Raw genomic sequence first — 55757 nt, 5'->3', positions numbered from 1 at the left:
AAATACAGGATTTACAGGTCACTCTTTTTGGGGTTATAATAAAATCAATAACTTTGGAAAGGTAGATGAAAATATGACAATTAAAATAGGTATTGCAGGCTATGGGAATCTGGGAAAAGGGGTGGAATGCGCCATCCGCCATAACCCGGATCTTGAGCTTTCTGCTATATTTACCAGAAGAGATCCGGCATCAATAACCCCTCTTTCTCCGGGTGTAAAAGTATATTCCATGGAGGAAGCCATTTCAAAGAAGGATTCCATTGATGTGATGATCCTCTGCGGCGGAAGTGCCGCAGACCTTCCCGTACAGACACCCCTTCTTGCCAGATATTTTAACGTGGTGGACAGCTTTGATACCCATGCCCGGATTCCACAGCATTTTGAAGCAGTGGATGAGGCGGCAAAGGAAGGAAATAAGGTCGGGATCATATCCGTTGGCTGGGATCCGGGCATGTTTTCCTTAAACCGCCTGTATGGGGAGTCCATCTTACCGGGCGGCCATGATTATACATTCTGGGGCAGGGGCGTAAGCCAGGGCCATTCCGATGCGATCCGCAGGATAGAAGGCGTAAAGGATGCCAGACAGTATACCATTCCGGTGGAAGGTGCACTTTTAGCAGTTCGGAGCGGGAAAAATCCGGAACTGTCCACCAGAGAAAAGCACACCCGTGAGTGCTTTGTAGTGGCGGAAGAAAATGCAGATCTGGACGGATCCGGGAAGAAATCGTGTCAATGCCCAATTATTTTGCAGATTATGACACTACGGTTCATTTTATAAGTGAAGAGGAGCTTAACAGGGATCACAGGGGAATCCCTCATGGAGGCTTTGTCATAAGGACCGGAAGGACAGGCTGGGAGGATGAGAACAGCCACGTGGTGGAATACAGTTTAAAGCTGGATTCCAATCCGGAATTTACGGCTTCCGTGCTGACGGCCTATGCAAGAGCCGCTTACCGTCTGAATAAAGAAGGCCAGAGCGGATGCAAAACCGTGCTTGATATTGCTCCGGCATATTTAAGCGCTTTCAGTGGGAAAGAGCTGAGAGGACGTCTGTTATAAATCAGAGCAGGAGGAATAGAGAATGGCAGCGAGAAAAGAAATGGTCCTTTATTACCAGCCTGAAAAGGACAGGCAGAGCGGAAATAATACAAAGGCCGCGAAACTGAAGGCAGTTCTTGTCCGTATGGGGATACGGATCAAAAATATTTCCCCGGACCAGGTAAACCAGACCGTAGGATATCTGGCAGGCTTTGATGGCTTTGAAGAGACGGAACAGATGGAATGCCCTGATTTGGAAGAGGAGATTCTGGTAATGAAAAATTTTCAAGCCGCCGGATCGATGAACTGCTCTCAAACCTAAGGCGGGCAGGAGTTCCTAAAATCGACTTAAAAGCAGTAATTACCGATACCAACTGCAAATGGAAATTTTATGACCTGTATCTGGAGCTTAAAGAAGAACATGATGCCATGTCATCAGCAAATAAGACAGAAGAGGATTAAAGCGCCTGACGGACTGCTGTAAGATGGTTTATAGAAAACCGGTGCATAAAAAATCAGTGCATAAAAAGCGCGTCTTGATAAAGGGATAAAAGCCTTTTCAAGACGCGCTTTGGTTTTTATGCTGCGAATTTACTGATAATCACAAACATTGGCCCACTGCTGCAGCAATTCCACCTCTTCCGGTCTTCTCTTTGAAAGCTGGGCGGCCGCAACGATAGGAAGCCAGGTCTGCACATATTTCTTTGCCGTACCGGTCTTCTTACAAAACAGGTTCATATACATATTCGCTTTATTCTGGTCCTGCAGGCAGAACAGCAGGTAAGTTCTTGCCACATCAGCGCTGGCATTTCCCTGGGTCGCGTGAACCCAGTCAAGAACATACATGGTTCCGTCATCCTTTACCACAATATTGCTGGGGTTAAAATCCCCGTGACATAATTTTGTATGCTTTGGCATGCTGTCCAACTGTGTCCGCATATCGTATCTGGTCACATCGCCTAATTCTTCCGAATCCAGAATCTGCCGTGACATCTTATCCTTCAGCTTATTAAGAAGCGGGCACTGCTTTGAAAGAATGCTCAAATGAAGATCTACCATATTCTCCATGTATTCCGGTAATTTATCAGGATTTTCATCCATGAGCTGCTGGAGAGTCTTGCCTTCAATGAAATCAAAGGTAATGGACCACTTGCCTTCGAAAACACCAACTTCCAGAACTTTGGGGACATTGATTCCACCAACTTCTTCCACACGGGCGGTAATTAATGCTTCATTTAGTACATCTGCTTTTGGGAAATCAGCGTTGAAAACCTTGATCGCCTTTTCGCCGTCACGAAAAACTTTTTTTTGTTGCAGTTGTAGCAATTAATTCTGCTGTCATAAGAATCTCTCCTTCCATCCAACCATTAGTCCGAACCGTTAAGTAATGATTCTGTACTTATATTTTACTATAAAATCCATAAAAAGTATAGCTTGTTTTTTTGATTTATCTGGAAAAAAATTACTGAATATCCATGTGAAGCTAAAAGCGGAAAACAGCCGCGCCATAAGCCGGCAGAGGATAAGAGAAGGAGTATTCCTGCCCATCACATTCTATCTTTTCAGACCGGAAAGCAGGCGCTTTCTCCCCTCTCTTGTATAGTCCGTGGTCCTGGTCTAAAACAAGAGTATAGGTTCCCCGCTTCGGAACTCCTACCGGTAATCGGGACGTGCTACGGGAGTGAAATTTAAAACAAACAGCAGGCTGCGCTTATGGTCCTTGCTGTACCTGATAAAGCTGAAGATGCTGCGTTCGCTGTCATTGGCATTGATCCAGTAAAAGCCTTCCCAGTTATAATCCTTCTCGTAAAGCGCCGGATATTTTTTATACAGGTGCAGAAGATCCTTTACATAATCCTTAAGACTCCTGCCTAAAGGCTCCTCTGACAGATACCAGTCCAGAGCGGCCTTTTCATCCCATTCATGGAACTGCCCGAAGTCCTGTCCCATAAACAGAAGCTTCTTACCGGGCTGGCCAAGCATAAAGGTATATCCCAATTTTAAATTTGCAAATTTATCTTCTAAAAGTCCCGGCATTTTATGGATCATGGAACCCTTTAAATGCACCACCTCATCATGGGATAATACCAGTATATAGTTCTCGCTGGTAAAATATGTAAGGCCAAAGGTCATTTTGTGGTGGTTGTATTTGCGGAAATAAGGGTCCAGCTTCATGTATTCTAAGAAGTCATGCATCCAGCCCATATTCCATTTGAAGGTAAAGCCAAGGCCCCCTTCCTCCTGGTTTCCGGTGACCTTTGGCCAGGCGGTGGATTCCTCGGCAATGACCATTGCCCCGTTTCCGCGCTTGCGGATGACACTGTTCAAATGCTTAAAAAACTCTATGGCCTCCAGGTTTTCATTTCCACCATACTGGTTTGGCACCCATTCCCCGTTGTTCCTTCCGTAATCCAGATAAAGCATGGAAGCCACTGCGTCGACACGAAGGCCGTCTATATGGAATTTTTCCACCCAGTAAAGGGCATTGGCAATAAGAAAATTATCCACCTCATATTTGCTGTAATCAAAGACCTTTGTCCCCCAATCGGGATGTTCCCCTTTCCTGGGGTCCGCATATTCGTAGCAGGCTTCACCGTCAAAGTCCGCCAGGCCATGGGCATCCTTTGGAAAATGAGCGGGGACCCAGTCCAGGATAACCCCGATTCCTTTTCTGTGCATATAATCAACGAAATACATAAACTCCCCGGGAGTCCCATACCGGGAAGTGGGGGCAAAATATCCTGTTACCTGATAACCCCAGGAGCCGTCATAGGGATGTTCTGCAATTCCCATCAGCTCCACATGGGTATAACCCATTTGCAGAATATAGTCCGCCAGTTCATGAGCCGCTTCGATATAGGTATAAAATCCATCCTTTTCATCCCTGTTTTTCTTCCGCCAGGAGCCTAGATGTACCTCATAAATGCTGATGGGTTCATTCAAGGGGTCTTTGGCCTTCCGCTTTTCCAGCCAGGCCAGGTCCTTCCACTGAAATCCCGACAGGTCTGCGGTAACAGAGGCGGTCTGGGGACGATATTCCGATTGGAATGCGTAAGGATCCGCTTTAAAAAGGATTTTGCCGCTCCTGGTAGTGATCGCATATTTATACAGCTCCCCAACGCTTAAACCAGGAACAAAGGCTTCCCAGATTCCGGAATCAGCAAGCAGCGTCATGGGATTTGCCTCCGGATCCCAGCCGTTAAAATCGCCGACTACGCTGACCTGCTCACCATGAGGCACCCAGACTGCAAAATACATACCGTCGTTTCCTTCGTAGTTTTCCGGATGGGCGCCCAGCTTTTCGTAGATTTCGTAATGCCTTCCATTGTTATAAAGATAACGGTCTACCTCTGTAATAAAGCCCATTCCAATTTCATTTTTGTCACTTTCCATTCGCTCATCCCTCCATGATCTTTAAGATTACACCCCGGTTTGCGGGTATGGTCAATCCGATTCTATGGTCAATCACTGGAATTACTTCTCCGTTAAGAAGATTGACAGCAGTGTCTCCCTCGCAAGGACAGGGAATTTCGGCATATGCGTCAGACTCATCATTGTTTACCGCAGTAATGATGGCCTGTTTTTCATGAAACCGTGCAAACGCGTACTGCCGGTTGGTGAGAAAAAGCTCCTGATACCGCCCCCCGTGAAATTCCGGGTTCTGTTCATGGATATGACCAAGCTTGCTGATAAAGTCCTTAAGCGGACAGGAAAGCTCCCTTATTTCACAAATGGAAACCTGGGGACGCAGCATGGAATCCTCCGTATTGGTCCGTTTGCCCTTCATCCCGAACTCGCTGCCATAGTAGACAGAGGGGATTCCGGGAAGGGTAAATAACAGGGTGTAAACCGGATAGAGGTGTTCCGTATTGTTAAGCTTGCTTGCGATCCGGTTTTCGTCATGATTATCCACAAAGGTATAAAGCTGGGAACCAATGGATTCCAGCCTTTTTACATTGTGTGCAATCTCAAAATAATTGTGGTCATTATGACCCGAATAAATGCTCTTATGTAGTTCGTAGTTGGTGACAGAATGCAGCATGCCGGGATTAGCCCATCTGCCGTATTCTCCATGGATAACTTCCCCCATGAGCCAGAAATCTTCCTTCATTTCCGCCGTGCGCTTCCGCAGTTCTTTCATAAATCCAAAGTCCAGCACATTGGCACAGTCAAGACGTATTCCGTCAATGTCAAAGGTGTTGATCCAAAACTGTACGGTATCAAATAAATACTGCCTGACTGCGGGATTAAAAAGATTAAGGCAAGGAAGCTCAAAATGTCCCTGCCACGCTTCGTATCCGAAGGAATCTCCCAGAGGACTGCTGCCGGCAAAATTAATTCCCCTGTACCATTCCCTGTAGGGAGAAATCTCCCTATGGTTTATGATATCCTGAAATGCGAAGAATTCCCGTCCCGTATGGTTAAAGACGCCGTCAACGACCACCTTTATGCCCGCTTTGTGGCAGCGGGACACAAACTCCTGAAAGCCTTCCCTGTTACCAAGACGGCGGTCCACCATCTGGTAATCACGCGTATCGTACCCATGGGTAGAGGATTCAAACAGTGGTCCGATGTAGATCGCATTGCACCCCAGAGACCGGATATGGGAAATCCACTCACAAAGCTCCCCAAATCGGTCCGTAACAGATGATTCCCTGTTCTCATTCGGAGCGCCCACAAGCCCCAGGGGATATATGTGATAAAAAACTCCCCTTCATACCACTTGCTCATATACTTATCCTCCAGATTATAGTAATTTATACCTCCCGGCTTTTAAAACGGCGCAGAAGGAACTGGTAACGCAGCTGTGCCGCGTTAAGTTCGTAAATATAACAATCAATAAGCGTTGGGTCAACCACCTGCTCAAAGTGGTTTCTGGCGGAATCAATGGCGGTTTTGGAACGTTCGATCTCACGTCTTAAATTCCGCTCTTCCTCTGATAGGACCAGATGTTTTTTTAAAAGACCATGTTTCATTTTATCATCTCCAGATTTTATAATTTTTACCGAATGCTATAAATTCAGTATGTCTGGAAATTGGCACTTTATTCATATATTACCTGTATATCTTTGATAATTCATGAAACCCGGTTCATTAACTTCTGCAAATACTGTCCCAGAGAGCAAAGTTTTTTTGTGCTGTCGCCAATGGTCAGGTAGTAATAATTAGCTGTTCCCTCCTGACGGACATTCACAAGACCTGCTTCTTTTAAAATCTTTAAATGGTGGGAAATGGCAGGGCGGGACAGCCGGGTCATTTCCGTGATTTCTTTTACATTCATTCCCTGCCTGGGCTGTGGCTTTAAGCCGTCACTGATATTGGCAACGCCGTTACCCAGGTCGTCATAAAGACCTGTATTGGCAAGACCTTCAATAATGGCCAGCCGGACTTCGTCTCCCAGAGCGATAAAGATAGGCATGCAATTCTGGAAAAGTTCATTAAAATCCTCGGCATGCATCGTTGGACTCCTCCTTTGGTTTAAAAAAATTAAACTAATAGTATTTTATCATCCCAGCAGGATAACGTCAATGTTTTGCAGCTGGTATTTTGTGATTTGTGCTGCGAAAAAGATAAAATAATGAAAAAAATTGTTGAAAATGACAATAAAATAACAGGGAGGCTTTTGATTTGGGAAAACCATAAAAAAAGAATGTATACAATATTTCTTGCAAAAAAATAGTTGACATTTTATTTCCCCTTGTGCATAATAAAGGCACATTCTTATATGCGTTCCGCATACAGCATTTCAATAGTTTTCAAAGAATTATGGACATATGATTCCATAATCCAAAGCTGATTTTCCAGCGTGAATTCCAATGTTAAAATTTTAAGTAAAGAGGGGGATTGTATCGTTCGGTATGTTATTTTGCTGCTGATTTTAGGGGCAGGGGCTTTTTATGATGTTCGTGAGCACCGTATACCTAACTGGCTGGTGATTTCGGGAATCATCCTCGGCATTCTGCTTGAAGTTTCCGGATCAGAGAAGCCCTTGGGAGGCCTGCTGTTCTTACTGAGGCTTATAATTGTGACCGGGATATTCTTTTTATTATTCCTGTGCCGTATGATCGGTGCGGGAGATATCAAGCTGGCTGCTCTCATATGCGGCTTTCTGGGATTTAGAGAGGGTGCTTTGGCAGTTGGACTTGGTTTTCTTACAGGGGCTTTCTGGTCCTTTATCAAACTGGCAGGGAGTGGCAGCCTTTTTTTCCCGCCTTTCTTGTCTTCTTGCCTATATCAGGCACGTATTTCAAACAGGAAATCTTACAACCTACTATGATCCTGTCCGGGATGGGTATGATGTGGTGATACCTTTAGGCCTTTGCCTGTTTTTAGGGACACTTGGCTCTATGGTTTTTTTGGGGATAAGGTTGAGGGAAGAACTTCCTTCAACCTCCCGATGCTGGTTAACTGGATATGCAAATTTATCCGCTTGATTTATTAGTATACAAAATAAGGAGGTTTGTTTTTGGCAAAGAGAGTGATGGCGGTTTATGATACGGATCCTTTGTATACAGAGAGGTTCGCAGAATTTGTAAGCCAAAAGGAGCAGGTATCGTTCACGGTTATGGCATTTACTGACCTGGAACAACTAAAGGCTTATGGAGAAGACCATAAGATAGAACTTCTGCTCATTAGTTCCTCCATTTCCAGGGAGGAAATAGAAAAGGCAGGCGCTGCTTTTGTGGTCATGCTGGCTGACGGTGAGGCAGTTCCTCCGGAAGGGCAGTATCCAGGTGTTTATAAGTATCAGGCCGCAGACAGCCTGATGCGTGAGGTGATGAAGTATTATTGTGACGATCCAGGAGATCCGGGATATGCCATGATTTCAAAGGCAGGCAGGATCATTGGAGTATATTCTCCTGTCAACCGTTGCTTAAAGACTTCTTTTGCCCTTGCCATGGGACAGCTGCTGGCCCGGGATTTAAAGGTACTTTATTTAAATTTAGAGGATTGTTCCGGATTCCGGCGGTTGATCGGAGAAGAGTACAGGGGAGGTTTATCTGATCTTTTGTATTATTACAGCCAGGAGGGGTTTCGCTGGGTACGCCTTGGATCCGTTGTCTATACCTGGGGGGAGCTGGATTATGTGCCGCCGGTGCAATATCCTGAGGACCTTTGCCAGGTGACCGGGCAGATGATGGCGGAGCTGGTAAGCCACATTGCCAGGGAGAGTGCTTATGAGTCCATTATCCTGGATTTAGGCCAATTCGGAAAGAAGGCGGCAGAGGTGCTGGAGGTATGCGATGTGGTATATATGCCGGTAAAGGATGACTGCGTATCCGCAGCTAAGATAGAAGAGTTTGAGGAATATCTGGTGTCATCCGGCCGCGGGTTCCTTAAAGACCGGATTCAAAAAATAAAGCCTCCCTACCACTGCAGCTTCAATCGGAAGGAGAACTATTTGGAACAGCTCTTATGGGGGGAATTGGGGGATTATACAAGACAGCTTTTAGGAAGCAGCCATAAGCTTTGAAAGGGATTGCCAAGGGGGAACAGTTATGGATGATGATGAGAGAAGAAAATTGCGGGAAGAAATCATGAGAGAGCTGGATGAGCGACAGCAGGTAACTGATGAGGAGCTTTATGCCATCATAGACCGTAGAATTCTGGAGTACGGGCAAGTCAGTTTTCTTCCCCTGAAAGAAAAGATGGAGCTTCGGGGCCGGTTTTTTTGATTCCTTCCGGCGGCTGGGGGCCCTTCAGGAGCTGGTGGATGACGAGGACGTGACGGAAATCATGGTAAATGGGGCAACCCATGTCTTTGTGGAGAGGAATGGACGCATGGAGCAGTGGGCCAGCGCCTTTGACAGCCAGGAGCAGTTAGAGGATACCATCCAGCAGATCGTCAGCAGGGTAAACCGTACGGTAAATGTATCAAGGCCCATGGCGGATGCCAGGCTGCCTGATGGTTCCAGGGTTCACGTAGTGCTGCCCCCTATTGCACTGGACGGCCCTGCAGTGACCATCAGGAAATTTCCAAAGCCCATTACCATGACAAGACTGTTAAAGCTGGGCTCGGTTACAGAAGAAGCTGCAAATTTCCTGAAATGCATTGTAGAGGCAGGCTACAATATTTTTATCAGCGGCGGGACCAATTCCGGAAAAAGTACATTTCTCAATGCGTTATCCGCTTACATCCCCCGGGAAGAGCGGATCGTAACCATTGAAGATTCTGCGGAACTAAAGATTACCCATATTCCGAATCTGGTAAGGCTGGAAACAAGAGAGGCCAATGGGGAGGGGGATGGAGAGGTGACAATAGGAGACCTGATCAGGGCCGCTTTGAGGATGAATCCTTCCAGAATTATCGTGGGAGAGGTGAGGGGAAGGGAGGCTTTGGATATGATATCAGCCATGAACACCGGACATGACGGAAGCCTTAGCACGGGTCATGGAAACAGCCCCAGGGACATGCTTTCCAGGCTGGAGACCATGGTGCTTATGGGAGCAGATATCCCGTTGGCAGCGGTCAGAAGCCAGGTCGCGGCGGCAATTGATATTTTAATTCATCTGGGGCGTTTAAGAGATAAAAGCAGGAGGTCCTGTCCATTGTGGAGGTAATTGGTTATGAAGACGGAGAAATCAGGCTTAATCCGCTATATAGGTTTGAGGAAGATTATGAGAACCGGGAAGGAGGACCGGCTGTTCAGGGCAGTCTTAAAAAGGTGGGAATCATTCAAAACACCGAAAAACTTAAAGCAGCAGGCATTGAAATATGAGAACTACGTTCTGACGCCGGTTCAGTGGTGCCTGTATGGATTTCAGGGCCTGGCAGCAGCAGGGCTTTTCGCTTACGTCTTTTACCGCAGTATCGCGTCATTTCTGCTATTTGTCCCAATGGTTTTTATTTTCCCCATGATTAGAAAAAGAGAGTTAAAGGAAGAACGGCTTCAGCAGTTGAACCTGGAATTTAAAGAGGGCATTCTGCTTTTAGCTTCCTTCTTAAGTGCCGGTTATTCTGTGGAGAACGCGTTTTCTGCTTCTGTAAAGGAATTGATTTTACTTTATGGGGAGGAGGGGATGGTTTCTAAGGAATTCAGCCATATTGAGAGCCAGATCCGGATGAACCGTTCGGTGGAGCAGGCGCTTTCTGAATTTGCTGGCCGCAGCGGTCTTGATGATGTTAAAAACTTTGCGGAGGTATTTGCCGCGGCAAAGCGAAGCGGGGGAGAGCTGGTTTCGATCATCAGCCACACGGCGGCTGTAATAAGGGATAAGGTACAGGTAAGACAGGAGATTTTAACGATGACAGCCTCAAAACAGTTTGAACAAAAAAATCATGAGCATAATCCCGTTCTTTATTGTTCTTTATATTGATATAACTTCTCCCGGATTTTTTTAACATCATGTACAGTACGGGGATCGGAAGGGTCCTTATGACCCTGTGCATGGTCATTTACATCGTGGCCATGGGGATCGTAAAGCGGATTATGAGGATTGAGATATAAAAGGAGAAGACAGATGTTAAGAAAAGGCAGCAGAATATGGAGATTTCCTTTTTCTAAAGTACAGACGGCCTGCGCAGTTTCCGGGATTGTCTTATATGTTGCCATGAAGCTGGTTTTTTCACCAGGCGGGCAGGCGGTATCTGAAGGGGGCGGGCTTAAACGGGCAGAGCCGGGCCAGGGAGAAACTACATACGATATTCTGGTATCCGGGCTTGACCGGGAGAATGGTGATAGGAAGATACCTCTTAAAATCCTGTCAGGGAGCGGAAGTATGGGACGGAAGAAGCAAGGGAGCTGTTTCAGAGGATCCAGCCTGAACTGATAAAGCAGATGCTGGGGGAAAATGAGTCTCTGGAGGAGGTGAGAGGAAACTTGAATTTAAAGAACAGCCTGGGAGATTATGGGCTTAGAATCAGCTGGGAGTCTGATAATCCCCAGGTGATCGATTCCTTTGGAATCCTTCACAATGAGGAAATACCGGAACAGGGAGAAACAGTCTGGTTAAGGGCCAGAATAAAGGCTGAGGGTCATGAAGGACAATATGAGTTTAAAGTGACGGTCTATCCGCCCGCCCTTACCCAGGAAGAAAAGGCCGCCTCTGCCTTTCTCCAGTGGATAGGCCAGATGGATCTTAAAAATCAGACGGAAGACCGCCTGTTACTGCCGTCGGTTTATGAGGGGAAAAATCTAAAGTACTTCCTGCCTGAAACGGCAGATTTCCGGATATTGCCGGTACTGGGACTTTTACTGGCGGCGCTTCTGTACATAAAAGAAGAGTTTGACAGGAAAAGCCTGGCAAAGATGCGGGAGCAGCAATTGCTGCTTGATTATTCTGAGGTAGTCTCCAAGCTGGTAGTCTACATCGGGGCAGGCCTTACGGTCCGGGGAGCCTGGGAGAGGATTGCGGCAGGCTATAAGGAGTCGGTGAAGCAGGGGAAGAGAAACGTGCGTCCGGCGTATGAAGAGATGGTGAAAACAGCGGGGCAGCTTGGCAGCGGATTGTCGGAAGGGCGGGCTTACAGTGAATTTGGAAGGCGCTGCGGCTTGCAGGTTTACATAAAGCTTTCCGCTCTTCTGGAACAGAGTCAGAAAAACGGAAGCAGGCAGCTTCGCCCTGCTTTGGAGCTTGAGATGGTCTCAGCCTTTGAGCAAAGAAAGAACCTGGCGAAAAAACTGGGAGAAGAAGCTGGAACCAGGCTTTTGCTGCCTTTGCTTATGATGCTGGCAGTAGTCATGGTCATGATCGTGGTTCCTGCGTTCCTGGCATTTTATTAGAAGGGGGGTGAAAGGATGCTGACATCGGTAAACAGACAGATCAGAGATTTTTTTAAGGGAAGAAGATGGAGTAGGTGTTATTGAAGTAGTGCTGATTCTGGTGGTTTTAATCGGACTTGTTATTATATTTAAAAAGCAGATAACGACTCTTCTTGATAACGTATTCAAGGAAATCAACAGTCAGTCTAAAGAGGTGTATTGATGCGCAAAAGCGGACAGGTAACAGTGTTTTTCAGTATGGCCCTTTTATGCATATTCAGCCTGATGTGCGGGCTTTTAGAGTCCGCACGGACTGCTGGATCCAGGAGCTATTTAAAGCTGGCAGCTGATTCTGCCATGGATTCTGTATTCAGCAGATATCATAGAGAAGCCTGGGAAACATACCGTCTCTTTCTTTTGGAATGTGAGAATGATGATGAACTGGAGGAGGCGTGGAAGGGATTCATGAAACCTTATATGGACAGCTCCGGCTGGTATTCCATGGATGTGGAAAAGGCAGATACAGTCGGGCTTTATCGTATTACCGACGGAGGAGGGCAGTATTTGAAGCAGGAGATACTGGATTATATGAAGTATGGAATTTTTGAAAGTATGACAGATGAAAAGAGTACAGAAGACCTGCTTAAGAGCTTAAAGGAAGCAAAAGCCGTGAAGCAGTTATCCGGATCTTTTCGTGACCATGAAAGGGAAGCGGTCCGGCTGGAAAGGGCCTTGGAGGATATCAATGATTCTTTAAAGCAGCAGAAGGCTTACTGGCGGGCTTCCTATGAAAGAATCAGGGATTATGACGGTCCTGGATTTCGAAGAGAGGCGGATCAGCTGGAGCGGGAAATGAACAGGTCCCTGGACTTGTAAAGACTTATGGGAAAAGGGCAGATGATTTAAAAAAACAGCATAAGCGAAACAAACAATGGCTTATCAGCGGCTCAGGAAGAATTAAGCCAGGAAGTCCGTGAGGCTTTGAGCGGTGATACCTCCTGCTATGGATCCTATGTAAATCAGGATGGGGAACGAAGGCAGGAAATTGAGGCCCTTCCCGGGCGGCTGGAACAGCTGAAACAGGTTATGAACCATGCAAGGGAACGTTCTTTTGAGGTAGAGAGCATTATTGATAACTGGGACAGTGATGATGAAGAGGATGAAGGTCCGGATCTGTCTGAGCTATGGGGTTCCGTAGGAGAAATATGGGTTAAGGCAGACAGCCCATCTCTTTCTTATTCCAATGGAGTGAAGGACCCGGAAAAACAGAGACTTCTGGAACAGGTGGAAGGATTCATGCAGACAGGTCTTTTATCCCTGGTTCTGCCTGATGGAAAGGAAATATCAAAAGGTATTTTGTCTGACGGTTCTTTTCCTTCCGTCACCTGTGGGGAAGGCCAGGTGCTGGAGTCGGGCCTTGCAGACCGGGTCTTGTTCGGGGAGTATTGCGGCCGTTTTCTCACAAGCTTTCTCTCGGAGGAGGATAAGGAGGTAAAGTACGAGTTGGAGTATCTGGTTTCAGGGAAGAAAACAGATGAGGAGAACTTAAAGCAGACGGTTTTAGATATTCTCATGATAAGAGAAGGCATGAACTTAATTCATATTCTTTCAGACGGCCAGAAGCGGGAGGAAGCAATGGCTTTAGCCGGCCTTATTACCGGATCTGTGGGCCTGGCTCCTCTTACCGGAATTGTTGCATTTTTTGTAATGAGCATCTGGGCGCTTGGCGAGGCGATCGTGGATGTGAGAATGCTCTTAGAGGGAAAAAAAGGTGGCCTTTCTTAAATCAGGAGCCACCTGGAAGCTGTCCCTGGACGGTCTTCTGGAATTAGGAAGAACGAGAACATGTACAGGCGGAAAAGATGATGAAAATGGAATTGGTTATACAGGCTATTTAAAGCTTCTTCTTTTTCTGGGAGAGCCTGGGCAACAGCACTACCGTCTTATGGATGTGATCCAGATGAATTTATGCAGGAAACAGGCGGATTTTCGCATGGTGCACTGCGTTTATCAGGCAGAGGTAAGGGGGACTGTGAGATCAAGGCATATGTTTTTCGGAGGGAATAATCCCTTCTATCCGGTGGAAGTCCGGACAGAAAAAGCATATTGAGGGACAGCCTGCGGGCATACCTTTATGCACAGTCAATTATGCAAAGTCAATTGGGCAGAAAATAGGAAAGGAGGTGGCTGATCATGCCCTTTTTCAAGGAGTTCCAAGAAAAAAAATAATAAAAAAAATTGTTACTCTCCAGGTACAAATCCCTTTTACGAAACATGGATTCCTTGTAAAAAGGGTATTATCATCTGCCTCCAGCTTCCAAAAAAAGGGGAGCCTGACTATAGAGGCTGCCCTTGTCCTGCCCCTCTTTCTGTTTTTTACGGTGATCCTCATCCTTCCCATGGGGGTAATGAATGAGGGGCGGCGTATTCAAACCGCCCTGGAGGCGGCAGGAGAAGAGGTAAGCCAGTATGCTTATGTGTTGCATCGGCTTAAACTGGGAGAAAGGCTGGAGGCCGCAGGAATCGACGGCTTTTCAGAGGAATTTTTAGAAGGGCTGACGGAGGAGGGAATACTTCTCTACGTGAGAAAGCGGGTAGAGGGACGGGCAGGGTTTGAACGGCTTGAATCAACATCTTTTGCACGATCAGCCGTTTTAAGGGATGAAGAGACCATTGACTTGATCATGGATTATAGGGTCAGAATTCCTTTTTCCGTTTTTGGCTTAAGCAGTATCCCCATGACAGCCAGATGCTGCCGCAGAGCCTGGATCGGCCAGGAGGGAGGAAGCAGCAGGAAGACAGGGCAGGAGGATGAGCTTGTATACATTGGAAAGGCAAGTACGAGATACCACCGGCAGCGGACTTGTCATTATTTATATAATGACATAGAACAGATTTCATTTAAAGAAGTTGAGAACGCCCGTAATCTATCCGGTGGAAAATATAAGCCCTGCAGCAGATGCGGCAGATTTGCAGAGGAAAACGGCAGTGTATACATCATGTCGTCAGGAGAGCGGTATCACAGTGACAGGAATTGTTCTTCCATCATGGCCTATGTGGAGGCTGTTCCATTATCCCAGGTCCGTCATCTGGGAGCGTGTTCGTACTGTTCACAATAGGGGGGTGTCCTATGCTGGAAAGCATAAATAAAATTTCATTTGGAGTATTTTTACTGGCGTCTGCCTGGGAAGACGGAAGAGAAAAGGCTGTCAGCGTGTGGCTTTTTAAGGCGGCAGGCATAGCCGGGGTAATTCTGGCTTTTTTTACAGGGAGATATTGGAGCAGAGCGGTTGTTAAGCTGTATGGTTGGGATGGGACTCCTTTTCCTCAGCCGGTTAACAGATGAGGCAATCGGCATGGGAGATGGCTGGTTTTTTGTAGTCAGCGGTCTTTTTTTTAAGAGCACTTTTGAACCTGAAGTTATTGATCTATGGAATCTTTTTAAATGGCATTGTCTGCGGTGGAATTTATCTTTTTGGCTGGCTGCGGGGGAGGGATGTAAAAAAAGCAATCAATACCCTTTCTGCCATTTCTGGTTCCTGTGTGGATTGGACTGGTGATGCTGTGAAGGGAAAACTGCGGGGAAGCTATACTGTTGAGGTGGCTTTTATTATGGCAATTGTTTTATGGGCTCTGATGGTTTCCGTTCAGGCGGCTTACCGGCTGAGAGATGAAGTAGTGGGATCAATGGCACTGGAAGAATCTGTGCAAAGGCTGCGCCATAACGAAACCGAGCCGCCGGATGAAGCAGCGGTGTGGGCAGCTAAAAGGGCCGGACCCCCCTTTTCCTGGAAAAAATACGATTTTCAGATTAAGATGGCAGGAAACCCTGTAACAGGCAAAAGGGTGGAAGCCTGTGGCAGGGCGGGGACCTGGAAGCTTGAGATGGAACAGGGCGTGTTTGATCCGGAGAATTTTTTAAGGATGTTGACTCTCATCAATCAGGAGGAATGAAATGAAGGCAGCATACAGACGGGAAATGAAGCACAATTATTTAATCATGGAGCCGGAGGAGGCCGGATATGAAAGTTATGAAATACATATGATGGCGGCAAACAGGATAGAAGGATTGCTGAAATTCCATGTAAAGCAGGTGGATAACCGGAAATTTTATTATTATGAGATCACTTCTAAGCAGCCTTTAAGCAGAGTTCTTGAATGTCATAGCCTTGGGGGAGAGGAGCTTAAGAAGTTAATCGGGGATATTGGGCAGACTTTGGAGAAGCTGGAAGCTTACCTGCTTAAGGAAAAACAGATCCTTCTGGAACCGGAATATATTTATGTTGAACCGGAACAGTTTACGGTTTCCCTTTGCCTTATTCCCGGAAGGCAGGTGGGATTTCCGGGGGAAATGACCGAGCTGCTGCGGTATCTTCTGGGTAAGGTCAATCATCAGGATAAGGAATGTGTAGTAATGGCTTATGGCCTTTATCAGGAAAGCCTTAAGAAAAATTATGGGATAAAGGACCTCCTTGAAATTGCCGGAAAGAATTGTGCAAGGGGAAAAGAAAGGGATGAAGACCTTACCAAGCCGGAAGGAGACAGCAAACCGGAAGAAAGCCATATCTCACCTCAACCCGATTTTCTAAACCAGGAAGTGGAGGAAGGGAATAGTTTTTTTGATGTAAAAGAGAAAGGAGCTGTTCTTATTATCCCAATATTAGTCATGTTTGGTATAGCCGCAGCTTTATGGCTGGTTTTGGGCATGGAAGGGATCAGGAAATACTGGTATGGGGTGCCTTTGGCCGGGGGTTTCTCAGCTTTAGCAGTCTTTACCGCATGGAAGAAAGAGACCGGTCAGCGAAAGGAGATAATGATAAAAGGGAAGAGAGAGATCATCAGCCAGGGTCGAGCTATGACTGGCAGATGACGTTTGAAGAAGAAATAAAGGAAAAGACGCCAAAACATGAAACTGGAGATGAGGAAGTAATTCAAACGGCCCTGTTGACTGATACAACGGCTGATAAAAACATCCGGTACTTGCGTGCGGTTGGCAGTGATGTGGAAGACATTGTAATTACTTATGTTCCTTATTTAATTGGAAAGCAGGAAGGTATGGTTGACTGTGTCCTTGCCGGAGAAGCCGTCAGCAGGATCCATGCCAGGATAGATCGGGAAGAAGAGGAATACCGTATCAGCGACTTAAATTCCACCAATGGAACGTCTGTCAATGGGCGGTTATTAGAAACGAATGAAACAGTTGCTTTGAAAAAAGGAGATGAAGTTTTTATTGCAAATTTCCCGTTTATATTTACATGAGATAAAACTTATCTCCAAATTTTAAGCAGCACCGGCCGTTTTTTATACTGGTGTGCTAGTAGCACGATCTACAGGTGGTACAATCTGCAGGTGCCATGTTCTATAGGAAAGAGCAGAGGAACCTCATATACCAGCCAAGGGTCAAGAGCAAAGAAACAATTATGGCAGTTAATAAAGGCGGTATGGGAATGATATCCTATACCGCCTTAACATCGTTTACCAGCACATAATAATACGTGTTGCCTTCTTCTACATAGCTTTGAAACACACCTGTTATTTCTATTTCGCTTTCTTCTTCCGGATAATCATCCGGATAAGTATGATCCCCGTTCCAGATTAATTCCAGCCCTTGCTGACAGCAGGCAGTGGCATCCGCGATTACCAAGGCATAAAAGTTCTTATTTTTCGAATCCTGGTATACCTGGAATATCCCTTCGGCTTTAATTGTTTTTCCCACATATTCTTCCGGCGATATCATTATATTGTATACCTCGGAAAAAAACCATGGTGCTGCTTAATTTCGTCAGATCAATATCAAAACCTGTGTTATTCGTAGAGTCAGCCGGATAATCCTTAAGTGAACCGGATGACTCCTCCTGGAATTGCTCCGTGGCTGGCTCAAAGGAATCAGAAGGATAAGAATTGATGTCAAAGTCTTCAGCACTCTCTGGTTCGTTTTGTTCAGAGCCTGCGGCGCCATATTGACCGGAGTCTGTCCTATCTCCTTGCGGCAGCGACGGACCGGGAACAGTACCGGCGTTCTTCCCGCAGCCTGTTAATGCCAGGTTCACCATTAAAAGCAACAGAATCATTAAAAAGCTGCGTTTCATCCTCTGACACCTCCCCAGATCCAACCAATGAGGGAGCATATGGCAAAGGCGGCGATATCAACGGCAACAATGGTCGAGCCCACCGGTGTTCCGGCCAGAATGGACGTTAGAATTCCCAGCACGGCGCAGAAAACGGAGAGGATTGCAGAACAAAGGATCACTGACTTAAAGTTTTTAAATAAACGCATTGCCGAGAGCGCCGGAAAGATGACCAAAGCGGAGATCAGCAGTGAGCCTACCAGATTCATGGCAAGTACAATAATAATGGCTGTGATGACAGCGATCAGCAGGTTGTATTGGTCCGCTTTCGTGCCGGTGGCTTTTGCAAAGTCTTCATCAAAGGTAACCGCAAATATCTTATGGTAAAAAAAGAAGAAATACAGCTATAACGACAACTGAAAGGGCGGCGCAAAGCCATACCTCCGTTTTTGTCAGCGTCAGAATAGAGGTTGAGCCAAACAGGGTGCTGCATACGTCTCCTGCCAGGTTGGCTGAGGTGGAAAATATATTCATGAGCAGGTAGCCCAGGGCCAGAGCACCAACGGAAATCATTGCCACAGCTGCATCGCCCTTGATTTTTGCATTTTGTCCGGTGCGAAGCAGAAGAATTGCACATACAATCGTGACCGGCAAAATGAGCAGCATCTGATTGGACAGCTTCATCACCGTTGCAATTGCAATCCCTCCAAAGGCAACATGGGAAAGTCCGTCGCCGATAAAGGAAAACCGCTTTAACACCAGTGTGACACCCAGCAGAGAGGAACAGAGAGCGATCAATATTCCTACAATCAGTGCATAACGCACAAAAGGATATTCAAAATACAAGGCTAATTTTTCAATTAATACACTCATGCTTCTTCGCCTCCGTCCTGAGTTGAAAATCCTTTACCAATGCTGGTGCTTAAGTACTCGTCCTTTGTCCCGAAAAAAATAAGGATTTCCCAAGTGAAGGATATGGCTTGCATAGTTTACGGCGGCGCTGATATCATGAGATATCATAATAATGGTGATGCCTTCCTCATTTAGTTTGCGGATAAGTTCATACATCTCGGCAGTGGCCTTTGGATCAAGACCTGAAACAGGCTCGTCAAGCAGAAGAATTTTTCCGGCAGCGCACAGCGCCCGGGCCAGCAGAACCCGCTGCTGCTGGCCTCCGGACAATTCCCTGTAACACTGTCTGGATAAATGAGAGATTCCCATTTTCTCCATGTTTTCACGGGAAAGCTGTTTTTCTTCCCGGTTGTAATAGGGACGCAGCCCGCATCGGTTTAAGCAGCCGGATAAGACGATTTCCCCGACTGAAGCCGGAAAATCCTTTTGCACGACTGTCTGCTGTGGCAGATATCCCATCCCTCCCGGCTGCAGGCTGTTTTCTATGACAATACTTCCTTCAAGGGGAGTCAGAAGGTGCAGGATGGTTTTCATGAGCGTGCTTTTACCGGAGCCGTTTTCTCCCACAATACAGAGATAATCTCCGCTGTTTACGGAAAAGTTAAGTCCTTTAAGGACAGTTTTACCGTCATACCCAATGTTTAAGTTGTTGCATGTAAGCTGTGCCACTTTAATTCCTCCTATTAATTTAATGCATCTTTCAGCACTTCCAGATTCGCCTGCATAATGGAAAGATAGGTGGCACCACTTTCTGCATCCTTTGAGGTGGTAGATTGCATGGAATCCATGGAACGTATTGTCTGATTTTTGTCCTTGGTGTTTTGGGCGATGGTTTCGGCGATTTTATGCTTAGTGCCTTCTATGGTCAGCACAGTGTTAAGTCCTAATTCATCAACCTTTTTTTGAAAGAAAGGCAATGGTCTCAAAGCTTGCTTCTGTTTCAGCCGAGCAGCCCACAAAAGCGGCATAATAGGTAAGTCCGTAATCATCTATCAGATAGCGGAAGGGGAAACGGTCCCCAAACAGCACTGCATTCTGTTTTGCAGAGTTTACCGTCTGCTGGTAGCTTTCATCCAATTGATTCAGCTTTTTTTCATAGGCATCGGCGTTTGCAGAATAATCTGCAGCGTTTGCACTGTCGATTTCGCCCAGCTTTGATGCAATATAATTACTTAAGATTTTAGCATTTTTCAGTGACAGCCAGACGTGCTCGTCATATTCCGGGCCTTCTTCGCTGTTCTCCTGGGTTTCTTCTTCTGATTCCATTCCTTCAACGACTTCTTCCTCTTTGACCGTGTCGCCCAGAACTTCCAGGAGATTGACCACGACCATATCTTTGTTTTTGGCTTCCTTTAAGGCATCCTTGACCCAGTAGTCGGATTCGCCGCCCACATAGATAAACATATCGCAGTTTGAGATTTTGATGATATCATCCGCTGTCGGCTGATAGCTGTGTAAGTCCACGCCGTTATCCATAAGCATGGTGATTTCCCCATTGTTGCCATGGCTGCCGAGAATTTCTTTCACCCAATCGTATTCCGGGAAAATTGTGCATACCACGCTTAGCTTATTGTTATTGCTGGTCTTTGTTGTTGCATTTGTGCTGGAGCAGGCAGTAAGTGCTCCCATTATCATAAGTCCTGCTGACAGGCAGGCGATTAATTTTTTCACTATTAAAACCTCCGGATAAATATTGATGATTAAAAATGGGCATAAGAATATAAGGAAGCATTGATCAATCGCTTTCTGCCCCCAAATGGGCAAAATACTCCCTTGTGAAAGTCAATATTCAATTCGTCAGCTTTACCTTAAGAGAAACCAAAGTGTGTGAAGGGTTGCGGTGAAATACCGGAATCACTAAGATTACAAAAAAAGTGAGCTGCCGCGAATACGGCAACAGCAGACGCAAGACCTGTTCCAAGAGTATTCAGCGCCTGGACGCAGGCCTGAACTTCAAGACAGATGGGACAGTTTTCGCCTATGCAGTTATGGCGGGTCTCAGCAGTAATAAAAAAATACGGAAAAGAGCAGCATAAAAAGAACCGCCAGGGTGATAAACCCGGCAAGAAGTTTTTTGTTTTTTGCCATGTCTCTTCCTCCTTTAAAACGATGGGCACATCAGATACAGTTTTTGCAGATCCCGTAAAGCACGGATTTCTCTTTTCTGATCTGGAATCCATCCATTCTTAAAATGTCTTCCAGCATTCTGTCCGCAATGTGAGCATTCATATGAAATGTTCTTCCGCATTTTATGCAGTTCATATGAATACAATTACGGCAGTCTTCTGAATGAATATACTGATAAAAATCTCCCGGCTTCCTTCTTTTGTAAAGCGGTTGATCAGCCTTTTTCCTGCAGATAAGTGAGATTACGGTACACCGCACTTAAACTGACCGAAGAACCGGAAAGGCTGTCTGCAATTTGTTTTGCGGAAAATTGCCTGTCAGGGTTTTCCTGCAAAAATGCGAAAAGCTGTTTTCTTTGTGCTGTCATATAGTTGGCCAAAGGGATCACTTCCTAATTTGCGAATTATTTGCAAATAAGTGTACTGCGGAATTGAAAGGTTGTCAAGCTAATATGCGAATGCTTCGCAAATTTTTTTCGCTTTTCAATGTTTTTTCCTGCTTTTTTTTAGGATTCCGGCTCCTTTAAGAACCCTTGCCTGACAGGGAGGGTTCTTAAGAAGCTTTTTAGAAACTGCCGTCCGGACTTTTAACGGATGAATTTTCAGGCAGGAGTGAAATGGTGAAGTTTTTACCGCAAATTTCGCGTTTATATTTACATAATATGTCAGGCTGTGTTAAAATAAGCATAATATTTATCAAGGAGAGCGGCAATGAAAGACTTGTACAGGCGTAAGAAGGCATTTGTAAACGTTGGTTTAATCGCAATAAATGTCATCTATTTCCTATATCTGGAGCTGACAGGCTCTACGGAAAATACGCAGTTTATGGTGGCGCATGGAGCGATGTATGCTCCGCTTGTGTTAGAGGGAGGAGAGTATTTCCGGCTGCTCACTTCTGTTTTTATGCATTTTGGAATTAACCACATTATGAATAACATGCTCATTCTGTTTATCCTGGGTGATAATCTGGAAAGAGCATTGGGCCATATAAAATACCTGTTTTTCTATCTGCTTTGCGGAGTGGGCGCCAATGTGGTGTCCATGATCGTGAACCTTGGAGAATACCGGACTGTAGTCTCGGCAGGGGCGTCAGGCGCTATTTTTGGCGTGATCGGAGGCCTTTTATATGCGGTACTTATCAACCGCGGCCGGCTGGAGGACTTAAGTGTCAGACAGCTGGCAGTTGTGATTGCATGCTCCCTGTATTTTGGTTTTACCAGCACAGGCGTAGATAATGCAGCCCATATTGGCGGTCTGTTTACAGGCATTGTTATGGGCATTCTCCTTTACCGCAGGCCGAGAAGACGTCAGGATATGGAAATATGGGGATAATATAATTGGAAGGAGGTGAGCAAGTGAGGGAAGATAGTTGCATTTTCTGCAAGATTGCAAATGGTGTGATACCTTCTGAAACGATATACGAGGATGACACCTTTTGTGTGATCCTGGATTTAGGGCCAGCTTCCAGAGGCCATGCTTGATTCTTCCAAAACAGCATTACAAAGATATCTGTGAGCTGGATGAAGAAACGGCAAAAAAAGGTCCTCCCATTAGCGGCTAAAATAGGAAACGCCATGAAAAACTCATTAGGATGTGCCGGATTTAACGTTGTGCAGAATAATGGGAAAGAAGCAGGACAGACAGTTTTTCATTTTCATGTGCATTTGATTCCTCGTTATGAAGACGGCCCTGTTATGGTTTCATGGGTGCAAAGCGAGGCAAATCCGGAAGAATTGACACAGACAGGAGCGGCTATAAGGAGCGCCCTGCAATCAGAGGGACATAATCAATGAGCATACATGAAGATGAAAATTTGCTGCTGCAGTCTATATACGGAGAATATCAGGGACTGCTCCGCAGGATAGCGAAAACACTCAATGTGCCAGACATGGAACTTGACGATGTGGTGCAGGAAACTTTTATTTCATATTTTGAGAATTATTCATTATCATGGACAGATACGCGAAAGAAAGGCATGCTGATTAAGATTTTAAAACGTAAATCCATTGACTGCCTCCGTAAAAACGGCCATTATGAAAAAGTGAGCCTGGATGAAGGAGATGCGGTCAATGAGGTAGCGATGCTTACGAGATATGTGGTCACTGATCCACTGGATGTGATCCTTGGAGAAGAAGCTCTTTTAAGGATAACCAGGGAGATTTCCAATATGAGAGAAGAGTGGAAGGAAATGGCTGTTCTTTATTTTCTGGAACAGCTGACCATTCCTGAGATTTGCGAAATCCTAAAAATTCCGGGAACGGTTTGCCGCTCCCGGATATATCGTACAAGAGTTTGCTTAAAAAAAGATCCTCGGTCCTAATTTTCATGTGTAAAGGTCAATTCTGAACCAGGGATTCGATCATATCAATGATGGTATCAACCGCATTGTATAATTCACTTTGCTCCATTTTTGAGATAAAAGCCTGCCGGTTGGCAAATGTTTCGGTGATTGTCTGTAAGAGAGAATCTCCGGTTAGGTTTTCCTCCTCCAGAAGGGAGCTGAAGCCCTGCTTTGCGAAGGATCTGGCATTTAAAATCTGATCTCCCCTGCTGGCGGCAGCGGAAAGAGGAATCAGAATATTTGGTTTTCTAAGTGCGAGAATTTCACAGATGGAATTGGCTCCGGCTCTTGAGATCATAAGATCAGCAGCAGCAAAAAGATGTTTTAAAGGGGCGTCTACATATTCGTATTGTACATATCCTTCCGTTCCGATCAGGCTTTCATCCAGATTGCCTTTTCCGCAGATATGTATCACCTGATAATTTTTAAGCAGTTTCGGGAGAATTCCCCGTAAGGCGGTATTGACCGTTACGGAACCAAGACTTCCGCCGATGATCAGGATAACTGGCCGGTTTGCAGATAACTTTGCATATTTTAATCCTGTCATGCGATCCCCTTTTAAAAGCTCTTTCCGTATGGGAGAGCCTGTGAGTACGGCTTTATCTTTTGGAAGATAAGGAAGGGTTTCCGGAAAATTGCAGCATACTTTTACAGCAGACGGAATACAAAGCCTGTTGGCAAGCCCTGGAGTCATATCTGATTCATGGATAATAACAGGTACCTTGCAGTGTTTGGCTGCCATTACCACGGGAACGGCCACAAAGCCTCCTTTTGAGAAAACCACATCCGGCTTGTAATTTTTTATCAGTTTCAATGCTTCCCAATATCCTTTTAATACGCGGAAGGGATCAGAGAAGTTTTTTAAGTCAAAATACCGACGGAATTTACCGGAAGAAATGCCGTCATAGGGGATGCCGGCTCTTTTAACGAGCTGACTTTCGATTCCCTGGTATGATCCTATATAGTGAATATCGTAATTCCGCTCTTTTAAAGAGGGAATTAAAGCCAGGTTCGGGGTAACATGGCCGGCTGTACCGCCGCCAGTTAAGATGATTTTTTTCATAAAGCGTTGCCTCCCAAATTCGATATACTATTATAGTAAACGTTAGCGATAAAAAGTCAACCCCAAAGCTTGTGGGAACTTAAGGATAACTTGTATTTAAGAGGTGTAACGTGGAGAAGGAGAGAAACCATGGAAAAAAATATTCTATTTTAAAACGGATGAAATTTTATGTATCGCCCCAGGAAAAATTAGAAGCCCATCTGCTTGATTATATGCAGGAGCATCCGGAATTAACACCTGAGCCTCCCTCCCCTCCTCCCGGCGAATTTCAGAAGATTATGGCGGAGCTTAACCGGCGGGGGGCGGAAACATTGGTAAGAAAGCAGCTGAGGGTGATGTATTACGGCCACAGATTTGTAAGCTCCCTGCAAAAGCCGCTTCTTATTGTAATGGTAGTCCTGATCATACTGGCTGCCTCCTCAATCGGTGCATCGGCAAAGAAGGCCCATGAGTACCGCTTAAAAGACCAGAATACCAGTAATAACGGAAATGAGGTACTAAAAGAGGACAAGATGTCAAATGCAAATGAAGAATTGAAAGAACATCTTGGGATCACGGTTTTAATGATTCATAACATACCCCATAAAATGGAACGGTGAAATTTTATGGCAGAATACCCGGCGGAAAGGAGACAATCCTGAATCCCGCCGGGTATTTTGTATGTTTAACCATGGGAAAAATCTGTTCATGGGATAAGGATTACCGGAGCAATGCTGCTTCCCATTCCTTTTCCTTAAAGCCAACCAGTACGAAATCTTTGCCAATGATTAAGGGACGTTTTACCAGCATTCCATCAGTCGCCAGAAGCTCGATCTGCTCTTTTTCACTCATGCCGGGCAAAAGCTCTTTTAAATTCTTTTCCTTGTAGAGGATCCCGCTGGTATTAAAGAACCGCTTCATGGGAAGGCCGCTTTTTTTGATCCAGTCTGCAAGCTCTGTGGCGTTTGGATTCTCTTCTTTAATATTTCTGGAGTCATATGCTATTTCATGGGCATCCAACCACTTTTTTTGCATTTTTGCAGGTACTGCAGGGAGGATATTGTAAAAATAAAATGTTCATATCTGTACATCTCCTTTCGGTTAATAGCGTAAGTCCGCAGCGCGGCGGGTGAGTCCTGCGGATTCACCCGCTCACGGGCATTCGCCCTGTGAAACAGGCCATGAGAAGACTTTCTTATGTGCGGGCATAACGAAAATATTCCCATATCCTGTTTCGCACTGCTCATTGCTTTCGTGGATATTTTACCTCAAAATGCCTTGAATGAAAAGGAAAGAATTGGAATAAACTATAACAATCATGGGTTTTTAGGTGAAAATATGAAATTTTTATTGTTTCTGTCGGAAGCGGCAGTGCCGCTTATCATTTTTTACATGGTAGGCTTTGGCATATTGTCCAAACGTCCGGTTTTTGATGATTTTATAGACGGGGCTAAGGATGGAATGAAAACTGTAGCAGGAATCATGCCTACACTCATTGGACTTATGACTGCGGTGGGGGTGCTCCGGGCTTCCGGTTTTCTGGATTTTCTTGCAAAATGCCTGACAAAGCCGGCTGCTTTCTTTTTTCTTCCCGCACCGGTTGTACCGGTTATTTTAGTTCGCCTGGTATCAAACTCAGCGGCAACAGGGCTTGTGCTTGATATTTTTAAGAAATATGGAACTGACTCCTATATCGGTATGCTGACTTCTGTGATCATGAGCTGTACGGAAACCTTATTTTACTGTTTAAGCATCTATTTTGGAACCGTAAAGATCAAAAAAACCAGGTATACCCTGGGCGGTGCATTGGCCGCCACAGTGGCAGGTATTGCCGCCAGCGTCATCATATCCCGTTTTCTGGTATAAAAGGTATTTTTTTATTTCGATTTTAAGAATTTCATAAGAATTCAGGTGGTTGTCTTGGGATACATAATCATGTATAATTACGAAGAAGCTTTTATTGTCATATGTGAAGGGGATAAACGTGGATACTTACGGGACTCTTAACGAAGTTTTGGTAAGACTGTTTCGGGATATTATGGATATAGAACAACAGGCTATCATTACACAGGAATTTAACAACATTACAAATAATGATATGCATGTGATCGAGGCCATTGGTATTGGTGAGCCAAAGAATATGTCAGCCATAGCCAGGGAACTGTCCGTTACGGTCGGTACGTTGACCATTGCCATGAACAGTCTTGTAAAGAAGGGGTATGTGACCCGTCAGAGAGGAAAAGAGGACCGACGTGTTGTATATATCTCTCTTTCAGAAAAAGGGAAAGAAGCCTATGAGCACCATGCCAGATTTCATCAGGAGATGATCGCCGGTGCTGTTGCAGGCTTAAGTGAAAATGAGATAGAAGTTTTGATCAAAGCTCTGACCAAGTTAAACTTGTGGTTTCGGAGCCTTTAACAGAATTTAAGGAGGCAATATGCAATTATGAAAAAATTCATCGTGTTTTTAATGAGCGCAATGATAATGATGTCCTTAGCGGCATGTGCACCAACACAGCCTAAGATGGAGACCACAGCGCCTGGTCCGGATGTGATGGCTTCAACGGGAGGCGCCAGTGATAAAGTTCCTGATCCTAATGCAGAGCCTATGGAGATCATTTCCGTATACAGCCGGAATGATGATTCCACCGGTTTAAATCAGGCAATGGATGCAGTATCCGAACTGACGGCAGACGCATGGTGGACAAGCTGATTGAATACGGCGTATTAGAGGAAGATACAAAGGTTCTGAAATTTGAAGAGAAAGATGGAACTGCCACTCTTGATTTATCCAAGATGCCGGAAAAGGATTCAACCGAAGATTTACTTACCCTGACAGCGGTTGGCAATACCTTTATCGAGAATTTTGAACTTGATAAATTAAAACTTCTTGTTAATGGAAAGAATTATTCCAATGATCAGATCAAGCAGGGAGAGAATGACTATCTGGAATATGTTAAGAATTATAAGAAAATAAAATAAAGACAAAAAAAGGCAGAAGCGGTTTATTACAAGCTTCTGCCCTTTTAGATTTATGGATTTCTTAACTGTTTTGACAGCCAGCTGCGAAACGCAGGCTGGATTACAGAAAACGGAGCAGGACCAATATCAAGCAAAAAGGTGTGGAAATTCTTTAAATTAAAATCATCCTTTAAGATCTTTTTGGCGGTGTTCCGCATTTCCATAATCTCCATATATCCCACGTAGTATTCCATATAATTGGTGGGGTTTTCGATCAGGCTGGAGTAAATGGAATCTGCAATATCTGTTTTCTCAATATTATAAAACGTGCCAAGGTATTTGGCTGTCTGCTCTTTATCCCAGCCCTCATAATTGATGCAAATATCCAGATATGCATAGATGCCCAGGGTAACGGCAGTATTATGTGCCAGAAGCTCACCAAGCTCCGGAGGAAGCCCGTTATCTAAGGTGTAGGAGTAAAACTCCACATAGGTAGCCCAGCCTTCCGAATAACTGGAAAAGGAGAGGATGCTTCTTAAATCGCTAGGTTTCCTGCTTAAAAAAATAAACATTTTGATATAAATGTCCCGGATAGCCTTCATGAGCCAGGGTGGTGTATAGGTCATCATTTTGAAAACGCGGGTTACCGTTGATGTAAATGACATTATCCTCATAACGGTCCAGAGGAGGAACCAGGTAAAAGGCGGGGCTTAAAGAGGCCTCCAGGGAACTGGGAACGTATTTTACCGTATAGTTGCAGGGCGGAAGTTCAGGAAAATCCTTTGAGATCTGGGATTTTAAGGATTCCAGGATCTCTTCCGGCTTGGTATAATGAAAGGAATAGTTCTCAAGGTGATCCAGCACTTCCGGATGTTCCTTTGTAATCTGTCCTATGGCCTGGATATCGGAGTTTAACTGTTTTTCAATTGCCTTTGTCAGGCTTCGGATGGAATCATAGGAGGTTCCGGTGTTGGAATGGACCAGGTATTCAAAGTATTCCTTTCCCTTGGGATACCAGGATAAGCCCTTGTCATTGGTCCCGGTCCCCATAAGGGCGGTGATGCCGTTGACAAGATTTTTATAGGCAGGTATAAAATGCTCTTCCAGTACTTTTAGATTCTTTTCTTTATAGGAAGCTTTTTCTTCATCGGTTAAGTCCGTAAGGGCATCCACCCGGGTATTGAAGGTGTCTGCAAGGAAGCTGTGGTCAGGCTGGATCAAATATGCCTCGCAGGACTTTAATAAATGGTCTGCGGAAGCGTCAGACATAAACAGGCCTGCTTCTGATTTTTGCTTTTCAAACTCCAGGATCTGCCCATAATAATCATCAATGGTAGAAAGCAGTGCAAGATAGTGGTCCACATCATCCCGGGTATAAAAGGCATATTCTGAGAACAGAATGGGAAGCTGTGCCTGGATTCCGATGGTGGTTGTTAAAGGCTGGGCGTAAAGCTCCAGGCCGTCGGAGCTTAGTTCTGTTTCTATGTAGGAGCGGAGAATCTGCCAGGTAAGCTTCTGTTCGTCGGTCAACTGACGGGGGTTAAAACCATCCAGATTCTTTTTTTAAATCCAATAGTTCTTTTGTTCCCTGTTTCATTTTTTCCAGAGAAAAATCCCCCAGGGTCAAAGGAACGGTGTCAAGTCCCCGGGAAGCCGGATCTGCAATGCTGAAATGAAAGCTGATTCCGGATTCACTGATCTCGTCACGAAACAGGTCATTTGTAAATTGATCAAACTTGTTTTGAGCGGATAAATCCCTGGCATGGTATTGTTCGTACCCGCTCCATGAAGACGTTGCAGGCGATTTATTGGTAGGTGCACAGGCACAAAGCAGGGAAACAGCCAGTATGATGGAAAGAAAACGGCGGCCCTGTTTCAAAACGATGTTCTTCATATATGATTCCTCCGTGATTCACTATTATTATTTATATGATGATATTAAAAAAAGTCATGACAAAAGCACTGATGTACTAGCTTACCCGCTTGACAAACCTTACTGAAACCATTAAACTATGGTTACCGACAATCTATTTATATGAGAATGCTGAGAAAAGAAGAGTAAGAAATCAACCTCATGTGCAGAGACTTCCGGAAGCTGAAAAGGAAGCTTGAGCGTATTTCCCAATATGGCCTTGGAGCAGCGGAATTGAATTGGCGAAGTGCGCCTTTAAATTTCGACGGTTACACCCGTTATCGTGTCAGACTGTTATTAAGTAACCATAAGGTCTTAAGCTGATTTTATGAAACAAACGCAGCCGGTAAGGTCCGTACTGTAAGGTACGGATAAATTAAAGTGGTAACACGGGATAGTTCCCCGTCTTTAAATTTCCGAAAGGATATTTTAAGACGGGTTTTTCTTTGCAGAAAGGGAAGAAACCCTTTGCTCATCCCATTTTATAAACAGGAGGAAATCAGAATGTGTAAAGACTCTAACAAAAAACCATATTATATCACCACGGCTATTGCCTATGCATCAGGAAAGCCACATATCGGCAATACCTATGAAGCAATATTAGCAGATTCCATCGCCCGTTATAAGAGAGCAGAGGCTATGACGTATTTTTCCAGACAGGAACCGATGAGCATGGCCAGAAGATTGAGGAAAAGGCAGAGGCAGCAGGAATCACGCCTAAGGAGTTCGTAGACAGGGCTGCCGGTGAAATTAAGAATATCTGGGATTTGATGAATACCTCTTACGATAAATTCATCCGAACCACAGACAAGGAGCATGAGGAGCAGGTTCAGAAGATCTTTAAGAAGCTCTATGACCAGGGAGATATCTATAAGGGACATTACGAAGGCTTATACTGCACGCCCTGTGAATCCTTTTTTTACAGAATCCCAGCTTGTAGACGGCAAATGTCCGGATTGCGGACGTGAAGTGAAGCCGGCAAAAGAAGAGGCATATTTCTTCCGCATGAGCAAATATGCGGACCGTTTAATAAAACACATCAATGAGAACCCGGATTTTATCCAGCCTGTGTCCAGAAAAAAATGAGATGATGAACAATTTCCTCCTTCCAGGACTTCAGGATCTTTGCGTATCCAGGACTACTTTTAAATGGGGAATTCCAGTGTCCTTTGACCCGAAGCACGTCACCTATGTCTGGCTTGATGCGCTGACCAACTATATTACAGGAATCGGCTATGACTGTGACGGAAAAAGCAGTGACCAGTTTGCCAAATTATGGCCGGCAGACCTTCACCTGATCGGTAAGGATATTATCCGGTTCCATACAATTTACTGGCCTATTTTCCTTATGGCCCTTGATATTCCTCTGCCAAAGCAGGTATTTGGCCATCCATGGCTGCTTCAGGGAGACGGCAAGATGAGTAAATCCAAGGGAAATGTCCTCTATGCGGATACCCTGGTGGATTTCTTCGGTGTGGATGCAGTCCGCTATTTCGTCCTTCATGAAATGCCATTTGATAATGACGGGGTCATTTCCTGGGAGCTTATGGTTGAGCGCATGAACTCCGACCTGGCTAATATCCTGGGTAATCTGGTGAACCGTACCATTTCCATGTCCAATAAATACTTTGGCGGCATCGTGTCTGACGGAAATGCAGCAGAGGCTGTTGATGAGGATCTTAAGGCAGTGGTGTTAGAAGAAGTGAAAAAGGTTCAGGAGAAGATGGAGAAGCTCCGCGTTGCTGATGCAATGACGGCAATCTTTAATATTTTCAGAAGGAGCAACAAATACATTGATGAAACTGCTCCATGGACCCTTGCAAAGGATGAAGCCTCAAAGGGCAGGCTGGAAACCGTTCTTTATAATCTGACGGAAGCCATTGCCATCGGAGCCTCCCTCCTTGATTCCTTTATGCCGGATACTTCCAAAAGGATTCTTAACCAGCTTAATACTTCAAGGAGAGAGCTGTCCCAGATGAATGAATTCGGTGTATATCCCTCTGGAAATAAGGTGACTGATAAGCCGGAGATCCTGTTTGCACGTATGGATATTAAGGAAGTTATGGAGAAGGTGGAAGCCATGTATGGACCGAAGGAGGAAGAATCCAGGGAAACTGCCAAAGAAGATGGTTCTGCTGTGATTGATATAGAAGCCAAAGCAGAGATCGAATACGACGATTTTGCCAAGCTGCAGTTCCAGGTAGGCCAGATCATTGCCTGTGAGGCCGTTCCAAAGTCAAAGAAGCTTCTGTGCTCCCAGGTGAAGATCGGAAGCCAGGTAAAGCAGATTGTCAGCGGAATCAAAGCCCACTATTCACCGGAAGAAATGGTTGGCAAAAAGGTGATGGTTGTGGTAAACTTAAAACCAGCAAAACTGGCTGGAGTCCTGTCTGAAGGCATGCTTCTCTGCGCGGAGGATGCAGAAGGCAATTTATCCCTTATGGTTCCGGAGAAAGCAATGCCGGCAGGAGCAGAAATCTGCTAATTAAAAGGGAATGTCTGGGGATACTTGATAGAAAACAGCGAAAGGCCGGGTAACTTGATCCGGCCTTGTTGTTTTAAGGAGGAAGATTCCATGAAGGAGTCAATCAGTACCCGTACAAAAGGAATAACAGGAAATACTTTAAAGATGATCGCCATTGTTACCATGCTCATAGACCATATAGGCGTGGCTGTTGTTGAAAACGGTATTTTAAAAAAATCAGGACAACCCTCCTGCCTGGGAGCTTTTGGGCTTGCAGGGAGGAAACCTGTGGAACACGGCTGACCTGGTGCTTAGAACCATTGGAAGAGTTGCATTTCCTATTTTTTGCTTTCTGCTGGTAGAAGGATTTTTTCATACCAGGGATATTAAAAAAATATGGAGCCAGGCTTTTTTTATTCGCCCTTATATCCGAGATTCCCTTTGACCTGGCAATCTTTGACCAATGGTTTTATCCAGACTATCAAAATGTATATTTTACCCTGTTCATTGGTCTGTGTGTCCTTTACTGGTATGATAAGGCTTTGGGGAACCCAATCAGGCAGACCCTGGTATTTTTAGCCGGATGCGGCGCGGCTGTTTTTTTGAAATGTGATTATGATATCATAGGGATTGTCATGATCCTGCTATTTTATGTTTTTCATAAAGATAGGAAAACCCAGACCATTTGTGCAGGTATCCTGCAGCCGGTGAGAGCCTTAGCTATTTTGGGTCGGCCATCCTTGCTTCATCCCTATCAGCATGTACAGCGGAGCCAGAGGAAAAGGGAATTTAAAATACCTTTTTTTACTGGTTTTATCCTGTTCACTTAGTTTTGCTTTATATCCTGCGTTTGATTATTATAAAGTAAGAAAGGCACCTTCATGGATGAAGGGACCTGCTCGTTAAAGGAGATTCCTATGATTTTTGATACACACGCCCATTATGATGATGAGGCATTTAATGAAGACAGAGAGGAACTGCTGACAAGCCTTTTTGACCATGGAATTGAGGCTGTTACCAATATAGGCGCCAGCATGGAAACTTCCAGGAACACCCTGGAACTGGCGGAGAAATATCCATATGTATATGGAGCGATCGGTGTTCATCCCAATGAAACCGGTGAGATGAACGAGGAAGATATAACCTGGCTGAAGGAACGGTCTGCCCATAAAAAAATCGTGGCAATCGGTGAGATCGGCCTTGACTATTACTGGGACGAGCCGGATCATGATACCCAGAAAAAGTGGTTTATCCGCCAGCTGAACCTGGCAAAGGAAGTAAAGCTTCCTGTGGTCATCCATAGCCGGGATGCGGCAAAGGACACCTTAGATATCATGAAGACAGAGGGGGCAAAGGACATTGGAGGCGTGATTCACTGCTTTTCTTATGGAAAGGAGATCGCCAGGGAATACTTAAATATGGGATACTATCTGGGGATCGGAGGTGTCCTTACCTTTAAGAATGCTAAAAAGCTTAAAGAAGTGGTGGAATATATGCCAATGGAACAGCTGGTACTGGAAACAGACTGCCCTTATCTGGCTCCCGCACCCAACAGGGGAAAGCGCAATTCTTCCTTAAATCTTCCCTATGTGGTGCAGGAAATCAGTGCCATTAAGGGAATCCCAGAAGAAAAGGTCATTGAAATCACCAATCAGAATGCCAAAAGGCTATACAGGCTTTCGGAACAGCTATAAAAGGAAACGGAGGACATTCAGGGCGACACTGGGAAATCCCTATTACATTTTGCTGCGGTACACTCTTCCAAAGTGATTATATTATATACATTGTGAATGTTCTCCAACATCCTCTTTTTAAGCCCCATTTTTTATCAAAAGCAAGGATATGTTATTTGTGGAGAAGTCAACGGTTTTCCCGATGATATCAGACTTTATACATTAAAGAAACAGCTATAATTTATAGCAGAGATTATGAGCATAATGTGAAGCCGATAAAATTGAATATGCAAAGAAAACCTTTAACTATCAGTATTAAGCTGGTAGTTTTTTTTATTGCCAGAAACGAGGATGGAAACGTTGTGTAAGAACTTTGAGCCGGTGGAGCTGGAGTCAGAGGCAAGCCAGGATAGAGGGCATCAGCGATGGTGCCTGCTACGTAAATTAGTATCAGAGGAAAAAAGATTGCAAGATTAGAAATTCAGAGCGAAAAGGAATTGATTGAAAAATCAGATGTGTGAGGAGTTACAGATAAGGAGCAGAAGAAAGAGCTTACTTGCAGCCTTACAGGTCACAGTAAGATCCAGACGTTTTGCTTTGGTTATTACCATTATGCAAGGTGCTTTTGCTGTGTACATTATGTAACCGGCCTAGACTCTGCATTTGGGATGGGCTGTCGTAAAATGGTGGACAATACGATGATGCCCCTGCAAACTGTGGCATGATCGTGTTAAAAGCCACAAATGCTTGCAGGGGGTAGCTATTAGTGATTCTGAAGTTTTCCATTTTGCGGCGACCTCATTCAGCAGATGCTATTAATAAGGCTCTTCCCACCAGCCAAATGCAATGCGGCCCAATATTTTTTCATCACTTGTTTCCGGAGGAAGACAATTTATCAGGAAATTCCCTCCTGGCGGACAAATGAATTTTCCGTCCTCTTCCGATACGATTGTCGTTTCAGCTGGACAACGGCGACCAAATATTAACGTTCCTCCCGTAGGCTCTGTGTCTACATTATCTGCATATAAAAACTGAACATTTGGTTTTGGAACAGGCTGTATTGCAGTGTTTGCGGAGCTTTGCATATCAGTTAGCTTCGCTGTACCTGAAACTGTTGTATTCAGCCAAACCTGAAAAGAAAAAGGGATTTCAGTAACGTTACCTACCGTAAAAACATTTACGAAAAGCAATACGCCGGAACATTTGGGATTAAAAAGGCCAGCCCATGCATATTTGCCGGAGCCAAATTCTTCGCGGCTCAACCCTACGAAATATTTTCCCTGAAGAGATTTGGATAATGAAATTGGAATTTGCTCTGTTGTATTTTGATACCCCGGTTGACAATATAGATCATTATACATTAACATTCTCCTTAATTTTATTTGCACTACATTATATTGCGTTTGTTTTAGAACTGTTAACCTCAGATTTCTTTTCAGGGTTATATAAGCCTATGCCCGGATCCGAAACTGAGAGAGGTACCAGGGCAGAGAATGCTGAAGTGGCGTATCTATCCGAGATGTCCGATGTTGACATAGAGGGGGCATGAAATCATGAGTAAGTTTGAAATGGTAAAAAGCTTTTACAAAGTAAAACTATGGTCAATACAATGGGTGTATAATGCCGCAGGCCGAAGGATCACTGAAAAAGAATATCTGGATATTACCGGGAAAGAGTATGAAAAAGAGAAAGAATGAGGTATGGTCCTTTGTTAGAAATCATAGAGTATATGGACAGGCAGCGGGTGGAATGGTTATTTTTAATTATATCCGCTTTATTGGGCTGGGGGTACCGAAGGCTTGCTAAGAGATTTTGTCCCATTTATGCCAAAGAGAATGTAAAGCGGATGTATGATGCCTATCATGATCTGGGTGGGAATCATGCAGCAACGAGACTTAAAGACAATTTATTATCCATGCCGGAGAAACCGGAAGAAAGAGAGGATTAATTATGGAACAGATTATGAATTATGTCAAACCGGAACTGATCGTGGTGGCAGTAGTTCTGTATTTTTTAGGGCAGGCGATTAAAAAGAGCCAGACCATCAAGGATAAGTATATCCCTCTTATCAATGGGGCTGTGGGCATTGTGTTGTGCGGTATATACGTGTTGGGAACAAGTAGCTGCCAGACCGGGCAGGAAATTGCTATGGCGGTGTTTACGGCAATTACCCAGGGTGTTCTGGTTGCCGGATTGAGTACATATGTAGATCAGATTATTAAGCAGTCTAGAAAAACTGAATAGTTGTTGCGATATCACAACTTTTGGGCCTGGGTGATCCTGGGCCTTTTTCTTTACATAGTAACGCTGCTGGCTCAGGGCTGAATAATAATGTTGACTATCCTGTTTCTTACTGCGCTATTAACGGCACAGCGGACAATAAAGAAGATTGTGCGAACAAATGTTCTGAGTGCCGGAAGGAATTACTGGGAAGTAAATTACCTATATAAGATCAGGCATTTTGAGCCTGTCTATAAATCATTGACTTTTAGATCATAATAAGATACCATAAATTAATAAAAAAATGAATGGAAAAAAACTATATGCAAAATAAATTAGGTAATCCCCAAAAAAACAATCGAGATCATTCAGAAATACGAATTTGCCTTCCAGAAGAAATTTGGACAGAATTTTTTTAATAGACACCCACGTATTAGATAAGATCATAGCTGCAGCAGGTGTAACAAAGGAGGACTGTGTTCTGGAAATCGGGCCGGGGATCGGCACGATGACCCAGTACCTGGCAGAAAACGCCAGACATGTGGTGGCAGTGGAGATCGATTCAAACCTGATTCCCATTCTCAAAGAGACCCTGGCAGACTATGAGAATGTGACCGTTATCCATGATGATATTCTTAAGGTTGACATCAACCAGATAACAAAACAGTATAACGACGGACGTCCGATCAAGGTAGTTGCAAATCTGCCCTATTACATCACAACTCCTATTATTATGGGCCTTTTTGAAAACATGGTGCCAATAGACAATGTCACGGTCATGGTTCAGAAGGAAGTGGCAGACCGCATGCAGGTAGGGCCTGGTTCCAAGGATTACGGCGCTCTTTCATTGGCTGTCCAGTATTATGCAAAGCCCTATATTGTGGCAAACGTCCCGCCTAACTGCTTTATGCCCCGGCCGAATGTGGGGTCCGCGGTAATCCGCCTGACCCGCCACAAGGAGCCGCCGGTAAAGGCAGAGGATACAGGCTTATGTTCCGTCTGATCCGTGCTTCCTTTAACCAGAGAAGAAAGACCCTTCAAAACGGACTGAACAATTCGCCGGAGGTTCCCTTTACAAAGGAAGAAATCTCGGAGGCAGTGAAAAGCCTGGGACTTGGGCCATCGGTGCGGGGAGAAGCATTGACTTTAGAGCAGTTTGCTTCCCTTAGCAACTATTTTACAGGAATGAAAAGATAATAAACCAGGAGGGATTATGTCGGATTCGCTGATTACAAAACGTGCAATAGCGGAAGCCTTAAAACAGGTATGCAGGGAAAAACCCTTTGATAAGATATCCATAACAAATATCACATCCGTATGGGGGTTAAACCGGCAGACCTTCTATTATCATTTTCAGGATAAATATGAACTTTTAAGCTGGATCTATTATAATGAGAATTTTGCCAAAATAGCAGAAGACATTACCCTTGAGAACTGGAACCAGAAGATTTATGAACTGCTTCAGAATATGAAAGAGGAAAAAGCCTTTTATATCAATACCATCAAAGAACAGGAACATACCTTTGAGAGCTATCTGTTTGAGATGGCAAAGGCTCTGTTTTCCGAAGCGATTTTAAAGCTGGATGAAAAGAAGAAGCTCACCATGGAGGAGATGGATTTTGACGCAGAATTTTATGCATATGGCATCTGTGGGATTATCGTTGACTGGGTGGAGAAGGGAATGAAGATGGAACCCCGGCTTGTGGCTGATCGTTTAAAAAGCCTGGCCAGGGCTACGGAGCGGGCTGGTTATCTCCGAAGCCAGGCGGAGCTTTAAGAAAGCTTATGCATGATGATATCCAGGCACTCTTCTCTGGAACAGTTTTTAATGAGCGCAACCAGATCAGAATAGGAAAAAAGCTCTGCGGATATTGGACTGAATTTATCCAGCAGCTCTTCTAAATTCCGGGCGGTTCGCTCCGGCGATTTCTGCCCATTTTTTAATTGGTGGAAAAGCGCCGTTTTCAGGACGGACTCCCGGATATGTTGGTGTATAGTGGTCGACATAAAAAGTCCTCCTTTTTCATTATATCTATTTTAAAAGAAGGTAAAAAAATCTTCTATAGACAAAATTCGAAAACTGTCTGGTTTTACGACATCATTTTCCTGATGTCGTTTTTTTATACAACTAAAAAACCATGTATGGTGACGGATAAAATGAAGTATGATAATATAAGCGTATCAGTAGTCATTACAATTCATAGAATGGAGCGTTGCATATGAAAGGAAAAAAATAATTTCGGAAAAGTGCTTGCATGGGGAGCTGCGGCAACTGCGGCAGGAGTAGCCGCAAAAAAAAGCCTATGATTATTCAAAAAAACAGATGGATTTAAAAAAATGAAGAAGTCATGAGACATAAGGAAAACGGCCAGACCCCGGGAAAAGCGTATTTTGTAGGCGGCGGTCTGGGAAGCATGGCAGGAGCGGCTTACCTCATACGCGACTGTAACATGCCAGGAGACCAGATCACGATTTTTGAAGGGATGCATATTCTGGGAGGAAGCAATGATGGCATCGGAACCCCGGAAAAAGGCTTTGTATGCCGGGGAGGACGTATGCTGAATGAAGAGACATACGAAAACTTCTGGGAACTGTTCCGTTCCATTCCTTCTTTAAATAACCCATCCCGGAGCGTTACCGAAGAGATATTAAGCTTTGATCATGCCCATCCAACCCATGCAAAGGCCAGGCTGGTGGACAAGGATGGAACCATTCTTGATGTGAAGAGCATGGGATTTACCCAGAAGGAGCGCATGGCGCTGTTAAAGCTTATGAATACTTCGGAAGAAAAGCTGGATGATATGACCATTGAGGAATGGTTCGCTGACATGCCCCATTTCTTTACAACGAATTTCTGGTATATGTGGCAGACCACCTTTGCATTCCAGAAATGGAGCAGCTTATTTGAATTCCGCCGCTACATGCGCCGGATGATTCTGGAGTTTTCCAGGATTGAAACTTTGGAAGGGGTAACAAGAACTTCGTTAAACCAGTATGACAGCGTCATCCGCCCTCTGGAGGACTATTTAAGAAAGCAGGGAGTTGTTTTTGCAGAAAACTGTACGGTTACTGATATTGACTTTGCAGATGAAGAAGGGATTACTGTTAAGGTGCTTTATTTAAAGGATAACGGCATAGACAGGCAGATTGAGCTTCAGGATGGCGATATCTGCATTATGACCAATGCCTGCATGACCGACAGCGCAACCCTTGGAGATCTGCATACTCCGGCTCCGGAGCCTGTTTTAAGGCCAATATCCGGGGAATTATGGACAAAGGTATCTGCAAAGAAGCCTGGTCTTGGAAATCCTTACCCGTTCTTTGGTGATGTTCATGAGACCAACTGGGAAAGCTTTACCGTAACAAGCCGCGGAAATAAGCTTCTTAAAATGATTGAGGACTACTCCGGCAATGTGCCTGGAAGCGGAGCCTTATGACCTTTAAGGATTCAAACTGGCTGATGAGCATTGTTGTAGCTGCCCAGCCTCACTTTATCAATCAGCCTATGGACAGACGATCTTCTGGGGATATGGGCTTTATACGGACCGGGAAGGGGATTTCGTAAAGAAACCCATGAAGGATTGTACCGGTGAAGAAATGCTTATTGAACTTCTCCATCATCTTCACATGGAAAACCGCAAGGATGAGATCCTGGCAGATGTGGTCAATGTCATTCCCTGCATGATGCCTTATGTTGATGCCCAGTTCCAGCCCCGCAAAATGACTGACCGCCCGAAGGTGGTTCCTGCCGGCTCTACCAATTTCGCCATGGTAAGCCAGTTTGTGGAGATTCCGGACGACATGGTATTTACCGAGGAATATTCAGTCCGGGCAGCCAGAATCGCTGTTTACACGCTGATGGGAGTAAATAAAAAGATTTGTCCGGTGACTCCTTATGTGAAGGATCCAAAGGTTCTAATGAAGGCAGCGCAGACCTCATACCGCTGATAAAATACAAAAATGTCTTCTTGGGCCAGACATTTCCCTACCTGGAAATGTCTGGCCCTTTATCGATTTACCACGGTAACACGCGGGTGTCATAAAATTTCACGTTGCAAGAACCTTCTTTCTGTGGTATGCTAAAACTTGCGTTGTCTGTGAAGGACGGACGCAAGAAAAAGCAGATATGGAGGAACAGTTATGAAGAAAATGGCGCTTGTACTAGCGGCAGTCCTTGCTTCAGGGATGGTCCTGACAGCATGCGGCGGTTCCGGCAAATCCGGTACAGCCGGCAGCGAAACACAAAAAAACAGAAGCAGCAGGAAATACTGCAGGAGGTCTTGATCTGGCAGTACAGATCGGTCCTGATCCGGAAACCATTGACCCGGCCTTAAATTCGTCAATTGACGCAGCTAATATGATCCTGCACGCATTTGAGACACTTTTAACCTTTGATAAGGATAATAATATTATTCCCGGACAGGCAGAGACCTATGATGTGAGTGATGACGGGCTTACCTATACATTTCATTTACGCGATGGTTTGAAATGGAGCGACGGCTCTGAGCTTACAGCAGAAGACTTCGTATATTCCTGGAAGCGTCTTGCAGATCCTGGGACAGCAGCTCCTTATGGAGCAGACATGCTTTCCATGGTAAAAGGATATCAGGAGGCAGCAGCAGGAAACGTTGATGCACTGGCAGTATCCGCACCTGATGCCAAAACCATTGTAGTGGAACTGGCTTCTCCCTGTGTGTATTTTGATAAAATTGTTACCCATGCCAGCATGGCCCCTGTAAAAAAAGGATATAGTTGAGGCAAAGGGAGACCAGTGGTCTTTAACTCCTGATACCTATATATCCAACGGACCGTTAAAAATGATCGAATGGGTACCAGGTTCCCATATTACCTTTGCTAAGAATGAAAATTACTGGAATGCAGATACTGTAACCTTAAATACCTTAAAATTCGTTCTTATGGAAGATGCCAATGCGGCTTACAGCGCTTATCAGACTGGTGAAGTTTCCATGATCAAGGAGATTCCTACTGATGAGATCCCAAGCCTTCAGGGCAGGCCGGATTATCACCTGGAACCACGTATGGCTACTTCCTATACGATTTTCAACGTTAAAAAGGCGCCCTTTGACAATGTGCTGGTACGCCGTGCATTAAACCTTGCAGCTGACCGTGAGTACATTGCCAATACCGTAATGGCAGGAACTGTTATACCGGCTACCAATTTTGTAGGCCCTGGTATTTCTGATGCGGAAAGCGGTTCTTCCTTCGAAGAAGTCACCAGAAAAAATAACGGCGGTGATTACTTTAACGTAAGCAATTATGAAGAAGATCTTAATAAGGCAAAAGAACTCCTGGCAGAAGCAGGCTATCCAAACGGAGAAGGCTTCCCGGTGATCGAATATATGACCAACGAAGCCGGTTACAATAAGCCGATTGCAGAATATTTACAGAGTGCATGGAGCGAGCTGGGCATTAGAATGGATATTAAGATTGTTGAATGGTCTACCTTCGCACCAACCCGCCGGGCCGGTGACTTCGAGATTGCCCGCGGCGGCTGGGTATACGACTATGACGATCCTTCCAATATGCTTAACTTATTCACCACGGAAAGCGGAAACAACGATGGAAAGTATTCCAATCCTGAGGTGGACAACTTATTAAAACAGGCCCGTGATACGTCTGATAAGACAGAGCATTATGAGAAGCTTCATGCAGCAGAAAAGATGATCATGGAAGACTCAGCGGTTGCTCCGCTTGTATACTCCAGCGATTTCTATCTGCAGAAGCCTGAATTAAAGGGCACATGGCACTCTCCATACGGCTTCTGGTTCTTTACACATGCTACCATGGAATAATGGCTGGAACCAAAGGAACCGTCATAAAATAGTTTAAAAAAATAGCATAAAAAAGGCGCGTCTTGATGAACTGTATAAACAGTTTCAAGGCGCGCTTTTTTGCGCGGTGCCAAGGTTATGCAGGCTTCCGTCCCATACTCCTGGTATTGAATCCCCTGCTTATCCCAGGGAATCGTTATAGCAGGCACGGGCTCCGCCAATATACTTTGGCCTGGTACGGGCAGTGACCACATGGGCAGCGCCGATGTACCTGGTCTTTATCCGGACCGGAACGGCCACGGCCTTTAAGTGCATGCCGATTAAGGTATCGCCGATATCTATTCCGGCATGGGCCTTTATTGATTCTACCGCCACCGGAGACTGCAGGGTCTGGTAAGCTGCAGTGGCAAGGGAGCTGCCGGCTTTTACCTGGGGCACCACATTGACCGGCTCGTAGCCATATCGCATGGCGGCCTCCTTTTCCAGGATCAAGGCCCGGTTTAAATGCTCACAGCACTGGGCTGCAACGTAAATCCCCTGTTGGTTAAAAACCTCATAAATGGCGGAAAAGACGGTCTGTCCGATTTCCTCGCTGGAATGGGAACCGATCCTGTGGTCGGATATTTCACTGGAGGAGCAACCGATCACGACTAAGTCCTTCTCATTTAAATGTGCCGCTTCCAGCAGCTCTTTTGCAGCCATTGTGGCCTGTGTTCTGATTTCATCTAACATGATCCGACATCCTCCTCATGAGTGTTTTTTTCTTTATTTATAATGCTGCACGGATGGCAGCCGCCATTTCCTCATATTCTTTATCCGTCAGATATACCTTGTCAGGATTCATGGCAAAGGTACTGCCCCATTCGTCCCCGCCGTTGTATTTTGGAACGATGTGCATATGAAGGTGACAGCCGGTATCGCCGTAAGCGCCGTAATTTACCTTATCCGGGTTAAATACTTTATGGACAGCCTTAGAAACCCTGGCTACATCAGCAAAAAAAAGCATTTCTTTCTTCAGCTTTAATATCCACCAGCTCGCTGACATGGTCTTTATAAGCCAGAATAACTCTGCCCCTTTTACTCTGCTCTTTAAATAAATATAAAAATCCTGTCTCCATTTCGCAAATGGGATAGCCGAATTTTGCAACAAGCTCTCCCTTCCTACAGTATGCGCAATTTGGATCTTTCATAATCATGTTCCTTCCTTCTGCCGGAGCGTTGCTTTTGTTTCCCAGCCTGTTCTGTCAAAATATCGGTTCAATGAGATGCATTTTACTCTGGAAAACTAAGACCTGCTTTTAATATGGGCGGCCACCTTGACATCCTCTTTCTTGATGTGGTTGATCAGCCAGCCCCCAATGGCGCTGTTGACCTCACCAACAAGGGCGATGGTCGGACCGTCCTTGTCCAGCTTAGCACAGATTCCTGCCACCACTTTTTTTGAACTCTTCATGGTAACGCCTGTGGTTTACATAATCTGGATACTGATTCTGCAGCTGGAGCTTTTCCTCATCGCCGAAATGTTTTGCAGTATAGTCCTGCAGAAATTTGGCAGTATTAGCCAGTTCTGCACGGCCTTTCCCTGTAGAGCAGGCGGCAAGCAGGTTATTGACTGCATCAATCAGCTGGCGATGCTCGGAATCAATTAAGGGGTTGCCGGTTTCTAAATCTTTTGTAAATGTATATGCCATATTTATCGTCTCCTTATCTTGCATTTTACACTCATTCTACACCATTTCCAGAAAAATTCCAACCGTTAATTTCCCAGCCATCCTAAGGAAAAATATGCCCTCAGAAAACTTCAGAAATGAGAAGCTCCGGTTTTGCTCATTGAGAATGTCTGCTCTGAAAATAGGCATAAAAAAGCCCGGCGCAAAAGCAGCCGGGCAGTTATTGTCATATAATATGTCATTGGAAAAATATAAGTCTTGGTTTAAATGTTTTCCATCCTGGAAAGAGCTGCTTCGTCTGCAACTATGGTAACATCCGGATGAAGCTGCAAAATAGATGCAGGAACACGGGAAGTAACCGGTCCGCAGATTACATCATAAAGGATGTCCGCTTTATCTGCTCCGCTGATAATCAGCAGGATCTTTCTGGCTCTCATAATGGTGCCGATTCCCATGGTATAAGCCTGGCGCGGAACTTCGTCAATTGATGCGAAGAAACGCTTGTTGGCTTCGATGGTGCTTTCCTGAAGGTCCACAATGTGGGTGTCCTTTGGGAAGATGTCAGAAGGTTCGTTAAAGCCAATGTGACCGTTGTGCCCAAGTCCTAAGAGCTGTAAGTCAACACCGCCAAGGCCTTTAATTACTTCCTCATAGCGGGCAGCCTCTTTATTGGCATCAGGTTCCATACCATTTGGTATATTTGTATTTGCTTCGTCAATGTTCACATGGCGGAACAGATTCTCACGCATAAAATAATAATAGCTCTGGTCATTATTCCTGGTAAGTCCCTTGTATTCATCCAGATTCGCAGTCTTTACCTGGGAAAAATCCAGATCCCCTTTGTTGAACCACTCGATTAACTGTTTATAGGTGCCGACGGGAGAGGAACCGGTAGCCAGTCCCAGAACGCAGTTCGGTTTCATAATAATCTGAGCAGATATAATATTAGCGGCCTTACGGCTCATATCATTGTAGTCCTTCGCGCGATAAAGCTTCATTTCTCTATCCCTCCATACGTTGAAAAAAAATTTTATACATTCTTTTCATAAGGATAACATTTTTGTGTCATAGATGCAATGGCATTTTGCATAAAATAATTATAAAGGAGTGATGGCATGCCTAATTATCGAAGACTAATCTCATATATTTATGCCTATGAAGGCGCAGTCAAAGGAAAAAACATTGGATTTGCCAAGATAGAGACGAGAGGGGTCCAATGCAAAATTACGGTCAGTGTCAAAAGGATATATGTGGGCGGCAATGATATTGGAGTATACTTATTAGCCGCCGACCAGGAAATACTCCTGGGCAATATTTTTATACGCGGCGGTTCCGGTGAATTCAGGACTGTGGTATCGGCAAGTGATATAGAGCACTCCGGAATTAACATGGATCAGTGCTATGGACTGACCATCCATGATGTGAAAAATACATGGCGTTCCTATACGACCATTTGGGAAGATGCCGTTGCCCATGCGGCAGAAGTCGATCTGGAGAGTTCGGCCAAGGTTGTTTCGCAGAAGGAACAGGCTGTTATTTCAGAAGAACAGATAAAACGGGCGGTGCGTGAAATCGCAGAAGAATTCCCGCTGGAGTCAGATGAACTCCAGGAGACTTCCCAGGCAGAGATTTCACCGGAGGACGAAAAGATTGAAGCTTCCTCCAATGACCGGACGGTTGAAGAGGAGATTCCGGAGGCCGGGGAACAGGAACTGCCGGAAGAGGAGGACCTGCAGGCAGAGAATCTGGAGGAGGAAGATCAGGATCCAGTTGATGGGGATATGGATTTTGCCGTACCTGACGGCGGAGAACTTTTAAATGCGGAATCAAAAGATGGTGAACAAGAGGCCATGTCTGATGAGGCAACAGCGGACGAAGACGGCGTGCAGTACGCAGAGGAATCGGAAGAAGACGTACAGTACATGGAAGAGCCGGGCCTGGAGCAGGCAGAAGCCGAGGAATCAATTGGAGAGTTGACGGGAGCCGGGGAGCCGGAAGTCCAGCAGAGTGCCATGCAGTCTGCGGCAGAGCCAGCATACGGAGATTGGGAAAATGACGGACAGGAAGACACACCCAGTGAAATGCAGGAGAAAGAAATTGAGCAAGAGGCTGGGGCTTCCGTCGATGTACAGGAAAGGGAAGCAGTATTCAGTGAGCCTTATCCCTGCAGCGGCCAGGATGAGATTGGTGAAACCGTTTGTTACCGGACCGATGCTGTGATAAAAGAAAGCATGGGCAATCAGGAGGTACGGCCACAGCTGGGAAATCCTGAAGAATTAGAGCGCCTGCGCCAAAATGAGATCCAGGAAGATAATACCCATAATCTGATCTGGGAGAAGCTGAAACGCGAACATACAAGGATTCTTGCATTTGATTATGAGGATGGCTGTGAAATTCTGACCATCAAGCCCCAGGATATCGGTGTTCTTCCAAGAGACGCCTGGGTGTATGGCAATAACAGCTTCCTTCTGCATGGATACTACAATTACCGTTACTTAATCCTTGCAAAACTATTGAACCCAAGCGGGATGCCCCGTTACCTTCTGGGGATTCCAGGGCATTATTACAGCAATGAGAGATATATGGCTTCCATGTTCGGTTTTCCGAATTTCGTGCTGTCCAAGGAGCAGCCAATGGAAGACGGCCGGTTTGGATTCTGGTATACCGATGTAAAATTAGGGGGCTAATTTAAGCCCCCTATCGGCATACCCTGATTAATCCTCAACCCCCTAAGCATGGCATTGGGAATCAAGGGTTTTAAGATGTTTAAGAATTTATCCAGCTCTTCCTTGGAAAAGGACTGATAGCCAGGACACAGGACCTGGTCCGAGTCCGCATAGTTTTGCAGATAATAATGGGGACAACCTGCCAGCCATTCCCCGATATCTGCAAAATCCCTGAGGCTGTGAATCCCTTTTACAGCCGTTGTGCGGAATTCAAAAGGAAGGGTTCCATCAAGGAGAAAAGCAGCGCTTTCCTCAATGGCCTTTATCTTAAGACCCTTTACTCCCGCCGCCTTGGAATAATTTTCCCTGCCGGCTTTAATATCCATTGCTGCATAATCCAAAAGTCCCTTTAAAACAAGACTTTTTAAGACCTCCGGCCGATAGCCGTTGGTATCCAGTTTAATGAGATAGCCCAGATCCCGTATTTTCCGGATAAAGGGTTCTAAATCCTCAGCCAGGGTGGGTTCTCCCCCTGTAATGCAGACTCCTTCTAAAATCCCTTTTCGTTTATTTAAAAAAACCTAAAATTTCCTCTTCACTGAACATGGACTCTGCCTCGCTGCCGATGAGTTCGCTGTTATGGCAGAAGGGGCAGCGAAAATTGCAGCCGCCGAGAAAAATCGTGGCTGCTACGTGGCCGGGAAAGTCCAGAAGCGTTGTTTTTTTGAAGACCGCATAGTTTCATACCTTCACCATTCCTTTGTTTCGTGATATACTATAACAGTATACCACATTTAAATATCCTGCGGGTATATCATTATGCTTAAAAAGCATGAGAACCAATATAGAAACGCCCCGCATGCATTTCTATATGCCTGGAAAATGTGGGCAATAAAATTGCCGATCAAAGAGGAATGAATATGACAACAGATGAGAAATATATGCGCACAGCAATAAGGCAGGCTGAAAAGGCAGGCGCCATAGGCGAGGTCCCCATAGGCTGCGTCATTGTTTATGAAGATAAGATCATTGCCCGCGGATATAACCGCCGCACCATTGATAAAAATGTCCTATCCCACGCAGAAATCAACGCCATCCGCAAAGCCTGCAGAAAAATAGGGGACTGGAGACTTGAGAACTGCACCATGTATGTTACCCTGGAGCCCTGCCCCATGTGTGCCGGAGCCATTGTCCAGGCCAGGATCCCCAGGGTGGTCATCGGCTGCATGAATGAAAAGGCCGGCTGTGCAGGATCCGTGCTTGATATGCTTCATGAGGAAGGCTTTAACCATCAGGTTGAAACAGAAACAGGGGTTTTGGGAGAAGAATGCTCTCAAATGATGAAAGATTTTTTTAAAGAGCTGAGGGAAAGGAACAAGAAGAAACTGGAAGAGAAATCCCCTTCAACTCCTTGACAATCCGCCCTTTTCCATGTATACTAAAGTGCGATTAAACTAAATTATGTCATAAAGCTTCCGTGCAGCCGGGGAGATAGCGGTGCCCTGTACCTGCAATCCGCTCTAGCAGGGGTGATGTCTCACCCAGGGCTGTCTATTGTAGGGCTGCCCCTGGTAAGTGGCGATGACGTTTGGGTCTTACGCAACAGATCTTCATGAACCGTGTCAGGGCAGGAATGCAGCAGCACTAAGTGAAACCTTCTGTGTGCCGTGAGGGTGCCTGGACCGAGTTAACTGCCAGGGTAACGTCTGTGATAGCGGTTCAAAGTGAGACGCACGGATTAAAATATAAAGAATTATCAGACGCCGGAGAGCAGGAAACTGTTTTGCGGTGTCTTTTGCAATTAGTAATTACCATTTTTAATATTTTCTTACATTTCTTATGAAATAAAGTTTTCCCTTGCCCCACATTCCCCTTTGTATTATAATTATAAAATGGGTATAATACTACCTATTTCCAAAAGACAAATCTAATCAAAAAAAAGAGGTGTGCTTTCATGATAAGAATTGGAATGCTTACAAGCGGAGGCGACTGCCAGAGCCTGAATGCCACCATGCGCGGCGTAGCAAAGGCACTGTACCGAATGCCCGGCGATATTGAGATTGTTGGATTTGAAGACGGTTACAAAGCTGATTTATGATGAGTACCGTATCATGAAGCCGGAAGACTTTTCCGGGATCCTGACAAATGGCGGGACAATCCTTGGTACATCCAGACAGCCGTTTAAACTTATGAGGACACCTGACGAGAACGGTCTTAATAAAGTAGAAGCCATGAAACACACCTATAAAAAGCTGAAATTGGAATGCCTGGTGGTATTAGGCGGCAATGGAAGCCAGAAAACGGCCAATCTCCTTCGGGAAGAGGGACTGAATGTAGTATCCCTTCCCAAGACCATTGATAATGATTTGTGGGGAACCGATATTACCTTTGGTTTCCAGAGCGCAGTCAATGTGGCTACCAATGCCATTGATTGCATCCATACGACAGCAGCTTCCCATGGACGAGTATTCATTGTGGAAGTCATGGGACACAAGGTCGGCTGGCTTACCCTCCATGCAGGACTTGCCGGCGGAGCCGACATCATCCTGTTGCCGGAGATTCCCTATGATCTGGATATCGTGGTCAAGGCATTAAAGAGCAGGGCCCAAAAAGGCAAGAAGTTTTCCATTCTGGCCGTGGCGGAAGGGGCAATTTCCAAGGAAGATGCCTGCCTGACGAAAAAAGAATTAAAAGAAAAGAAGAAAAATGGAGTGGTTTACCCTTCTGTGGCATATGAGATCGGGGCTCAGATCACGGAGCGCACCGGACAAGAAGTGCGGGTTACCGTACCAGGCCATATGCAGAGAGGCGGCGATCCATGCCCCTTTGACAGAGTGCTTTCCACCCGCCTTGGGGCTGAGGCAGCAAAGCTCATAAATAACAAAGAATACGGATACATGGTAGCGGTGAATAACAATGAAATTGTTAAGATCCCGTTAGCCGATGTAGCCGGAAAATTAAAAACCGTCGATCCGGAAAGCTCTATCGTTAAGGAGGCCAAGATGATAGGCATCAGCTTCGGCGACGAATAAGGAGTTAACAGGCATGTCATATACGGCATTGTATCGGAAATGGCGTCCTTCTTCCTTTTCGGATGTAAAGGGTCAGGACCATATCGTACAAACATTAAAAAAACCAGATAGTATCCGAACGTATCGGGCATGCATATCTGTTCTGCGGAACAAGAGGAACCGGTAAGACCAGTATTGCCAAGATTTTTGCAAAAGCGGTTAATTGTGAACATCCGGCAGACGGAAGTCCCTGCGGGGAATGCCAGACCTGTAAGAACATCGCAGCCGGCGCATCCCTTAATGTGGTTGAAATTGACGCTGCGTCAAATAACGGCGTGGAGAATATCAGGGAGATAAGGGAAGAAGTCCAGTATCCTCCCACAGAAGGCAAATATCGGGTTTATATCATCGATGAGGTTCATATGCTTTCAACAGGAGCATTTAATGCACTGTTAAAAACATTGGAAGAACCCCCATCCTATGTTATATTTATTCTGGCAACTACGGAAGTCCAGAAGATTCCGGTAACGGTCCTGTCACGGTGCCAGCGGTATGATTTTAAGCGCATTACGGTGGAAACCATTGTAGAGCATTTAAAAGGTCTGACAGCTGCAGAGCATATCCAGGTGGAAGACCATGCCCTGACCTATATCGCCAAGGCGGCTGACGGCGCATTGCGTGATGCCTTAAGCCTTTTGGACCAGTGCATTGCATTTCATTACGGGGAGCTTCTCACCTACGACAATGTCCTGGATGTCCTGGGAGCCGTAGACATCACCGTGTTTGGAACGATGTTCCGCGCAATCGCGGAAAACCGGACAAAAGACTGTATTACCTGCCTTGAGGAGATGGTGATCCAGGGCAGAGAGCTGGGCCAGTTCGTTATTGATTTTATCTGGTATTTAAGAAACCTTTTAATACTAAAATCCGTTGATCATGCAGAAAATCTGCTTGATATGTCAACGGAGAGCCAGAACCTGTTAAAAGAGGACAGCAAACTTACGGACAATGATACGCTTTTGAGGTATATCCGGGTGTTTTCGGATCTGTCCAATCAGCTTCGCTATGCTTTCCAGAAACGGGTCTTAATTGAAGTTGCCTTAATCAAGCTGACCCGCCCCCAGATGGAACAGAATCTGGATTCCATACTTCAGCGGATCAGCAATATAGAAAAGCAGCTGGAAAGCGGTATCGTGGTAAATGCTTCCCCTGATGGCTCAAAACCGGCGGAAGGAAACGCCCCTGTCCACGAATTAACCCCAGCAGAGCGGGTGGCCTTACCAAAAGGCCAGCTTGAGGATTTAAATCTGATCCGCAGTGAATGGGGGAAGATCATTCGGGAATTAGGAGGACCTATCCGGGCCAGTTTCCGGGATACGGTTGTAGAGCCCGCAGGAGAGAGCTGTCTTTGCGTAGTCTTTTCCGATCAAAGCAACTACATGATCGGAAGCAGGGAGGTAACTGTTTCAGAGATTGAGCGGTATGTGGAAGACCATTACCAGAAGTCCATAACCTTTAAGACAAGGCTTCGGGGCGGAGAGGAACGGTTTGATACCGTTTATGTCAGCGATGAAGAATTAAAAACCAATATTTTAATGGATATAACAATTGAAGATTAAAAAATCATAAAAATAGCAGGAGGATACACACCATGGCAAAACGTGGCGGTTTTCCAGGCGCAATGCCTGGCAATATGAATAATTTAATGAAGCAGGCTCAGAAGATGCAGCGGCAGATGGAAGAGACAACAAAGGCGCTGGAGGAAAAGGAATATACAGCCGCAGCAGGCGGCGGAGCTGTGTCAGTCACTGTTTCAGGAAAAAAGGAAGTGACTGCGGTTAAATTATCCCAGGAAGTTGTGGATCCAGACGATATCGAGATGCTTGAGGACCTGATCATGGCTGCTACGAATGAGGCGTTCCGCCAGATGGAAGAAGAAAGCAGCTCTGCTATGGCGAAGCTGACCGGCGGCCTTGGCGGTTTAGGCGGAGGCTTTCCGTTCTAAAGGTTGAAAGAAAATCATTTTTCAACCATGAATTTGTGAATCAACTGGATATGCAGGCATATCCGCTTGATTCATTAGGAGACAAATTATGAATTACTATAGCAGTCAAATAACCAGATTAATTGAAGAACTGTCCAGGCTTCCGGGTATTGGCAGTAAATCCGCACAGCGTCTGGCATTTCATATCATCAATATGCCGGAGGAACAAGTGGCAGGTCTTGCTTTATCCATTACAGAAGCAAAACGCAATGTACGTTACTGCAAGGAATGCTTTACCCTGACGGATCAGGAGAAATGTCCCATCTGCCAGAGCGAAAAACGCAATCACAAGGTAATTATGGTAGTGGAAGACACCAGGGACTTGGCTGCTTATGAAAAGACAGGAAAATTTGATGGCGTTTACCATGTTCTGCATGGGGCTATCTCTCCCATGCTGGGAATTGGACCTGGTGACATAAAGCTGAAGGAACTGATGCAGAGACTGCAGGGGGATGTGGATGAGGTGATCATTGCAACCAATTCCAGTCTTGAGGGAGAGACCACAGCCATGTACATCAGCAAGCTGATCAAGCCGACAGGAATCAGGGTTACCCGTATAGCCAGCGGAGTTCCCGTTGGAGGAGATTTAGAGTACATAGATGAGGTGACATTGTTACGGGCCCTGGAAGGCCGGGTTGAACTGTAGCTCATTTGCCTTGTTAGGAGATATAAGGCTGAAAATACATCTTTTGGCCTTGAGTTTATGCATCAACGGGACAGGCAAGCATATCCGCCTGATTCATTAGGAGACAAATAATGGATAAGTACGAGTTTAATATAAAGGTTGAACAGATTAAAAAAACTGGTCGGCAAAAACGACTATGATACGGCTATGAAAATAGCCGACACAATAGACTGGAAGAGAGTCCGCAATACCAATCTGCTTTCCATGGTAGCCATGGTTTATGAGAAAAATGAAGATTACCAGGAAGCCAAGGAGATTCTTCTCCAGGCTTTTGAACGTGCTCCAATTGGGAAACGCCTTCTTTATAAGCTGGCAGAGCTGGCGATCAAGGAGGGAAATATCGAAGAGGCAGAGGCCTATTATAAGGAATTTGGCGACTTGGCATCTGATGATCCCAGGCAGCAGCTGCTTCGCTATATGATTTTAAAAGCAAAAGGAGCGCCGGCCCAGCAGCTTATTCATTCCCTGGAATCCTATACCAGCGTGGAGCTGGATGAGAAGTGGCTGTATGAGCTGGCTGAACTGTATAGCCTGGCAGGCATACCTGACCGCTGCGTGGAAACCTGCGACAGGATCATGCTGATGTTTGGTCTTGGAAAATATGTGGACAAGGCCATGGACTTAAAAATAAGGTATGCACCGCTTACCAACTACCAGATGGATCTTGTGGAGAACCGGGACAAATACGAAGCCAAACTGCGGGCAGTTGAGCAGGAATACAGCGCAGGAAGAAAACGCAGTCCGGAACCGGAGCCGGAGCCGCAAGAAGAATACTATGAAGAAGAGCAAGATCCCCATGAGGAGCCTGTCATGTCATTTAGAGAAAACCCTATGGAGGATAATCTGGAAGCGAGGCTTCAGGAGGCTGCAGTTCAGGAAACGCTGGCAAGAGAAATGTCAAAGATCTCCTATGAAGAACCCATTATGCAGGAAGAGCCTAAGCTGGAACACACCAGAGTGCTGGAGGATATCCGGAGGGTAGGCCGCCCTGTAACTGCCATGCCAAGACCCAGGAATCTCTATGAGCCTGCAGAAGAGGACTCTCTTTTGTATCATTCGGGGCCTGTTATAGAGGAAGAGGAACCGGAAGGTCCTGGAATGGAAGAGTCCGACCTTGGCGGATATTATGACGGTGAAGGGGAATATGAAGAACTGGATGAGGCCAGAGAGCAGTCTGCCGCTACAGATGATAATTTTCATGAATCCGGTGATCAGCCGGAGGATGATTATGGCTATGAAGAAAATGATTATGACCAGCCGGATGAATCCTATTATGAAGAGGAAGAGCAGTCTTATGAATCTTTAAATCCAGTATCAGAAGAGGAAGACGCCCCGTCCTGGAACCAAAATTTCCAGAGCTACGGCGATGAGGATAATCTGGAGTTTGAGGATCTGTATGAAGAAGACGAAGAACCAGAAGAAACTCCTGTTCAAAATCATCTCATGATAGAGGCAAGAACTCCTGAAAAAGGACTTCAAATGGCTGTTGAAGCCTTAAAGCAGATTCATAATGAAAATAACGTAAAGAATCCGGTGGCAAAAATCACTGGCTCCAAGCTATCCAAGCGCGGAGTGCTGGCGTCTGCAGACAGGCTGGCTGGAAAGGATCTGGTCATTGAGGAGGCCGGGGATCTTACCAGGGAAGCGCTGGAAGAATTAAATGAATTGATGGATCAGGATACAAGCGGAATGATCGTGGTTCTAATTGATAACCCAAATCAAATGGAAACCCTCCACCGGGAACATCCGGCACTTGCAAGTAAATTTGAATGCATCGGAAGCGGAGAAGAAGCTCCGGTTTTCTGTGTAAGAGAAACAGTACGGGAGGAAAGACCGGTTAGAGCTGCCAAGGCACCCGCTTATAAACCCTTAACCCCTGCCTTTAAACAGGAAGACTTAAGAGAAGAACCCTGCGAGGATTATGGGAAACAGGAATATAATTATGAATATGATTCCTGGCAGAAGAACGATTATAGGGGTAACGGCGCCTATGAAAATGTCGTCTATGAAGACGGGACTTACGAGGACAGTAGTTATGAAGACGGTGTCTGTGAAGACGGCGATTTCTACGAAGAGGGTGAAGAATTCCGCCCGTCTGTCCGGGATGAGGAAGGCCCTGGCTTTCAGGGAGAAGAGATGGGTATTGACGAATTCGCCCAATATGCCTGTCGTTATGCCAATGAGATCGACTGCAGCATTACCGGAAAGAGCATGCTGGCACTGTATGAAAGAATTGAGATCATGGAGGAAGACGGAGTTCCTCTCAACAGGGCCAATGCGGAAGGCTGATCGAAGAAGCGGCTGACCGTGCAGAAAAGCCTTCCCTTGGAAAAAGGATTAAAGGTCTGTTTTCCACAAAATATGACAAAGACGGCCTTCTTGTTTTAAAAGAAGAACATTTTATTTATTAAATTGGAGTAGTAAACGTGGATATTAAACTCATTGCAATTGATTTGGATGGTACCCTGTTAGACAGTAAAAAAACGACTATCTGATGTCAACCGTAAGGCGCTCATCCAATGTGTTCAAAAAGGAATATGGGTTGTTCCGTGCACCGGCCGGACAGTAGATGGAATACCGGAAGAAATAAAAGGCATTTCCGGAATCCGATATGCAATTACCACTAATGGCGCGGTCATCGAGGATATGAAAGAAAAAGCGGTTATTGACACCCGGCTGTTACCCCGGGAACATGCGCTGGAGCTTTTGCACCTGGTAGATTCCTACCATGTCATGTATGATCCCTACATAGACAGGCGTGGGATAACGGAACCCCGCTTTATTGAACACCTGTCAGAATACAGCCTGCCGGCTGAGTTGCAGGAAATGGTCCGCATGACCAGGGATGTCCATCCCAATATCATAGAGTTTGTGGAAAAAAGCCATAAGCCTGTAGAGAAGATCAACCTGTTTTTTCCGGATATGGAAGAACGCGCCAGACTAAGGGCTGAATTGGAAAAGAGGGGAGATATTCTGGTCACCTCCTCCCTCCCCAACAATCTGGAGATCAATGCGCCTGGTGCCACAAAGGGAGAAGCAATCTTAAGGCTTGCCTCTCATTTAGGACTTAACGGAAAACAGACAATGGCAATTGGAGATGGAGAAAATGATTTTTCCATGATCCAAAAGGCAGGAATTGGAGTGGCTATGAAAAATGGAAGCAAAGAGCTCCATACGGCTGCTGATTATATAACGGATACCAATGATGAAAACGGAGTAGCATCCGCAATTAACCGTTTGGTATTCGGAGCAAAAGGTTGAAAGAAAAATGTCCTTCAACCTTGAGTTTGTGGATCAACTGGATATGCTTACATATCCAGTTGATTCATTAGGAGATAAATTATGACAAAGCTATATATGGAAAACTGGTTATCTGTAGCAGCCGGGGTTTATCTTTTGGGGATGGTCCTTTATGGCCATCACAGAGGATTTATCCGGTTGGTCGTATCAATGCTGGCGGTGGTCCTATCCTTGACCATTGTCCGGGTCGCTTTACCCACAGTAACAGGGTATTTAAAGGAAAATACAGGTCTTCAGCAGACTATTTCAGAGAACATGAAAAAATCCATTGGTTTGGAGCAGGAAGAAAATCCTTCCGGGGAAGCCTTGGAAGCTCCCTCAGCCCAGCGCATGATTATTGAAAATCTAAAGCTGCCCCAAAATATCAAGAACGCACTCATTGAAAATAACAACAGTGAGGTGTATCAGATGCTGGGAGTTCAGGCGTTTACGGACTATGTTGGAAACTATCTAGCAGATGTAATTCTTAATTCTGCAGGATTCGTCCTGCTGTTTGCTGGCATCTATGTGTTCTCAAGGCTGGTCATGAGGTGGCTGGATATTATTTCCAGGCTGCCTATCATATCAGGAATCAACAAAATAGCAGGCGCCTGCTGGGAGGCCTGGAGGGACTTGTATTCCTGTGGATTGCCTGTCTGCTGGTCACTGCTTTCTCCGGAACTGAGTGGGGCTTAATGCTGACCCGGCAGATCGAAGCGAGTAAATGGCTGTCCTTTATTTATACCCATAATTTCCTGAATCTGATGGTTCTAGGGGTACTGCACAGCTTTGTGTGAGACAGGAATTGTATCTATCATATATTCAATTAAAACAAATCTGCAAGAAAAGGTAGGATCGCCTTTGCTTGCAGATATTTTTTTCAACCACTAAATATAGTAAAAATAAGGAAGAATGCTTATATATAGTAGGTATAGAGTCTCTTGAAAAATTGTTCGAACAAATGGAACAAATTCCCTTGACAATCTCATACGGACATGTTATATTAAAGACCCGGTGCGAGACAGACCGCGCCGGCAATCAATTAAAACAGATTGAAAAAAACGAAAAAAAAGTTGTTGACAAAGAAACGGCCACATGGTATAGTAAATGAGTTGCCGATGAACAGACAGCAACAAACAAAAAGCACTTT

61 protein-coding genes, 1 other RNA gene, 12 pseudogenes and 1 other annotated feature are annotated in these 55757 nt (G+C 45.2%); of the genes and pseudogenes, 49 read left to right on the top strand and 25 right to left on the bottom strand.

Annotation, left to right across the window (positions count from 1 at the left end; all coding sequences use genetic code 11):
* Window positions 1-73: 73 nt before the first annotated feature.
* From JCM10519_RS13460 to JCM10519_RS29905, 3 genes and pseudogenes are all read left to right on the top strand, one after another.
* A pseudogene (locus JCM10519_RS13460) lies at window positions 74-1059 on the top strand (diaminopimelate dehydrogenase).
* A gap of 22 nt (window positions 1060-1081) precedes the next feature.
* The gene (locus tag JCM10519_RS13455) at window positions 1082-1360 is read left to right on the top strand and encodes a hypothetical protein (protein WP_347844173.1); all 279 of its coding nucleotides are present in this window, start codon (window positions 1082-1084) and stop codon (window positions 1358-1360) included.
* Window positions 1336-1500 (top strand): DUF3783 domain-containing protein, encoded by a 165-nt coding sequence (locus JCM10519_RS29905; RefSeq protein WP_347844245.1) that lies wholly within the window; start codon window positions 1336-1338, stop codon window positions 1498-1500. The genes JCM10519_RS13455 and JCM10519_RS29905 overlap by 25 nt, the downstream gene beginning before the upstream one ends.
* 129 nt (window positions 1501-1629) lie before the next feature.
* On the opposite strand, the gene JCM10519_RS13450 is transcribed toward JCM10519_RS29905, so the two are convergent.
* From JCM10519_RS13450 to JCM10519_RS13430, 5 genes and pseudogenes are all read right to left on the bottom strand, one after another.
* The gene (locus tag JCM10519_RS13450) at window positions 1630-2364 is read right to left on the bottom strand and encodes a phosphotransferase (protein ID WP_054739745.1); all 735 of its coding nucleotides are present in this window, start codon (window positions 2362-2364) and stop codon (window positions 1630-1632) included.
* 157 nt (window positions 2365-2521) lie between these two features.
* A pseudogene (glgB, locus tag JCM10519_RS13445) lies at window positions 2522-4431 on the bottom strand (1,4-alpha-glucan branching protein GlgB).
* Window positions 4432-4435: 4 nt separating this feature from the next.
* Window positions 4436-5716, bottom strand: a complete 1281-nt coding sequence (locus JCM10519_RS13440; protein WP_347844172.1) for an alpha-amylase family glycosyl hydrolase — start codon at window positions 5714-5716, stop codon at window positions 4436-4438.
* 79 nt (window positions 5717-5795) lie between these two features.
* Window positions 5796-6014, bottom strand: coding sequence for a YaaL family protein (locus JCM10519_RS13435; RefSeq protein WP_054739741.1), 219 nt, complete (start codon window positions 6012-6014; stop codon window positions 5796-5798).
* Window positions 6015-6115: 101 nt separating this feature from the next.
* The gene (locus JCM10519_RS13430) at window positions 6116-6496 is read right to left on the bottom strand and encodes an ArsR family transcriptional regulator (protein ID WP_054739739.1); all 381 of its coding nucleotides are present in this window, start codon (window positions 6494-6496) and stop codon (window positions 6116-6118) included.
* A gap of 348 nt (window positions 6497-6844) precedes the next feature.
* Here JCM10519_RS13430 and JCM10519_RS13425 point away from each other — a divergent pair, with 348 nt between their 5' ends.
* The 15 genes and pseudogenes from JCM10519_RS13425 (at window position 6845) to JCM10519_RS13375 (ending at window position 17000) form a co-directional block, all read left to right on the top strand.
* Complete coding sequence (locus JCM10519_RS13425; protein WP_347844171.1) at window positions 6845-7315, top strand: A24 family peptidase; 471 nt, start codon at window positions 6845-6847, stop codon at window positions 7313-7315.
* 189 nt (window positions 7316-7504) lie between these two features.
* Window positions 7505-8512 (top strand): hypothetical protein, encoded by a 1008-nt coding sequence (locus JCM10519_RS13420; RefSeq protein WP_347844170.1) that lies wholly within the window; start codon window positions 7505-7507, stop codon window positions 8510-8512.
* 64 nt (window positions 8513-8576) lie between these two features.
* Window positions 8577-9758, top strand: a pseudogene (locus JCM10519_RS13415) (CpaF family protein).
* Window positions 9748-10356, top strand: a complete 609-nt coding sequence (locus JCM10519_RS13410) for a type II secretion system F family protein (protein WP_347844169.1) — start codon at window positions 9748-9750, stop codon at window positions 10354-10356. The pseudogene JCM10519_RS13415 and the gene JCM10519_RS13410 overlap by 11 nt, the downstream one beginning before the upstream one ends.
* A gap of 144 nt (window positions 10357-10500) precedes the next feature.
* The gene (locus JCM10519_RS29900; protein WP_347844168.1) at window positions 10501-10809 is read left to right on the top strand and encodes a hypothetical protein; all 309 of its coding nucleotides are present in this window, start codon (window positions 10501-10503) and stop codon (window positions 10807-10809) included.
* Window positions 10810-10859: 50 nt separating this feature from the next.
* Window positions 10860-11762 (top strand): immunoglobulin-like domain-containing protein, encoded by a 903-nt coding sequence (locus JCM10519_RS13405; protein ID WP_347844167.1) that lies wholly within the window; start codon window positions 10860-10862, stop codon window positions 11760-11762.
* 46 nt (window positions 11763-11808) lie between these two features.
* On the top strand, window positions 11809-11964 hold the full coding sequence (locus JCM10519_RS29895) for a Flp1 family type IVb pilin (RefSeq protein ID WP_347844244.1): 156 nt from the start codon (window positions 11809-11811) through the stop codon (window positions 11962-11964).
* A complete protein-coding gene (locus tag JCM10519_RS29890; RefSeq protein ID WP_347844166.1) occupies window positions 11964-12617 on the top strand; it encodes a hypothetical protein in 654 nt (217 codons plus the stop codon). The genes JCM10519_RS29895 and JCM10519_RS29890 overlap by 1 nt, the downstream gene beginning before the upstream one ends.
* Window positions 12618-12722: 105 nt before the next feature.
* Window positions 12723-13526 (top strand): DUF5702 domain-containing protein, encoded by an 804-nt coding sequence (locus JCM10519_RS29885; protein ID WP_347844165.1) that lies wholly within the window; start codon window positions 12723-12725, stop codon window positions 13524-13526.
* The gene (locus JCM10519_RS29880; protein ID WP_347844164.1) at window positions 13513-13851 is read left to right on the top strand and encodes a DUF5702 domain-containing protein; all 339 of its coding nucleotides are present in this window, start codon (window positions 13513-13515) and stop codon (window positions 13849-13851) included. Before JCM10519_RS29885 ends, JCM10519_RS29880 begins: the two co-directional genes overlap by 14 nt.
* 298 nt (window positions 13852-14149) lie before the next feature.
* A complete protein-coding gene (locus tag JCM10519_RS13395) occupies window positions 14150-14860 on the top strand; it encodes a hypothetical protein (RefSeq protein WP_347844163.1) in 711 nt (236 codons plus the stop codon).
* Window positions 14861-14871: 11 nt separating this feature from the next.
* Entirely contained in the window at window positions 14872-15087 is a 216-nt protein-coding gene (locus JCM10519_RS13390; protein ID WP_054739736.1) for a hypothetical protein, read from the top strand.
* Window positions 15088-15149: 62 nt separating this feature from the next.
* Window positions 15150-15695 carry a hypothetical protein gene (locus JCM10519_RS13385; protein ID WP_347844162.1) on the top strand — a complete coding sequence of 182 codons (546 nt, stop codon included), beginning with the start codon at window positions 15150-15152 and terminating at the stop codon, window positions 15693-15695.
* A 1-nt stretch (window position 15696) separates the two neighbouring features.
* Window positions 15697-16611, top strand: coding sequence for a DUF6382 domain-containing protein (locus JCM10519_RS13380; protein WP_054739735.1), 915 nt, complete (start codon window positions 15697-15699; stop codon window positions 16609-16611).
* Window positions 16608-17000, top strand: a complete 393-nt coding sequence (locus JCM10519_RS13375) for an FHA domain-containing protein (protein ID WP_054739733.1) — start codon at window positions 16608-16610, stop codon at window positions 16998-17000. The genes JCM10519_RS13380 and JCM10519_RS13375 overlap by 4 nt, the downstream gene beginning before the upstream one ends.
* Before the next feature lie 196 nt (window positions 17001-17196).
* Here JCM10519_RS13375 and JCM10519_RS13370 read toward each other — a convergent pair whose 3' ends face one another.
* The 7 genes and pseudogenes from JCM10519_RS13370 to JCM10519_RS29870 all read right to left on the bottom strand — a co-directional run bounded on the left by JCM10519_RS13370 (window position 17197) and on the right by JCM10519_RS29870 (window position 21227).
* The gene (locus JCM10519_RS13370) at window positions 17197-17457 is read right to left on the bottom strand and encodes a hypothetical protein (protein ID WP_054739731.1); all 261 of its coding nucleotides are present in this window, start codon (window positions 17455-17457) and stop codon (window positions 17197-17199) included.
* Window positions 17441-17830 carry a hypothetical protein gene (locus JCM10519_RS13365; RefSeq protein WP_054739728.1) on the bottom strand — a complete coding sequence of 130 codons (390 nt, stop codon included), beginning with the start codon at window positions 17828-17830 and terminating at the stop codon, window positions 17441-17443. The genes JCM10519_RS13370 and JCM10519_RS13365 overlap by 17 nt, the downstream gene beginning before the upstream one ends.
* Window positions 17827-18682, bottom strand: a pseudogene (locus JCM10519_RS13360) (metal ABC transporter permease). Before JCM10519_RS13360 ends, JCM10519_RS13365 begins: the two are co-directional and overlap by 4 nt.
* 33 nt (window positions 18683-18715) lie before the next feature.
* Window positions 18716-19390: an ABC transporter ATP-binding protein gene (locus tag JCM10519_RS13355; protein ID WP_347844161.1), complete on the bottom strand. Its 675-nt coding sequence runs from the start codon at window positions 19388-19390 to the stop codon at window positions 18716-18718.
* A 14-nt stretch (window positions 19391-19404) separates the two neighbouring features.
* Window positions 19405-19647 carry a zinc ABC transporter substrate-binding protein gene (locus JCM10519_RS29875; RefSeq protein WP_347844160.1) on the bottom strand — a complete coding sequence of 81 codons (243 nt, stop codon included), beginning with the start codon at window positions 19645-19647 and terminating at the stop codon, window positions 19405-19407.
* Window positions 19613-20392 carry a metal ABC transporter substrate-binding protein gene (locus JCM10519_RS13350; protein WP_347844159.1) on the bottom strand — a complete coding sequence of 260 codons (780 nt, stop codon included), beginning with the start codon at window positions 20390-20392 and terminating at the stop codon, window positions 19613-19615. The genes JCM10519_RS29875 and JCM10519_RS13350 overlap by 35 nt, the downstream gene beginning before the upstream one ends.
* A 670-nt stretch (window positions 20393-21062) precedes the next feature.
* Window positions 21063-21227 carry a transcriptional repressor gene (locus JCM10519_RS29870; protein WP_347844158.1) on the bottom strand — a complete coding sequence of 55 codons (165 nt, stop codon included), beginning with the start codon at window positions 21225-21227 and terminating at the stop codon, window positions 21063-21065.
* Between the two features lie 331 nt (window positions 21228-21558).
* Here JCM10519_RS29870 and JCM10519_RS13345 point away from each other — a divergent pair, with 331 nt between their 5' ends.
* The 3 genes and pseudogenes from JCM10519_RS13345 to JCM10519_RS13335 all read left to right on the top strand — a co-directional run bounded on the left by JCM10519_RS13345 (window position 21559) and on the right by JCM10519_RS13335 (window position 23167).
* A complete protein-coding gene (locus JCM10519_RS13345) occupies window positions 21559-22179 on the top strand; it encodes a rhomboid family intramembrane serine protease (protein ID WP_054739726.1) in 621 nt (206 codons plus the stop codon).
* Between the two features lie 23 nt (window positions 22180-22202).
* Window positions 22203-22640: pseudogene (locus tag JCM10519_RS13340) on the top strand (HIT family protein).
* The gene (locus JCM10519_RS13335) at window positions 22637-23167 is read left to right on the top strand and encodes a sigma-70 family RNA polymerase sigma factor (RefSeq protein WP_347844157.1); all 531 of its coding nucleotides are present in this window, start codon (window positions 22637-22639) and stop codon (window positions 23165-23167) included. The pseudogene JCM10519_RS13340 and the gene JCM10519_RS13335 overlap by 4 nt, the downstream one beginning before the upstream one ends.
* A gap of 16 nt (window positions 23168-23183) precedes the next feature.
* Here JCM10519_RS13335 and JCM10519_RS13330 read toward each other — a convergent pair whose 3' ends face one another.
* Window positions 23184-24251 (bottom strand): undecaprenyldiphospho-muramoylpentapeptide beta-N-acetylglucosaminyltransferase, encoded by a 1068-nt coding sequence (locus JCM10519_RS13330; protein WP_054739724.1) that lies wholly within the window; start codon window positions 24249-24251, stop codon window positions 23184-23186.
* A gap of 110 nt (window positions 24252-24361) precedes the next feature.
* Here JCM10519_RS13330 and JCM10519_RS13325 point away from each other — a divergent pair, with 110 nt between their 5' ends.
* The gene (locus JCM10519_RS13325) at window positions 24362-24850 is read left to right on the top strand and encodes a hypothetical protein (RefSeq protein WP_054739722.1); all 489 of its coding nucleotides are present in this window, start codon (window positions 24362-24364) and stop codon (window positions 24848-24850) included.
* A gap of 100 nt (window positions 24851-24950) precedes the next feature.
* Here the strand turns inward: JCM10519_RS13325 and JCM10519_RS13320 are convergent.
* Window positions 24951-25311 (bottom strand): annotated as a pseudogene (locus JCM10519_RS13320) (arsenate reductase family protein).
* Window positions 25312-25568: 257 nt separating this feature from the next.
* Between JCM10519_RS13320 and JCM10519_RS13315 the strand changes: the two are divergent.
* The 4 genes from JCM10519_RS13315 (at window position 25569) to JCM10519_RS29860 (ending at window position 27212) form a co-directional block, all read left to right on the top strand.
* A complete protein-coding gene (locus JCM10519_RS13315) occupies window positions 25569-26096 on the top strand; it encodes a hypothetical protein (protein WP_054739939.1) in 528 nt (175 codons plus the stop codon).
* Window positions 26097-26214: 118 nt separating this feature from the next.
* Complete coding sequence (locus JCM10519_RS13310; protein ID WP_347844156.1) at window positions 26215-26649, top strand: MarR family transcriptional regulator; 435 nt, start codon at window positions 26215-26217, stop codon at window positions 26647-26649.
* 27 nt (window positions 26650-26676) lie between these two features.
* On the top strand, window positions 26677-26943 hold the full coding sequence (locus tag JCM10519_RS29865; protein ID WP_347844155.1) for a hypothetical protein: 267 nt from the start codon (window positions 26677-26679) through the stop codon (window positions 26941-26943).
* Window positions 26928-27212 (top strand): GerMN domain-containing protein, encoded by a 285-nt coding sequence (locus JCM10519_RS29860; RefSeq protein WP_347844154.1) that lies wholly within the window; start codon window positions 26928-26930, stop codon window positions 27210-27212. Before JCM10519_RS29865 ends, JCM10519_RS29860 begins: the two co-directional genes overlap by 16 nt.
* 50 nt (window positions 27213-27262) lie before the next feature.
* Here JCM10519_RS29860 and JCM10519_RS29855 read toward each other — a convergent pair whose 3' ends face one another.
* Genes JCM10519_RS29855 through JCM10519_RS29845 form a run of 3 tightly spaced genes read right to left on the bottom strand, consistent with a single transcriptional unit; the run spans window position 27263 to window position 29085 of the window.
* Entirely contained in the window at window positions 27263-27763 is a 501-nt protein-coding gene (locus JCM10519_RS29855) for a DUF885 family protein (protein ID WP_347844153.1), read from the bottom strand.
* Window positions 27735-28721 carry a DUF885 family protein gene (locus tag JCM10519_RS29850; RefSeq protein ID WP_347844152.1) on the bottom strand — a complete coding sequence of 329 codons (987 nt, stop codon included), beginning with the start codon at window positions 28719-28721 and terminating at the stop codon, window positions 27735-27737. The genes JCM10519_RS29855 and JCM10519_RS29850 overlap by 29 nt, the downstream gene beginning before the upstream one ends.
* Window positions 28722-28731: 10 nt before the next feature.
* Window positions 28732-29085 (bottom strand): hypothetical protein, encoded by a 354-nt coding sequence (locus JCM10519_RS29845; protein ID WP_347844151.1) that lies wholly within the window; start codon window positions 29083-29085, stop codon window positions 28732-28734.
* Window positions 29086-29228: 143 nt separating this feature from the next.
* Window positions 29229-29516, top strand: a binding site (T-box leader).
* Between the two features lie 91 nt (window positions 29517-29607).
* Here JCM10519_RS29845 and metG point away from each other — a divergent pair.
* The 4 genes and pseudogenes from metG to JCM10519_RS13285 all read left to right on the top strand — a co-directional run bounded on the left by metG (window position 29608) and on the right by JCM10519_RS13285 (window position 33261).
* Window positions 29608-31588, top strand: a pseudogene (metG, locus tag JCM10519_RS13295) (methionine--tRNA ligase).
* A 90-nt stretch (window positions 31589-31678) separates the two neighbouring features.
* On the top strand, window positions 31679-31870 hold the full coding sequence (locus tag JCM10519_RS29840) for a hypothetical protein (protein WP_347844150.1): 192 nt from the start codon (window positions 31679-31681) through the stop codon (window positions 31868-31870).
* 71 nt (window positions 31871-31941) lie between these two features.
* Window positions 31942-32397: a TraX family protein gene (locus JCM10519_RS29835; RefSeq protein ID WP_347844243.1), complete on the top strand. Its 456-nt coding sequence runs from the start codon at window positions 31942-31944 to the stop codon at window positions 32395-32397.
* A gap of 87 nt (window positions 32398-32484) precedes the next feature.
* Window positions 32485-33261 (top strand): TatD family hydrolase, encoded by a 777-nt coding sequence (locus tag JCM10519_RS13285; protein ID WP_054739934.1) that lies wholly within the window; start codon window positions 32485-32487, stop codon window positions 33259-33261.
* A gap of 794 nt (window positions 33262-34055) precedes the next feature.
* On the opposite strand, the gene JCM10519_RS13280 is transcribed toward JCM10519_RS13285, so the two are convergent.
* Window positions 34056-34601: a DUF6143 family protein gene (locus tag JCM10519_RS13280; RefSeq protein WP_054739719.1), complete on the bottom strand. Its 546-nt coding sequence runs from the start codon at window positions 34599-34601 to the stop codon at window positions 34056-34058.
* A 192-nt stretch (window positions 34602-34793) separates the two neighbouring features.
* Here JCM10519_RS13280 and JCM10519_RS13275 point away from each other — a divergent pair, with 192 nt between their 5' ends.
* The 5 genes and pseudogenes from JCM10519_RS13275 (at window position 34794) to dhaS (ending at window position 37237) form a co-directional block, all read left to right on the top strand.
* Window positions 34794-34937, top strand: coding sequence for an XkdX family protein (locus JCM10519_RS13275; RefSeq protein WP_054739717.1), 144 nt, complete (start codon window positions 34794-34796; stop codon window positions 34935-34937).
* An 11-nt stretch (window positions 34938-34948) separates the two neighbouring features.
* A complete protein-coding gene (locus JCM10519_RS13270; RefSeq protein ID WP_054739933.1) occupies window positions 34949-35188 on the top strand; it encodes a hypothetical protein in 240 nt (79 codons plus the stop codon).
* Between the two features lie 2 nt (window positions 35189-35190).
* On the top strand, window positions 35191-35484 hold the full coding sequence (locus JCM10519_RS13265; protein WP_347844149.1) for a phage holin family protein: 294 nt from the start codon (window positions 35191-35193) through the stop codon (window positions 35482-35484).
* Between the two features lie 318 nt (window positions 35485-35802).
* Window positions 35803-36657 (top strand): annotated as a pseudogene (gene rsmA, locus JCM10519_RS13260) (16S rRNA (adenine(1518)-N(6)/adenine(1519)-N(6))-dimethyltransferase RsmA).
* A 16-nt stretch (window positions 36658-36673) separates the two neighbouring features.
* Complete coding sequence (gene dhaS / locus JCM10519_RS13255; protein ID WP_054739714.1) at window positions 36674-37237, top strand: dihydroxyacetone kinase transcriptional activator DhaS; 564 nt, start codon at window positions 36674-36676, stop codon at window positions 37235-37237.
* Here dhaS and JCM10519_RS13250 read toward each other — a convergent pair.
* Window positions 37234-37467, bottom strand: a complete 234-nt coding sequence (locus JCM10519_RS13250) for a hypothetical protein (protein ID WP_054739712.1) — start codon at window positions 37465-37467, stop codon at window positions 37234-37236. The two genes, dhaS and JCM10519_RS13250, sit on opposite strands and share 4 nt — an antisense overlap.
* 341 nt (window positions 37468-37808) lie before the next feature.
* On the opposite strand from JCM10519_RS13250, the pseudogene JCM10519_RS13245 reads away from it, so the two are divergent.
* From JCM10519_RS13245 to JCM10519_RS29820, 4 genes and pseudogenes are all read left to right on the top strand, one after another.
* Window positions 37809-39408, top strand: a pseudogene (locus JCM10519_RS13245) (oleate hydratase).
* Window positions 39409-39600: 192 nt separating this feature from the next.
* The gene (locus JCM10519_RS29830) at window positions 39601-39744 is read left to right on the top strand and encodes a hypothetical protein (RefSeq protein ID WP_347844148.1); all 144 of its coding nucleotides are present in this window, start codon (window positions 39601-39603) and stop codon (window positions 39742-39744) included.
* A gap of 73 nt (window positions 39745-39817) precedes the next feature.
* Window positions 39818-40216: an ABC transporter substrate-binding protein gene (locus JCM10519_RS29825; protein ID WP_347844147.1), complete on the top strand. Its 399-nt coding sequence runs from the start codon at window positions 39818-39820 to the stop codon at window positions 40214-40216.
* The gene (locus JCM10519_RS29820) at window positions 40209-41273 is read left to right on the top strand and encodes a peptide ABC transporter substrate-binding protein (protein WP_347844242.1); all 1065 of its coding nucleotides are present in this window, start codon (window positions 40209-40211) and stop codon (window positions 41271-41273) included. The genes JCM10519_RS29825 and JCM10519_RS29820 overlap by 8 nt, the downstream gene beginning before the upstream one ends.
* 159 nt (window positions 41274-41432) lie before the next feature.
* Here the strand turns inward: JCM10519_RS29820 and JCM10519_RS13235 are convergent, their stop codons facing one another.
* The 5 genes and pseudogenes from JCM10519_RS13235 to nagB all read right to left on the bottom strand — a co-directional run bounded on the left by JCM10519_RS13235 (window position 41433) and on the right by nagB (window position 43920).
* A complete protein-coding gene (locus JCM10519_RS13235) occupies window positions 41433-41984 on the bottom strand; it encodes a TIGR01440 family protein (RefSeq protein WP_054739710.1) in 552 nt (183 codons plus the stop codon).
* A 37-nt stretch (window positions 41985-42021) separates the two neighbouring features.
* A pseudogene (locus JCM10519_RS13230) lies at window positions 42022-42442 on the bottom strand (HIT family protein).
* Window positions 42443-42537: 95 nt separating this feature from the next.
* Complete coding sequence (locus tag JCM10519_RS29815; protein ID WP_347844146.1) at window positions 42538-42705, bottom strand: hypothetical protein; 168 nt, start codon at window positions 42703-42705, stop codon at window positions 42538-42540.
* Window positions 42665-42943: a hemerythrin family protein gene (locus JCM10519_RS13225; RefSeq protein ID WP_347844145.1), complete on the bottom strand. Its 279-nt coding sequence runs from the start codon at window positions 42941-42943 to the stop codon at window positions 42665-42667. The genes JCM10519_RS29815 and JCM10519_RS13225 overlap by 41 nt, the downstream gene beginning before the upstream one ends.
* A 242-nt stretch (window positions 42944-43185) precedes the next feature.
* Window positions 43186-43920 carry a glucosamine-6-phosphate deaminase gene (nagB, locus tag JCM10519_RS13220; protein WP_054739709.1) on the bottom strand — a complete coding sequence of 245 codons (735 nt, stop codon included), beginning with the start codon at window positions 43918-43920 and terminating at the stop codon, window positions 43186-43188.
* Window positions 43921-44037: 117 nt separating this feature from the next.
* On the opposite strand from nagB, the gene JCM10519_RS29810 reads away from it, so the two are divergent.
* Complete coding sequence (locus JCM10519_RS29810) at window positions 44038-45609, top strand: DUF6128 domain-containing protein (RefSeq protein WP_347844144.1); 1572 nt, start codon at window positions 44038-44040, stop codon at window positions 45607-45609.
* Here JCM10519_RS29810 and JCM10519_RS13210 read toward each other — a convergent pair.
* Window positions 45606-46106, bottom strand: coding sequence for a hypothetical protein (locus JCM10519_RS13210; protein WP_347844241.1), 501 nt, complete (start codon window positions 46104-46106; stop codon window positions 45606-45608). The two genes, JCM10519_RS29810 and JCM10519_RS13210, sit on opposite strands and share 4 nt — an antisense overlap.
* A 402-nt stretch (window positions 46107-46508) precedes the next feature.
* Between JCM10519_RS13210 and tadA the strand changes: the two genes are divergently transcribed.
* From tadA to JCM10519_RS13170, 9 genes and pseudogenes are all read left to right on the top strand, one after another.
* On the top strand, window positions 46509-47003 hold the full coding sequence (gene tadA, locus JCM10519_RS13205) for a tRNA adenosine(34) deaminase TadA (RefSeq protein WP_054739707.1): 495 nt from the start codon (window positions 46509-46511) through the stop codon (window positions 47001-47003).
* A 60-nt stretch (window positions 47004-47063) separates the two neighbouring features.
* An RNA gene (gene ffs, locus JCM10519_RS29805) (signal recognition particle sRNA large type) lies at window positions 47064-47325 on the top strand.
* 217 nt (window positions 47326-47542) lie between these two features.
* A pseudogene (locus JCM10519_RS13200) lies at window positions 47543-48620 on the top strand (ATP-dependent 6-phosphofructokinase).
* 13 nt (window positions 48621-48633) lie between these two features.
* Window positions 48634-50218, top strand: a pseudogene (dnaX, locus tag JCM10519_RS13195) (DNA polymerase III subunit gamma/tau).
* Between the two features lie 32 nt (window positions 50219-50250).
* Window positions 50251-50604, top strand: a complete 354-nt coding sequence (locus tag JCM10519_RS13190) for a YbaB/EbfC family nucleoid-associated protein (protein ID WP_054739705.1) — start codon at window positions 50251-50253, stop codon at window positions 50602-50604.
* Between the two features lie 88 nt (window positions 50605-50692).
* A complete protein-coding gene (gene recR / locus JCM10519_RS13185; RefSeq protein WP_054739703.1) occupies window positions 50693-51289 on the top strand; it encodes a recombination mediator RecR in 597 nt (198 codons plus the stop codon).
* 138 nt (window positions 51290-51427) lie between these two features.
* Window positions 51428-53617 (top strand): tetratricopeptide repeat protein, encoded by a 2190-nt coding sequence (locus tag JCM10519_RS13180; RefSeq protein ID WP_054739701.1) that lies wholly within the window; start codon window positions 51428-51430, stop codon window positions 53615-53617.
* Window positions 53618-53842: 225 nt separating this feature from the next.
* A complete protein-coding gene (locus JCM10519_RS13175) occupies window positions 53843-54589 on the top strand; it encodes an HAD family hydrolase (RefSeq protein WP_347844240.1) in 747 nt (248 codons plus the stop codon).
* Between the two features lie 81 nt (window positions 54590-54670).
* Window positions 54671-55303, top strand: coding sequence for a CvpA family protein (locus JCM10519_RS13170; protein WP_347844143.1), 633 nt, complete (start codon window positions 54671-54673; stop codon window positions 55301-55303).
* Window positions 55304-55757 lie beyond the last annotated feature (454 nt).

The sequence above is a fragment of the Clostridium sp. NkU-1 genome, assembly GCA_001312405.1.
The sequence above is the reverse complement of the archived record's forward strand: the minus strand, read 5'-3'. Positions and strand labels throughout refer to the sequence as shown.

What these genes read in the sequence shown, in the direction of transcription:
- JCM10519_RS13455 (WP_347844173.1), top strand. Translation starts at nt 1,082, where the DNA reads ATGGCAGCGAGAAAAGAAATGGTCCTTTATTACCAGCCTGAAAAGGAC.
- JCM10519_RS13435 (WP_054739741.1), bottom strand. Translation starts at nt 6,014, where the DNA reads ATGAAACATGGTCTTTTAAAAAAACATCTGGTCCTATCAGAGGAAGAG.
- JCM10519_RS13430 (WP_054739739.1), bottom strand. Translation starts at nt 6,496, where the DNA reads ATGCATGCCGAGGATTTTAATGAACTTTTCCAGAATTGCATGCCTATC.
- JCM10519_RS29900 (WP_347844168.1), top strand. Translation starts at nt 10,501, where the DNA reads ATGTTAAGAAAAGGCAGCAGAATATGGAGATTTCCTTTTTCTAAAGTA.
- JCM10519_RS29890 (WP_347844166.1), top strand. Translation starts at nt 11,964, where the DNA reads ATGCGCAAAAGCGGACAGGTAACAGTGTTTTTCAGTATGGCCCTTTTA.
- JCM10519_RS13395 (WP_347844163.1), top strand. Translation starts at nt 14,150, where the DNA reads ATGAATGAGGGGCGGCGTATTCAAACCGCCCTGGAGGCGGCAGGAGAA.
- JCM10519_RS13390 (WP_054739736.1), top strand. Translation starts at nt 14,872, where the DNA reads ATGCTGGAAAGCATAAATAAAATTTCATTTGGAGTATTTTTACTGGCG.
- JCM10519_RS13380 (WP_054739735.1), top strand. Translation starts at nt 15,697, where the DNA reads ATGAAGGCAGCATACAGACGGGAAATGAAGCACAATTATTTAATCATG.
- JCM10519_RS13375 (WP_054739733.1), top strand. Translation starts at nt 16,608, where the DNA reads ATGACGTTTGAAGAAGAAATAAAGGAAAAGACGCCAAAACATGAAACT.
- JCM10519_RS13365 (WP_054739728.1), bottom strand. Translation starts at nt 17,830, where the DNA reads ATGAAACGCAGCTTTTTAATGATTCTGTTGCTTTTAATGGTGAACCTG.
- JCM10519_RS13345 (WP_054739726.1), top strand. Translation starts at nt 21,559, where the DNA reads ATGAAAGACTTGTACAGGCGTAAGAAGGCATTTGTAAACGTTGGTTTA.
- JCM10519_RS13335 (WP_347844157.1), top strand. Translation starts at nt 22,637, where the DNA reads ATGAGCATACATGAAGATGAAAATTTGCTGCTGCAGTCTATATACGGA.
- JCM10519_RS13330 (WP_054739724.1), bottom strand. Translation starts at nt 24,251, where the DNA reads ATGAAAAAAATCATCTTAACTGGCGGCGGTACAGCCGGCCATGTTACC.
- JCM10519_RS13315 (WP_054739939.1), top strand. Translation starts at nt 25,569, where the DNA reads ATGAAATTTTTATTGTTTCTGTCGGAAGCGGCAGTGCCGCTTATCATT.
- JCM10519_RS29865 (WP_347844155.1), top strand. Translation starts at nt 26,677, where the DNA reads ATGAAAAAATTCATCGTGTTTTTAATGAGCGCAATGATAATGATGTCC.
- JCM10519_RS29860 (WP_347844154.1), top strand. Translation starts at nt 26,928, where the DNA reads ATGGTGGACAAGCTGATTGAATACGGCGTATTAGAGGAAGATACAAAG.
- JCM10519_RS29855 (WP_347844153.1), bottom strand. Translation starts at nt 27,763, where the DNA reads ATGTTTATTTTTTTAAGCAGGAAACCTAGCGATTTAAGAAGCATCCTC.
- JCM10519_RS29845 (WP_347844151.1), bottom strand. Translation starts at nt 29,085, where the DNA reads ATGAAGAACATCGTTTTGAAACAGGGCCGCCGTTTTCTTTCCATCATA.
- JCM10519_RS29840 (WP_347844150.1), top strand. Translation starts at nt 31,679, where the DNA reads ATGAAGGAGTCAATCAGTACCCGTACAAAAGGAATAACAGGAAATACT.
- JCM10519_RS13285 (WP_054739934.1), top strand. Translation starts at nt 32,485, where the DNA reads ATGATTTTTGATACACACGCCCATTATGATGATGAGGCATTTAATGAA.
- JCM10519_RS13280 (WP_054739719.1), bottom strand. Translation starts at nt 34,601, where the DNA reads ATGTATAATGATCTATATTGTCAACCGGGGTATCAAAATACAACAGAG.
- JCM10519_RS13275 (WP_054739717.1), top strand. Translation starts at nt 34,794, where the DNA reads ATGAGTAAGTTTGAAATGGTAAAAAGCTTTTACAAAGTAAAACTATGG.
- JCM10519_RS13265 (WP_347844149.1), top strand. Translation starts at nt 35,191, where the DNA reads ATGGAACAGATTATGAATTATGTCAAACCGGAACTGATCGTGGTGGCA.
- dhaS (WP_054739714.1), top strand. Translation starts at nt 36,674, where the DNA reads ATGTCGGATTCGCTGATTACAAAACGTGCAATAGCGGAAGCCTTAAAA.
- JCM10519_RS13250 (WP_054739712.1), bottom strand. Translation starts at nt 37,467, where the DNA reads ATGTCGACCACTATACACCAACATATCCGGGAGTCCGTCCTGAAAACG.
- JCM10519_RS29830 (WP_347844148.1), top strand. Translation starts at nt 39,601, where the DNA reads ATGAAGAAAATGGCGCTTGTACTAGCGGCAGTCCTTGCTTCAGGGATG.
- JCM10519_RS29825 (WP_347844147.1), top strand. Translation starts at nt 39,818, where the DNA reads ATGATCCTGCACGCATTTGAGACACTTTTAACCTTTGATAAGGATAAT.
- JCM10519_RS13235 (WP_054739710.1), bottom strand. Translation starts at nt 41,984, where the DNA reads ATGTTAGATGAAATCAGAACACAGGCCACAATGGCTGCAAAAGAGCTG.
- JCM10519_RS29815 (WP_347844146.1), bottom strand. Translation starts at nt 42,705, where the DNA reads ATGAAGAGTTCAAAAAAAGTGGTGGCAGGAATCTGTGCTAAGCTGGAC.
- JCM10519_RS13225 (WP_347844145.1), bottom strand. Translation starts at nt 42,943, where the DNA reads ATGGCATATACATTTACAAAAGATTTAGAAACCGGCAACCCCTTAATT.
- nagB (WP_054739709.1), bottom strand. Translation starts at nt 43,920, where the DNA reads ATGAAGCTTTATCGCGCGAAGGACTACAATGATATGAGCCGTAAGGCC.
- JCM10519_RS29810 (WP_347844144.1), top strand. Translation starts at nt 44,038, where the DNA reads ATGCCTAATTATCGAAGACTAATCTCATATATTTATGCCTATGAAGGC.
- tadA (WP_054739707.1), top strand. Translation starts at nt 46,509, where the DNA reads ATGACAACAGATGAGAAATATATGCGCACAGCAATAAGGCAGGCTGAA.
- JCM10519_RS13190 (WP_054739705.1), top strand. Translation starts at nt 50,251, where the DNA reads ATGGCAAAACGTGGCGGTTTTCCAGGCGCAATGCCTGGCAATATGAAT.
- recR (WP_054739703.1), top strand. Translation starts at nt 50,693, where the DNA reads ATGAATTACTATAGCAGTCAAATAACCAGATTAATTGAAGAACTGTCC.
- JCM10519_RS13170 (WP_347844143.1), top strand. Translation starts at nt 54,671, where the DNA reads ATGACAAAGCTATATATGGAAAACTGGTTATCTGTAGCAGCCGGGGTT.